At 59.7% G+C, this 56212-nt stretch carries 58 protein-coding genes (2 of these 58 only partly in view); 28 read left to right on the top strand and 30 right to left on the bottom strand.

What is annotated here, in order from left to right; translation table 11 throughout:
• From B9Z49_RS08530 to ompA, 3 genes are all read right to left on the bottom strand, one after another.
• Positions 1–291, bottom strand: partial view of an HAD family hydrolase gene (locus tag B9Z49_RS08530; protein ID WP_108353010.1) — the beginning only. Its footprint begins 375 nt before the window's first position; 291 of the gene's 666 nt are visible here — the first part of the coding sequence; its start codon is at positions 289–291; its stop codon lies off the left edge, out of view.
• 2 nt (positions 292–293) lie between these two features.
• Positions 294–1004: a bifunctional 2-polyprenyl-6-hydroxyphenol methylase/3-demethylubiquinol 3-O-methyltransferase UbiG gene (gene ubiG, locus B9Z49_RS08525; protein ID WP_108353009.1), complete on the bottom strand. Its 711-nt coding sequence runs from the start codon at positions 1002–1004 to the stop codon at positions 294–296.
• A 94-nt stretch (positions 1005–1098) separates the two neighbouring features.
• On the bottom strand, positions 1099–1815 hold the full coding sequence (ompA, locus tag B9Z49_RS08520) for an outer membrane protein OmpA (RefSeq protein ID WP_108353008.1): 717 nt from the start codon (positions 1813–1815) through the stop codon (positions 1099–1101).
• A 233-nt stretch (positions 1816–2048) separates the two neighbouring features.
• Between ompA and gyrA the strand changes: the two genes are divergently transcribed.
• The 20 genes from gyrA to B9Z49_RS08420 all read left to right on the top strand — a co-directional run bounded on the left by gyrA (position 2049) and on the right by B9Z49_RS08420 (position 25198).
• Positions 2049–4694 carry a DNA gyrase subunit A gene (gene gyrA / locus B9Z49_RS08515; RefSeq protein ID WP_108353007.1) on the top strand — a complete coding sequence of 882 codons (2646 nt, stop codon included), beginning with the start codon at positions 2049–2051 and terminating at the stop codon, positions 4692–4694.
• Between the two features lie 3 nt (positions 4695–4697).
• Complete coding sequence (serC, locus tag B9Z49_RS08510) at positions 4698–5789, top strand: 3-phosphoserine/phosphohydroxythreonine transaminase (protein ID WP_108353006.1); 1092 nt, start codon at positions 4698–4700, stop codon at positions 5787–5789.
• Between the two features lie 38 nt (positions 5790–5827).
• The gene (gene pheA / locus B9Z49_RS08505) at positions 5828–6928 is read left to right on the top strand and encodes a prephenate dehydratase (RefSeq protein WP_108353005.1); all 1101 of its coding nucleotides are present in this window, start codon (positions 5828–5830) and stop codon (positions 6926–6928) included.
• A gap of 7 nt (positions 6929–6935) precedes the next feature.
• Positions 6936–7832 carry a prephenate dehydrogenase/arogenate dehydrogenase family protein gene (locus B9Z49_RS08500; protein ID WP_233254561.1) on the top strand — a complete coding sequence of 299 codons (897 nt, stop codon included), beginning with the start codon at positions 6936–6938 and terminating at the stop codon, positions 7830–7832.
• 5 nt (positions 7833–7837) lie between these two features.
• Entirely contained in the window at positions 7838–9829 is a 1992-nt protein-coding gene (locus tag B9Z49_RS08495; protein WP_108353003.1) for a bifunctional 3-phosphoshikimate 1-carboxyvinyltransferase/cytidylate kinase, read from the top strand.
• 217 nt (positions 9830–10046) lie between these two features.
• On the top strand, positions 10047–11726 hold the full coding sequence (gene rpsA, locus B9Z49_RS08490) for a 30S ribosomal protein S1 (protein ID WP_108353002.1): 1680 nt from the start codon (positions 10047–10049) through the stop codon (positions 11724–11726).
• A 72-nt stretch (positions 11727–11798) separates the two neighbouring features.
• Positions 11799–12161, top strand: coding sequence for an integration host factor subunit beta (locus B9Z49_RS08485; RefSeq protein WP_369913500.1), 363 nt, complete (start codon positions 11799–11801; stop codon positions 12159–12161).
• A gap of 94 nt (positions 12162–12255) precedes the next feature.
• Positions 12256–12540, top strand: a complete 285-nt coding sequence (locus B9Z49_RS08480; protein ID WP_108353001.1) for a lipopolysaccharide assembly protein LapA domain-containing protein — start codon at positions 12256–12258, stop codon at positions 12538–12540.
• On the top strand, positions 12530–13699 hold the full coding sequence (gene lapB, locus B9Z49_RS08475; RefSeq protein ID WP_108353000.1) for a lipopolysaccharide assembly protein LapB: 1170 nt from the start codon (positions 12530–12532) through the stop codon (positions 13697–13699). Before B9Z49_RS08480 ends, lapB begins: the two co-directional genes overlap by 11 nt.
• Positions 13700–13834: 135 nt before the next feature.
• On the top strand, positions 13835–15256 hold the full coding sequence (gene leuC, locus B9Z49_RS08470; RefSeq protein ID WP_108352999.1) for a 3-isopropylmalate dehydratase large subunit: 1422 nt from the start codon (positions 13835–13837) through the stop codon (positions 15254–15256).
• A 20-nt stretch (positions 15257–15276) separates the two neighbouring features.
• Positions 15277–15930, top strand: coding sequence for a 3-isopropylmalate dehydratase small subunit (gene leuD / locus B9Z49_RS08465; RefSeq protein ID WP_108352998.1), 654 nt, complete (start codon positions 15277–15279; stop codon positions 15928–15930).
• A 17-nt stretch (positions 15931–15947) separates the two neighbouring features.
• Complete coding sequence (gene leuB / locus B9Z49_RS08460; RefSeq protein ID WP_108352997.1) at positions 15948–17033, top strand: 3-isopropylmalate dehydrogenase; 1086 nt, start codon at positions 15948–15950, stop codon at positions 17031–17033.
• A 248-nt stretch (positions 17034–17281) separates the two neighbouring features.
• On the top strand, positions 17282–18439 hold the full coding sequence (gene asd / locus B9Z49_RS08455; RefSeq protein ID WP_108352996.1) for an aspartate-semialdehyde dehydrogenase: 1158 nt from the start codon (positions 17282–17284) through the stop codon (positions 18437–18439).
• Positions 18440–18511: 72 nt separating this feature from the next.
• Positions 18512–20323 carry a FimV/HubP family polar landmark protein gene (locus B9Z49_RS08450; RefSeq protein WP_158273456.1) on the top strand — a complete coding sequence of 604 codons (1812 nt, stop codon included), beginning with the start codon at positions 18512–18514 and terminating at the stop codon, positions 20321–20323.
• Positions 20320–21105, top strand: a complete 786-nt coding sequence (truA, locus tag B9Z49_RS08445) for a tRNA pseudouridine(38-40) synthase TruA (RefSeq protein WP_108352994.1) — start codon at positions 20320–20322, stop codon at positions 21103–21105. The genes B9Z49_RS08450 and truA overlap by 4 nt, the downstream gene beginning before the upstream one ends.
• Positions 21102–21779, top strand: coding sequence for a phosphoribosylanthranilate isomerase (locus B9Z49_RS08440; RefSeq protein ID WP_108352993.1), 678 nt, complete (start codon positions 21102–21104; stop codon positions 21777–21779). The genes truA and B9Z49_RS08440 overlap by 4 nt, the downstream gene beginning before the upstream one ends.
• Before the next feature lie 34 nt (positions 21780–21813).
• Entirely contained in the window at positions 21814–23097 is a 1284-nt protein-coding gene (gene trpB, locus B9Z49_RS08435; protein WP_108352992.1) for a tryptophan synthase subunit beta, read from the top strand.
• Between the two features lie 10 nt (positions 23098–23107).
• Positions 23108–23917 (top strand): tryptophan synthase subunit alpha, encoded by an 810-nt coding sequence (gene trpA / locus B9Z49_RS08430; RefSeq protein ID WP_108352991.1) that lies wholly within the window; start codon positions 23108–23110, stop codon positions 23915–23917.
• Positions 23918–24012: 95 nt separating this feature from the next.
• Positions 24013–24885: an acetyl-CoA carboxylase, carboxyltransferase subunit beta gene (gene accD / locus B9Z49_RS08425; RefSeq protein WP_108352990.1), complete on the top strand. Its 873-nt coding sequence runs from the start codon at positions 24013–24015 to the stop codon at positions 24883–24885.
• Between the two features lie 85 nt (positions 24886–24970).
• The gene (locus B9Z49_RS08420) at positions 24971–25198 is read left to right on the top strand and encodes a hypothetical protein (RefSeq protein WP_108352989.1); all 228 of its coding nucleotides are present in this window, start codon (positions 24971–24973) and stop codon (positions 25196–25198) included.
• A gap of 58 nt (positions 25199–25256) precedes the next feature.
• On the opposite strand, the gene B9Z49_RS08415 is transcribed toward B9Z49_RS08420, so the two are convergent.
• Positions 25257–25805 carry a YggT family protein gene (locus B9Z49_RS08415; protein ID WP_108352988.1) on the bottom strand — a complete coding sequence of 183 codons (549 nt, stop codon included), beginning with the start codon at positions 25803–25805 and terminating at the stop codon, positions 25257–25259.
• A 32-nt stretch (positions 25806–25837) separates the two neighbouring features.
• Here B9Z49_RS08415 and B9Z49_RS08410 point away from each other — a divergent pair, with 32 nt between their 5' ends.
• From B9Z49_RS08410 to B9Z49_RS08395, 5 genes are all read left to right on the top strand, one after another.
• On the top strand, positions 25838–26515 hold the full coding sequence (locus tag B9Z49_RS08410; RefSeq protein ID WP_108352987.1) for an LON peptidase substrate-binding domain-containing protein: 678 nt from the start codon (positions 25838–25840) through the stop codon (positions 26513–26515).
• A gap of 83 nt (positions 26516–26598) precedes the next feature.
• Positions 26599–28152 (top strand): lysine--tRNA ligase, encoded by a 1554-nt coding sequence (gene lysS / locus B9Z49_RS08405; protein WP_108352986.1) that lies wholly within the window; start codon positions 26599–26601, stop codon positions 28150–28152.
• 156 nt (positions 28153–28308) lie between these two features.
• Positions 28309–28440, top strand: coding sequence for a hypothetical protein (locus tag B9Z49_RS22370; RefSeq protein ID WP_255418877.1), 132 nt, complete (start codon positions 28309–28311; stop codon positions 28438–28440).
• Positions 28441–28671: 231 nt separating this feature from the next.
• On the top strand, positions 28672–28917 hold the full coding sequence (locus B9Z49_RS08400) for a type II toxin-antitoxin system Phd/YefM family antitoxin (RefSeq protein ID WP_108352985.1): 246 nt from the start codon (positions 28672–28674) through the stop codon (positions 28915–28917).
• Complete coding sequence (locus tag B9Z49_RS08395; RefSeq protein WP_199225017.1) at positions 28904–29359, top strand: type II toxin-antitoxin system VapC family toxin; 456 nt, start codon at positions 28904–28906, stop codon at positions 29357–29359. The genes B9Z49_RS08400 and B9Z49_RS08395 overlap by 14 nt, the downstream gene beginning before the upstream one ends.
• Before the next feature lie 47 nt (positions 29360–29406).
• Here the strand turns inward: B9Z49_RS08395 and B9Z49_RS08390 are convergent, their stop codons facing one another.
• From B9Z49_RS08390 to B9Z49_RS08295, 20 genes are all read right to left on the bottom strand, one after another.
• Positions 29407–30189 carry an NAD-dependent protein deacylase gene (locus B9Z49_RS08390; RefSeq protein ID WP_108352983.1) on the bottom strand — a complete coding sequence of 261 codons (783 nt, stop codon included), beginning with the start codon at positions 30187–30189 and terminating at the stop codon, positions 29407–29409.
• 579 nt (positions 30190–30768) lie between these two features.
• A complete protein-coding gene (locus tag B9Z49_RS08385) occupies positions 30769–31077 on the bottom strand; it encodes a hypothetical protein (protein WP_108352982.1) in 309 nt (102 codons plus the stop codon).
• Positions 31078–31095: 18 nt separating this feature from the next.
• Positions 31096–32181, bottom strand: coding sequence for a beta-N-acetylhexosaminidase (gene nagZ / locus B9Z49_RS08380; protein ID WP_108352981.1), 1086 nt, complete (start codon positions 32179–32181; stop codon positions 31096–31098).
• 37 nt (positions 32182–32218) lie between these two features.
• Positions 32219–32626 carry a holo-ACP synthase gene (gene acpS / locus B9Z49_RS08375; protein ID WP_108352980.1) on the bottom strand — a complete coding sequence of 136 codons (408 nt, stop codon included), beginning with the start codon at positions 32624–32626 and terminating at the stop codon, positions 32219–32221.
• Positions 32623–33384, bottom strand: a complete 762-nt coding sequence (locus B9Z49_RS08370) for a pyridoxine 5'-phosphate synthase (RefSeq protein WP_108352979.1) — start codon at positions 33382–33384, stop codon at positions 32623–32625. The genes acpS and B9Z49_RS08370 overlap by 4 nt, the downstream gene beginning before the upstream one ends.
• On the bottom strand, positions 33381–34127 hold the full coding sequence (gene recO, locus B9Z49_RS08365) for a DNA repair protein RecO (RefSeq protein WP_108352978.1): 747 nt from the start codon (positions 34125–34127) through the stop codon (positions 33381–33383). The genes B9Z49_RS08370 and recO overlap by 4 nt, the downstream gene beginning before the upstream one ends.
• A gap of 11 nt (positions 34128–34138) precedes the next feature.
• Complete coding sequence (gene era, locus B9Z49_RS08360) at positions 34139–35140, bottom strand: GTPase Era (protein WP_369913503.1); 1002 nt, start codon at positions 35138–35140, stop codon at positions 34139–34141.
• A 50-nt stretch (positions 35141–35190) separates the two neighbouring features.
• On the bottom strand, positions 35191–35883 hold the full coding sequence (gene rnc / locus B9Z49_RS08355) for a ribonuclease III (RefSeq protein ID WP_369913499.1): 693 nt from the start codon (positions 35881–35883) through the stop codon (positions 35191–35193).
• 7 nt (positions 35884–35890) lie between these two features.
• On the bottom strand, positions 35891–36856 hold the full coding sequence (gene lepB, locus B9Z49_RS08350; protein ID WP_108352977.1) for a signal peptidase I: 966 nt from the start codon (positions 36854–36856) through the stop codon (positions 35891–35893).
• Positions 36856–38664, bottom strand: a complete 1809-nt coding sequence (lepA, locus tag B9Z49_RS08345; RefSeq protein ID WP_108352976.1) for a translation elongation factor 4 — start codon at positions 38662–38664, stop codon at positions 36856–36858. The genes lepB and lepA overlap by 1 nt, the downstream gene beginning before the upstream one ends.
• A gap of 492 nt (positions 38665–39156) precedes the next feature.
• Positions 39157–40581 (bottom strand): DegQ family serine endoprotease, encoded by a 1425-nt coding sequence (locus tag B9Z49_RS08340; protein ID WP_108353046.1) that lies wholly within the window; start codon positions 40579–40581, stop codon positions 39157–39159.
• Between the two features lie 121 nt (positions 40582–40702).
• Positions 40703–41197: a hypothetical protein gene (locus B9Z49_RS08335; RefSeq protein ID WP_108352975.1), complete on the bottom strand. Its 495-nt coding sequence runs from the start codon at positions 41195–41197 to the stop codon at positions 40703–40705.
• Positions 41198–41222: 25 nt separating this feature from the next.
• A complete protein-coding gene (gene fabF, locus B9Z49_RS08330; protein ID WP_108352974.1) occupies positions 41223–42467 on the bottom strand; it encodes a beta-ketoacyl-ACP synthase II in 1245 nt (414 codons plus the stop codon).
• Between the two features lie 6 nt (positions 42468–42473).
• Positions 42474–42710 (bottom strand): acyl carrier protein, encoded by a 237-nt coding sequence (gene acpP / locus B9Z49_RS08325; protein WP_019427049.1) that lies wholly within the window; start codon positions 42708–42710, stop codon positions 42474–42476.
• A 62-nt stretch (positions 42711–42772) separates the two neighbouring features.
• Positions 42773–43516, bottom strand: a complete 744-nt coding sequence (fabG, locus tag B9Z49_RS08320; RefSeq protein WP_108352973.1) for a 3-oxoacyl-ACP reductase FabG — start codon at positions 43514–43516, stop codon at positions 42773–42775.
• Positions 43513–44463 carry an ACP S-malonyltransferase gene (gene fabD / locus B9Z49_RS08315; RefSeq protein WP_108352972.1) on the bottom strand — a complete coding sequence of 317 codons (951 nt, stop codon included), beginning with the start codon at positions 44461–44463 and terminating at the stop codon, positions 43513–43515. Before fabD ends, fabG begins: the two co-directional genes overlap by 4 nt.
• Positions 44464–44554: 91 nt before the next feature.
• Entirely contained in the window at positions 44555–45532 is a 978-nt protein-coding gene (locus B9Z49_RS08310; protein ID WP_108352971.1) for a beta-ketoacyl-ACP synthase III, read from the bottom strand.
• A complete protein-coding gene (gene plsX / locus B9Z49_RS08305) occupies positions 45529–46593 on the bottom strand; it encodes a phosphate acyltransferase PlsX (RefSeq protein WP_108352970.1) in 1065 nt (354 codons plus the stop codon). The genes B9Z49_RS08310 and plsX overlap by 4 nt, the downstream gene beginning before the upstream one ends.
• Before the next feature lie 114 nt (positions 46594–46707).
• Positions 46708–46890 carry a 50S ribosomal protein L32 gene (rpmF, locus tag B9Z49_RS08300; RefSeq protein WP_005794249.1) on the bottom strand — a complete coding sequence of 61 codons (183 nt, stop codon included), beginning with the start codon at positions 46888–46890 and terminating at the stop codon, positions 46708–46710.
• Positions 46891–47030: 140 nt separating this feature from the next.
• On the bottom strand, positions 47031–47579 hold the full coding sequence (locus tag B9Z49_RS08295; RefSeq protein ID WP_108352969.1) for a DUF177 domain-containing protein: 549 nt from the start codon (positions 47577–47579) through the stop codon (positions 47031–47033).
• A 50-nt stretch (positions 47580–47629) separates the two neighbouring features.
• Here B9Z49_RS08295 and B9Z49_RS08290 point away from each other — a divergent pair, with 50 nt between their 5' ends.
• Both B9Z49_RS08290 and B9Z49_RS08285 read left to right on the top strand, forming a co-directional pair.
• Positions 47630–48241: a Maf family nucleotide pyrophosphatase gene (locus tag B9Z49_RS08290; protein WP_369913498.1), complete on the top strand. Its 612-nt coding sequence runs from the start codon at positions 47630–47632 to the stop codon at positions 48239–48241.
• Positions 48238–49011, top strand: a complete 774-nt coding sequence (locus B9Z49_RS08285; protein ID WP_108352968.1) for an SAM-dependent methyltransferase — start codon at positions 48238–48240, stop codon at positions 49009–49011. The genes B9Z49_RS08290 and B9Z49_RS08285 overlap by 4 nt, the downstream gene beginning before the upstream one ends.
• Positions 49012–49032: 21 nt before the next feature.
• Here the strand turns inward: B9Z49_RS08285 and B9Z49_RS08280 are convergent, their stop codons facing one another.
• From B9Z49_RS08280 to B9Z49_RS21565, 5 genes are read right to left on the bottom strand one after another with little or no spacing between them, the layout of a single operon-like run.
• Positions 49033–50028, bottom strand: a complete 996-nt coding sequence (locus B9Z49_RS08280) for a S49 family peptidase (RefSeq protein ID WP_108352967.1) — start codon at positions 50026–50028, stop codon at positions 49033–49035.
• Positions 50029–50030: 2 nt separating this feature from the next.
• A complete protein-coding gene (locus B9Z49_RS08275) occupies positions 50031–50396 on the bottom strand; it encodes a Rieske 2Fe-2S domain-containing protein (protein ID WP_108352966.1) in 366 nt (121 codons plus the stop codon).
• 14 nt (positions 50397–50410) lie between these two features.
• Complete coding sequence (locus tag B9Z49_RS08270) at positions 50411–51079, bottom strand: HAD family hydrolase (protein ID WP_108352965.1); 669 nt, start codon at positions 51077–51079, stop codon at positions 50411–50413.
• Positions 51051–52052 (bottom strand): RluA family pseudouridine synthase, encoded by a 1002-nt coding sequence (locus tag B9Z49_RS08265; protein ID WP_108352964.1) that lies wholly within the window; start codon positions 52050–52052, stop codon positions 51051–51053. Before B9Z49_RS08265 ends, B9Z49_RS08270 begins: the two co-directional genes overlap by 29 nt.
• Positions 52053–52110: 58 nt before the next feature.
• Positions 52111–52590: a hypothetical protein gene (locus tag B9Z49_RS21565; RefSeq protein WP_146188505.1), complete on the bottom strand. Its 480-nt coding sequence runs from the start codon at positions 52588–52590 to the stop codon at positions 52111–52113.
• 53 nt (positions 52591–52643) lie between these two features.
• Here B9Z49_RS21565 and B9Z49_RS08260 point away from each other — a divergent pair, with 53 nt between their 5' ends.
• A complete protein-coding gene (locus B9Z49_RS08260; protein ID WP_108352963.1) occupies positions 52644–55691 on the top strand; it encodes an Rne/Rng family ribonuclease in 3048 nt (1015 codons plus the stop codon).
• A 67-nt stretch (positions 55692–55758) separates the two neighbouring features.
• On the opposite strand, the gene B9Z49_RS08255 is transcribed toward B9Z49_RS08260, so the two are convergent.
• A protein-coding gene (locus tag B9Z49_RS08255) for a heme biosynthesis HemY N-terminal domain-containing protein (RefSeq protein WP_108352962.1) crosses the window boundary here: on the bottom strand, positions 55759–56212 show its final stretch. 842 nt of this gene lie beyond the right edge of the window; the window shows 454 of its 1296 coding nt (coding positions 843–1296); its start codon lies beyond the right edge, outside the window; the stop codon is at positions 55759–55761.

Genomic DNA, 56212 nt, shown 5'->3' with positions numbered 1-56212 from the left:
CATGTCCACCACGCCATCAAAGATGCGGGTGCGCTCGGTCATGCAGTTTTCGTAGTTGACGAAAAACTCTTCCTTCATGGCTTCAAAGTCAGGGTGCTCGGGGGTCATGCCAAAGGCGATGCCCAGCATGCCCCGCGCTCCGGCACCGGCCATATGGCGGTAATGCTCCAGAGGCAAAGAGGACATGCCACGGTCAACCCGCATTTTGTCCGCCGCTGCACCCAAATCCGGGGCGCTGTCGATCAAGGTGCCGTCCAGGTCAAACAAGACGGCTTGTGCGTGGTGGAACATGGTCAGGCTTTCCGGCAGGCGAGCAAATAGTTCACGCTGGTGTCCTGGCTGAGCCAATAGCGTTTGGTGAAGGGGTTGTATTCCATGCCCTTGAAGCCTTGAGCGTCCAGCCCCGCTTCACGCGCCCAAGAGGTGAGTTCGCTGGGCTTGATGAGGCGGGCAAACTCGTGCGTGCCTTTGGGCAAGAGTTTGAGAATGTATTCGGCCCCGACGATGGCAAAAAGGAAGGATTTAGGGTTTCGGTTAAGCGTGGAGAAGAAGACCCAGCCACCGGGCTTGACCAGTTGTGCGCAGGCTTTGACGACAGCCGAGGGGTCTGGAACATGTTCCAGCATTTCCATGCAAGTGACCACATCGAACTGAGCGGGCTGTTCTGCGGCCAGCGCCTCGGCGCTGACTTCGCGGTATTGAACGCCTTGGGTCCCAGCCTCCAGTGCGTGCAGTTGGGCCACTTTGAGAGATTTGGTGGCCAAGTCGATGCCCAGCACCTGGGCACCTTTGTGCGCCATGGCGTCGGCCAAGATGCCGCCGCCGCAACCGACATCGACCACGCTCAAGCCCGTCAGGGGAACCAAACCATGAATCCACTCCAGCCGCAAAGGGTTGATCTGGTGGAGAGGACGGAATTCGCTTTCAGGGTCCCACCAGCGGTGGGCCAGATCTGAAAATTTGGCCAGTTCGGCCGGGTCGACGTTTGAAGTGCTTGTAGTCATGGGAGCTGATTGTCGGTCAACAGCCTGAAAGGCAAGAACGACAGACGAAAAAAAGCCCCATTGCTGGGGCTTTTTGACATGATCCGGTAAGGGATTACTTGTTGGGACGTGTGCCCACCACTTCGATTTCCACGCGGCGGTTCTTGGAACGGCCGGCAGAAGTCTTGTTATCAGCCACGGGCTGCTTCTCGCCTTTGCCTTCGGTGTAAACGCGGTTCTTTTCGATGCCCTTGGTGACCAGATAAGCCTTGACAGCGTCAGCGCGCTTGACGGACAGCTTCTGGTTGTAAGCATCAGAACCCACGGAGTCGGTGTGACCCACGGCAATGATGACTTCCAGGTTGATGCCCTTGACTTTGCCAACCAGGTCGTCCAGCTTGGCTTTGCCTTCGGCCTTCAGGACCGACTTGTCGAAATCAAAGAACGCGTCAGCGGCGTAAGTGACTTTGGTGGCAGCAGCTGGTGGAGGCGCTGCTGGACGGGGTGCAGCAGCGGCAGGTGCGGGGGCTGCTGCTGGAGCGGCAGGGCGAGCTGCTGGAGCTGCTGGAGCTGCTGGAGCGGCAGGACGAGCTGCTGGGGCTGGGGCTGCAGCTGGAGCAGCAGCGGCTGGCTTGGCCACAATGGCACCGTCGCAACCGGCAGCGGCCGTAGCAGGTGTCCAGTTGGCATCGCGCCAGCACAGTTCGTTGGTGCCGTTTTTCCAGACCAGGTCGCCTGTGCCGTTGCGCCAGTTGTCGATGGTTTGAGCACCAGCAGCCGATGCGAGCGCTGCTGAGGCCAACAGAATCGCCAATTTGTTCAATTTTTTCATGGTCTTCCTCTTGAGGGATAAAGCCGCAGACAGGCTGCGAAAAAAAGACGCTGCAGATGACCGTCACCTGCTGCGTTGCGTTTTATTGTGCCATAGACAGCGGCAGGCTCAGTTAAATGCCTCACCAACAGCCAAAGGTGAACACATTTGCATGCCAAATGTTGCATGGACGCGACAGCCGCTTGCAACTAAAATGAGTGGTTTTCACCGCGCCACTTTTGCCTCTCTCACATATGACCCAGTTCGCCAAAGAAACACTGCCCATCAGTCTGGAAGAGGAAATGCGGCGCAGCTACCTCGATTACGCCATGAGCGTGATCGTCGGGCGTGCCCTGCCCGATGCCCGGGACGGCCTGAAACCCGTTCACCGTCGCGTGTTGTTTGCGATGCACGAGCTGAACAACGACTGGAACCGCCCTTATAAAAAATCGGCCCGTATCGTGGGTGACGTGATCGGTAAATACCACCCCCACGGCGACCAGTCGGTATACGACACCATCGTGCGGATGGCGCAAGACTTTTCCATGCGCCATATGCTGGTCGATGGCCAAGGTAACTTCGGCTCGGTCGATGGCGACAACGCCGCAGCGATGCGGTACACCGAAATCCGTCTGGCCAAAATCGCCCACGAGATGCTGGGCGACATAGACAAGGACACCGTCGACTTTGGCCCCAATTACGACGGCTCCGAAAAAGAACCCCTGGTTCTGCCCTCGCGCCTGCCCAATTTGCTGATCAACGGCTCGGGCGGTATTGCCGTGGGCATGGCCACCAACATCCCGCCTCACAACCTGAACGAAGTGGTGGATGCGTGCCTGCACCTGCTGCGCAACCCGGAAGCGTCGATTGACGAATTGATGGAAATCGTGCCTGCGCCAGACTTCCCGACAGGCGCCATCATTTATGGCATGACGGGTGTCAAGGACGGTTACCGCACCGGCCGTGGCCGCGTGGTCATGCGCGCCAAGTGCCACTTTGAAGACATCGACAAGGGCCAGCGTCAATGCATTGTGGTCGACGAGCTGCCTTACCAAGTCAACAAAAAGACTTTGCAAGAGCGCATGGCCGAGTTGGTGCACGAGAAGAAAATCGAAGACATCAGCCACATTCAGGACGAATCCGACAAATCGGGCATGCGTTTGGTGATCGAGCTCAAGCGCGGCGCGGTTCCCGAAGTGGTGCTGAACAACCTGTACAAGCAAACGCAGCTGCAAGACACCTTTGGCATGAACATGGTGGCCCTGATCGACGGGCAACCCAAGCTGTGCAACCTGAAAGACCTGATCCAGGTCTTCTTGCAGCACCGCCGCGAAGTGGTCACACGCCGAACGGTGTTTGAGCTGCGCAAAGCACGTGACCGTGGTCATGTTCTGGAAGGCCTGGCCGTGGCTTTGGCCAACATCGACGATTTCATTGCCATCATCCGTGGCGCACCCACGCCTCCTGTGGCCAAGGTTGAACTGATGAACCGCGGCTGGGACAGCCAGATGGTACGCACCATGCTGACCCGCGCCAGAGACGATGGCTCGGTGGTGAACGCCGACGACTACCGCCCCGAAGGACTGGAGCGCGAATACGGTTTGGGCCAGGACGGCCTGTACCGCCTGTCGGACACGCAAGCGCAAGAAATTTTGCAGATGCGCCTGCAACGCCTGACGGGCTTGGAACAAGACAAGATCGTGGCCGAGTACAAAGAGGTCATGACTGAGATCGAAGACCTGCTGGACATCCTGGCCAAGCCCGAGCGCGTGTCCACCATCATTGGCGACGAGCTGGGCACGGTGCGCCAAGAGTTTGGCCAGACCAAGATCGGAGCTCGCCGCAGCGAAATCGAGCACAGCGCGCAAGACCTGTCTACCGAAGACCTGATCACGCCCACTGACATGGTGGTCACGCTCTCGCACAGTGGCTACATCAAGAGCCAGCCCCTTTCTGAATACCGCGCACAAAAGCGCGGTGGCCGTGGCAAGCAAGCCGCTGCCACCAAAGAAGACGACTGGATCGACCAGCTCTTCATTGCCAACACGCACGACTACTTGCTGTGCTTCTCGAACCGGGGCCGTCTGTATTGGTTAAAAGTTTGGGAAGTGCCTGCGGGTTCGCGTGGCTCTCGCGGCCGCCCCATCGTCAACATGTTCCCCTTGCAAGAGGGAGAAAAGATCAACGTGGTGCTGGCCCTGACCGGCGAAGCCCGCACCTTCCCGGACGACCAGTATGTGTTCATGGCCACATCCATGGGCACCGTCAAGAAAACTTCACTCGACGAATTCAGCAACCCCCGCAAGGGCGGCATCATCGCCGTGAACTTGGACGAAGGCGACTTCTTGATCGGTGCCGCTTTAACCGACGGCAAACACGATGTGATGCTGTTCAGCGACGGTGGCAAAGCTGTGCGCTTTGACGAAAACGATGTGCGCCCCTTAGGCCGCAGCGCTCGCGGCGTACGCGGCATGATGATCGAAGACCACCAAAGCGTGATCGCCATGTTGGTGGCGGGCGACGAAACACAGAGCGTCCTCACGGCCACTGAAAACGGTTATGGCAAACGCACCTCGATCACCGAATACACCCGCCACGGCCGTGGCACCAAAGGCATGATCGCCATCCAGCAATCTGAACGCAACGGGAAAGTGGTGGCCGCCACCTTGGTCCATGCCGACGACGAGATCATGCTGATCACCGACACTGGTGTGTTGGTGCGCACCCGTGTGGCTGAAATCCGCGAGCTCGGCCGCGCCACACAGGGCGTGACCTTGATTGGCCTGGACGAAGGCGCCAAGCTCTCAGGTCTGCAACGCATTGTCGAAAATGATGCCAATGTGAGCGAAGGTGAAGCCGGTGACGCGGAAGCGGATGACGGTACGCCAGCAACGGAATAAGTGATGGGGCGCGCTTTCAACTTTTCGGCAGGCCCTGCCGTCATGCCCGAGGCCGTGCTGCAACAAGCCGCAGCTGAGATGCTCGACTGGCACGGCTCGGGCATGAGCGTGATGGAGATGAGCCATCGCGGCAAGGAGTTCATCAGCATTTACGAGCAAGCCGAAACCGACTTGCGCGAATTGTTGGCGGTGCCTACCCACTTCAAGGTTTTGTTCATGCAAGGCGGTGGCTTGGCCGAAAATGCCATCGTGCCGCTGAACCTGTCGCATGGCGGGGCGATGGACTTTGTGCTCACGGGCAGTTGGAGCCAAAAGTCGCTCAAGGAAGCGGGCAAATACGGCACCGCACGCGTGGCCGCATCGGGTCAGGTGGAAGGCTTTACCACCCTGCCCGCCCCTGCCACTTGGCAGGTGGGCGCAAACAGCCGCTACGTGCACATTTGCAGCAATGAAACCATTCACGGTGTCGAGTTCCACGAACTGCCCGACCTCAAAGCCTTGGGCTGCGATGCCCCACTGGTGGTGGATTTTTCTTCGCATGTTGCGTCTCGTCCTGTAGATTGGTCTCGGGTGGGCCTGGCCTTTGGCGGTGCGCAAAAAAACCTGGGGCCCGCCGGGCTGACCTTGGTCATCGTGCGCGAAGACTTGATCGGCCATGCCCTGCCGCATTGCCCCAGCGCTTTTGATTACAAGCTGGTGGCCGATAACCAGTCGATGTACAACACCCCGCCCACCTACAGCATTTATATCGCGGGGCTGGTGTTCCAGTGGCTCAAAAAACATGGCGGTATTACAGCCATGCAGCAGCGCAACATCGCCAAAGCGCAACTGCTGTACGACTTTCTGGACGGCTCCAGCTTGTTTGAAAACCGTGTGGCCAAGGACTGCCGCTCGCGCATGAACGTGCCCTTTTTCTTGCGTGACGAATCGCGCAACGAGGCCTTTTTGGCCGGGGCCAAAGCCGCCAACTTGCTGCAACTCAAAGGGCACAAGTCAGTAGGCGGCATGCGTGCCAGCATTTACAACGCCATGCCCCTCGAAGGCGTGCAGGCGCTGGTGGCCTACATGCGTCAATTTGAAAAAACACAGGCCTGAAGCACTTCGAAAACAAGCCGCCAGAAAGACCACGAGACATGAGCCAACCCCCCATTCAATCGGACGCCCTGGGCGCTTTGCGTGTTCAGATTGACGCACTGGACAAACAGCTGCTGAGCTTGCTGAACCAACGCGCTCATGTGGCCGAAAAAGTCGGTGAGATCAAACGTGCCGAAGGCTCGCCCTTCTTTCGCCCCGACCGCGTGGCGCAAGTCATCGACAAGATCACCCAAGCCAACCCCGGCCCGCTGAAAAACGAACACATCGCTTCCATTTGGCGCGAGATCATGTCGGCCTGCTTGGCCCTGGAGGCGCCACAGCGCGTGGCAGTGCTTGGGCCTCAGGGCACGTTTTGCGAACAAGCAGCGATTGAATTTTTTGGCAGTGCGGCCAACCTGATTTACTGCGCCAACTTCGACGAAGTCTTTCACGCCACCGCTGCAGGCTCCGCCCAATATGGCGTGGTGGGCATGGAAAACTCCACCGAAGGCGTGGTGGCCCGCTCGCTCGATTTGTTCTTGCGTTCGCCCGTGCATGTGGTGGGCGAAGTCAGCCTGCAGGTGCGCTTCAATTTGCTGCGCCAGCTTAACTCTGACGCGGGCATCGAGGTCGTGATGGCCCACCCCCAGGCGCTGGCCCAGTGCCAGGGCTGGCTGTCCAAACACCTGCCACATGTGGAGCGCCGCGCCGTGTCGAGCAACGCCGAAGGCGCGCGCTTGGCCGCCACCAACCCAGCCTGGGCCGCGCTGGCCAGCGAGCGCGCCGCCAGCCAGTTTGGCCTGCACATCGTGCACCACGCCATCCAGGACGAAGCGTTCAACCGCACCCGCTTTGCCGTGATCGCTTTGCCGCAAACCTTGGCCACACCGCCTGCCTCGGGCAAAGACTGCACCAGCCTGGTGGTGTCGGTGCCTAACCGTCCAGGGGCCGTGCACGATTTGCTGGTGCCGCTCAAGAACAACGGCGTGTCCATGACCCGCTTTGAGTCGCGCCCCGCCAAATCAGGTCAATGGGAGTATTACTTCTACATCGACCTGCAAGGCCACATCAGCGAGCCGCATGTGGCCGCCGCTTTGCAAGAGTTGCAGGGCCTGTGCGCGTTCTACAAGGTTCTGGGTTCCTACCCTGTGCCCGAGTGAGCCCACAGTGAAGTTCCAACGCTTGGCCCTGATTGGCTGCGGCCTAATGGGCGGTTCGTTTGCACTCGCTTTGCGCGAAGCAGGTCTTGTTCAAACCATTGTCGGCTTCAGCGCCTCTGAAAAAACCCGTCAACGTGCGGTGGAACTTCTAGTCATCGACCACGCCTGCACCAGTGTGGCCGATGCGGTGCAAGGCGCAGATCTTGTTTTACTGGCCGTTCCTGTGGGCGCGATGCAAAACAGCTTTACCGCCATGCGCGAAGCACTGCACGCCAACGCCTTGCTGATGGACGTGGGCTCGACCAAGTGCGATGTGATTGCCGCTGCACTTGCCACACTGGGCGATCGCCTGAGTTGCTTTGTGCCCGCCCATCCGATTGCGGGCAAAGAAGTCGCGGGCATTGAGCATGCCGAGGCTTCGCTTTACCAAGCACGCCGCACCATCCTCACGCCTTTGCCGCAAAACAGCATCGGCCAGATAAAAACAGCCAGCGAAATCTGGACTGCCATCGGTAGCCATGTGAGCCAGATGACAGCGGAGACCCATGACGCTACTTTTGCCGCCGTCAGCCACTTGCCACATTTGCTGGCCTTTGCCGCCGTGAATGCACTGACGGCCCAGCCGCAAGGCCCTGCGTTTTTGGAGATGGCTGGTCCGGGATTTCGGGATTTTTCACGCATCGCCGCTTCAGATGCATCGGTGTGGCGCGACATCTTGAGCGCCAACCAAGAGGAAGTCTTCACGCAATTGGCGCACTTTCGCACTGCACTCGACGCATTTGAAAATACCCTGAAACAAGGCGACACCCAAACGCTGCAACAACTGATTCAACAAGCCAGCGATGTGCGCTCGGCCTGGACACTGCAAGCCGGTCACGCTTGCAACACAGCCTCAGAAGACTGACCCCTATGTTCTCCACCGCTTTCCTTGACATCCCTGCGCTGCAAGGCGCGTCCGGCACCGTCACCCTGCCCGGGTCCAAAAGCATTTCCAACCGCGTGCTGCTGCTCTCGGCCTTGTGCCAAGGCACGACCGTGGTGCACGACTTGCTCGAGTCGGACGACACCCGCGTGATGCTGGCGGCGCTGCACCAATTGGGCTGCGGGGTCGATGTGGCAGGCACCACCGTCACCATCACCGGACTGGGCGGGCGCACCTGGCCGACTGAGGCGATTGAATTTTTCATGGGCAACGCAGGCACGGCCATGCGCCCACTGACGGCGGCGTTGGCTGTGCAGGGCGGTGACTTCACGCTCAAAGGCGTGCCCCGCATGCACGAACGCCCGATTGGCGACTTGGTAGATGCCCTGCGCGAACTCGGCTGCGCCATCGACTACCTGGGCAACGAAGGCTTTCCGCCTTTGCGCATCGGCCGGCCCCAACTTCAACTTGAAAAACCCATCCCCGTGCGTGGTGATGTGTCCAGCCAATTTTTGACCGCCTTGTTGATGGCCCTGCCATTGGCAGCGCAGGACCGCGCCATCACCATCGAGGTGGTGGGCGAACTCATCAGCAAGCCCTACATCGAAATCACGCTCAACCTGCTGGCCCGCTACGGCATCGCTGTGGAACGGCAGGGCTGGGAGTGCTTTGTGATCCCGGCGGGCAGCCGTTACCAGTCGCCCGGCAGCATCCACGTCGAGGCCGATGCATCTTCGGCCAGCTACTTCATCGCTTTAGGCGCCATCGCTGAAGGAAAAGGCATCCGCATTCAAGGCGTGGGCGCCGACTCCATCCAGGGCGACATCCGCTTCATGGAAGCCGCAGCGCAAATGGGCGCCAAGATAACCAGCGGCCCCAACTGGCTCGAAATTCAGCGCGGTGCCTGGCCGCTGAAGGGCATCACGCTGGATTGCAACCACATCCCCGACGCGGCCATGACCTTGGCCGTGATGGCGCTGTATGCGGACGGCCCGACCACGCTGCTCAACATCGCCAGCTGGCGCGTCAAGGAAACCGACCGCATCGCGGCCATGGCCAACGAAAGCCGCAAGCTCGGTGCCACCGTCGAAGAAGGCCCGGACTGGATCACCATCCACCCCCTGCCTGCGGACAAGTGGCAGCGCGCCAGCATCCACACCTACGACGACCACCGGGTGGCCATGTGCTTCTCGCTGGCGGCCTTCAACGCCGATCAGGTGCCCGTGCGCATCGAAGACCCCCAATGCGTGGCCAAGACCTTCCCCGACTATTTCGAGGCCCTGTTTTCGGTGGCGCACACCAGTCCCCATAATATCCCCGTGATCTGCATCGACGGCCCCACGGCCTCGGGCAAAGGCACACTGGCCAGCCGCGTCGCCGCCGCTTTGGGCTACCACTACCTGGACTCGGGCGCGCTCTACCGCGTCACGGCCCATGCAGCTTTGCAAGCTGGCCTCACACTCGAAACCGCAGACGAAGCCGCCATTGCCGAGCTGGCCCGCTGCCTGCCCGTGCGCTTTGAAGGCGAGCAGGTGCTGCTGAACAACGTGGACGTGACCGACGCGATCCGCAGCGAGCAAGGCGGCATGAACGCCTCCAAAGTCTCTGTCTTGCCAGCAGTGCGCCAAGCGCTGGTCGATCTGCAACACAGTTTTCAGCGCCTGCCCGGCCTGCTGGCCGACGGCCGCGACATGGGCACGGTGATCTTTCCGCAAGCCCCTTTGAAGGTGTTTTTGACCGCCAGCGCTGCCCAAAGGGCCGAAAGACGGCATAAGCAATTGATTTTTAAGGGTTTTTCGGCTAATATCGACGCTCTTCGCGCTGACTTGGAAGCGCGCGACGCCCGGGACATTTCCCGCAGCGCAGCGCCCCTCAAGCCCGCACAAGATGCCTTGCGACTGGACAACTCGTCCTTGTCCATCGAAGCTTCGGTGGAACAAGTGATGGTCTGGTGGCAAAGTCGGCAGGTTTTCGGTTGATCAACGGAAGTTAACAAACCGAAAACAGCCACCCCAGCCCGCCCTGTGCAGGCTGACCCAAAGTTCCACTTGGCTCTTATCGTGCAGCTTGCACACTGGTCAGGTGGTTTTTTTAAAACCAACCGCGGCTCACACCGCAAACCAATCGCCACAGTCAGCTCCTGGAAACGACGCATGTCGCGCTCGTCAGTCCTGCACTTGTGGATGAGGAAACAACATGTCTGAATCATTTGCCGCCCTATTCGAAGAATCACTGACGCGCACCGAAATGCGCCCAGGTGAAGTCATCACCGCTGAAGTCGTGCGCATCGAGCACAACTTCGTTGTGGTCAACGCCGGTCTCAAGTCCGAGTCTTATGTGCCCCTCGAAGAGTTCAAGAACGACCAAGGTGAAATCGAAGTCCAGGTCGGCGACTTTGTCTCCGTGGCCATCGGCTCCATCGAAAACGGTTACGGCGACACCATCTTGTCGCGTGACACGGCCAAGCGTCTGTCTTCGTGGATGTCTCTGGAAAAAGCCCTCGAATCGGGCGAGTTCGTCACTGGCGTGACCAGCGGCAAAGTCAAAGGCGGCCTGACTGTTTTGGTCAACGGCATCCGCGCTTTCTTGCCCGGCTCTTTGGTCGACACACGTCCCACCAAAGACCTGTCTCCCTACGAGAACAAAACCCTGGAATTCAAGGTCATCAAGCTCGACCGCAAGCGCAACAACGTCGTGTTGTCACGCCGCGCTGTGGTGGAAGCCTCGATGGGCGAAGAGCGCGCCAAGCTGATGGAAACATTGCGCGAAGGCTCCATCGTTCACGGTGTGGTCAAGAACATCACCGAATACGGTGCGTTCGTGGACCTGGGCGGCATCGACGGCCTGTTGCACATCACGGACATGGCATGGCGCCGTGTCCGTCACCCCTCCGAAGTGGTCACGGCTGGTCAGGAAATCACCGCCAAGATCCTCAAGTTCGACACCGAGAAAAACCGTGTGTCCTTGGGCCTCAAGCAAATGGGCGACGACCCATGGATGGGCGTGAACCGCCGCTACCCGCAAAGCACCCGCATGTTCGGCAAGATCACCAACATCGCCGACTACGGCGCGTTTGTCGAACTCGAGCCAGGCATCGAAGGCTTGGTCCACGTGTCCGAGATGGACTGGACCAACAAGAACGTTGCGCCTTCCAAGATCGTTGCATTGGGTGACGAAGTTGAAGTCATGGTCCTCGAGATCGACGAAGACAAGCGCCGCATCAGCTTGGGCATGAAGCAGTGCCGCGCCAACCCATGGCAAGAGTTTGCTCAGAACACCAAGCGCGGCGACCGCGTGAAGGGCCCGATCAAGTCGATCACCGACTTCGGCGTGTTCGTGGGCTTGGCTGCCGGCATCGACGGCTTGGTGCACTTGTCTGACTTGTCCTGGAATGAAACCGGCGAAAACGCTGTGCGCGAATTCAAGAAGGGTCAAGAAGTTGAGGCTTTGGTCTTGGCTGTGGACGTGGACCGCGAGCGCATCAGCTTGGGCATCAAACAGCTCGACTCAGATCCTTTCACCACTTTTGTGTCGATCAACGACAAGGGCCAGATCGTCACCGGCAAGGTGAAGACCGTGGATGCCAAGGGCGCTGAAATCGACTTGGGCGAAGACATCATCGGTTACCTGCGCGTATCCGAAATCTCGCGTGACCGCGTGGAAGACGCCAGCCATGTGCTCAAAGTTGGCGACGAAGTCACTGCAGTCGTGGTCAACGTGGACCGCAAGACCCGCAACATCCAGTTGTCCATCAAAGCCAAGGACCAAGCTGACCAGCAAGAAGCCATGGCTTCGCTGTCGCAGCAATCCAAGACCGAGAACGCTGGCACGACCAGCCTGGGCGCATTGTTGCGTGCCAAGCTCGACAACAACTGATCTTTGTGATTTGATGACAACCGTTGTCTGAAAAGCCTGCCCCTGTGATGGGGGCAGGCTTTTTTCAGGTCCGTGTCCAAGGCAACAAAAGTCACCCCTCAACAAATTGACACCATGACCCGCTCCGATCTGGTTGAAGAACTTGCTGCACGCTTTGCGCAGCTGACCCACCGTGACGCCGAATTGGCCGTCAAATCGGTGCTCGACGCCATGAGCGATGCGCTGGTCAAAGGTCACCGCATTGAGATTCGTGGCTTTGGCAGTTTCTCCATCAACCGCCGTCCACCGCGTGTGGGCCGCAATCCGCGCTCCGGCGAGAGCGTTCAAATCCCCGAAAAACGGGTCCCCCATTTCAAACCCGGCAAAGCTTTGAGAGAAGCTGTGGACGCTGGCACCTTGGCCCAAGCCAACGACACTGAAAACGGACGCAAATGACCTGCAAGGCTGATGCCTGCGGCTTTGTCCACGACCGTATCACCGGTTCTTTCGTTTGCGCCTTTAGAATGGTTTGTGCTGACGAGGTCCATTCATGAAACGCCTGCTCTGGCTGCTTCAGTGGTTGCTGAAGGCCACCATTTTCTTCACCCTGTTTGCTTTCGCGCTGAACAATCAGCAAGAGACCCGTGTGAACTTTTTTTTCAGCACCTACTGGTCAGCCCCCACGGTGTTGGTGGTGCTGTCTGCCTTCACGCTGGGCGTGGTGGTCGGCGTGCTGGGCATGGTGCCGCGCTGGTGGCGTGAACGTCAAGCCGTCAAGAAAAACACCCCGCCTGCTTCCCCTGCACCCACGTCCGAGGTGACCGATGGAGCTTGACCTGACCTGGATTTTGCTGGGACTGCCCACGGCCTTTGCCTTAGGCTGGATTGCGTCGCGTCTTGACTTGCGCCAAATGCGCATCGCCAACCGGCAAGCACCCCGCGCCTATTTCAAAGGTCTGAATCATTTGCTCAACGAGCAGCAAGACCAAGCCATTGATTCTTTCATTGAGGCGGTGCAAAACGACCCTGACACCTCCGAATTGCACTTCGCCCTGGGCAATTTGTTCCGCCGCCGGGGCGAATATGACCGGGCGGTGCGGGTGCATGAACACCTGCTCTCACGTGCCGACATCAGCCACGCCGACCGTCAAAGGGCACAACACGGGCTGGCGCTCGATTATTTGAAAGCGGGTTTGCTGGACCGTGCCGAAGAAGCACTGCGCAAGCTCGAGGGCACTTCTTACGAAGGCCAAGCCCGACTGGCCCGCATGGCCATTTACGAACGCTCCCGCGAGTGGCCCGAAGCCGCCGAAGTTGCCCTCTTACTCGAAAAGTCTGGGGAAGCTGACTTTGGCATTCGCTTGGCGCATTACCAATGCGAGCAAGCCCGCGAAGCGGTGCAAAAGGGCGACAGCGCCAAAGCGCTGGAATTGTTGGCGCATGCTCTGCAAGCCCACCCCCATGCCCCAAGACCCCGCCTGTTGATGGGGCAATTGCAGCTGAGCCACGGCCAGGCGCCCGCCGCTTACGACACCTTGTCGGTCTTGTTTGAGCACAACGACATGGCAGCCCCCTTGGCCGCTGCCAGCTTTGCACAAGCAGCCCTGGCCTGCGACAAGGCGGCCAGCGCCAGCGCTTTGCTGCAAGCCCATTACCTGCGCCACCCCTGCATCGATGTGCTGGACGCGATCACGGCCCTAGAAGCACAAAACTCCCAGTCTGCGGCCAAGCCAGATGCCCCCGCCTTGCAACGCTACCTGAACCATCTGCAAAACCACCCCTCCATGATGGCCGCGAGCCGCTGGCTCAATGGGGATCATCACAAATGGGGCGCCTTGCCTGAGCCGGTGCAAAAAACGCTGGAAAACGCCACCAAACCTTTGGCCCGCTACCGCTGCGCCGCTTGCGGCTTTGAAGCCAAAGAACACTTTTGGCATTGCCCGGGCTGCCAGTCTTGGGACAGCTACCCCCCTCGGCGCGTAGAAGAACTGTAAACACCCCCCAGGCCGGCATTCGACTGCCCTTGAGTTGACCCCGCGCCCAGCAACGAGCACCCAACGCTGTCACTTGTGTGAGCTCACGCTGGGTGTATCCGCATAAAATGTGCGGTTGCACAGCAAGGAAGATCCATGGCACGCACCCTCTACGACAAAATCTGGGACGAACACGTCGTCCACACCGAAGAAGACGGCACCTCCGTTTTGTACATCGACCGCCATCTGGTGCACGAAGTCACCAGTCCGCAAGCCTTTGAAGGCCTGCGCCAAGCCGGTCGCAAAGTCTGGCGCGTCAGCTCCATCGTGGCGACTGCCGACCACAACACCCCCACCACCGGCTGGGAACTGGGCTACGACGGCATCACCGACCCGATCAGCAAAGAGCAAATCACCACGCTCGACGCCAACATGAAGGAATACGGCTCGGCCGCTTTCTTTCCCTTCCTGTCCAAGCGCCAAGGCATCGTGCACGTCATTGGCCCTGAAAACGGCGCCACCCTGCCGGGCATGACCGTGGTCTGCGGCGACTCGCACACTTCCACGCACGGCGCATTTGGCGCACTGGCCCACGGCATCGGCACTTCCGAGGTCGAGCACGTCATGGCCACGCAGACCCTGTTGGCCAAAAAAGCCAAGAACATGCTCATCAAGGTCGAGGGCAACTTGGCCAAAGGCCTCACCGGTAAAGACATCGTGCTGGCCATCATCGGCAAGATCGGCACCGCAGGCGGCACCGGCTACACCATCGAATTCGCCGGCTCCGCCATCAGAAGCCTCTCCATGGAAGGCCGCATGACGGTCTGCAACATGGCCATCGAAGGCGGCGCGCGCGCGGGCTTGGTGGCGGTGGACGAAAAAACCATCGAGTACGTCAGAGGCCGTTTGCTCTCGCCCACGGGTGTCGAATGGGATCACGCTGTCGCTTACTGGAAAACTTTGCAGTCCGACCCTGGGGCTAACTTTGACGCCGTGGTGGAGCTGGACGCCAGCGCCATCGTGCCGCAAGTCACCTGGGGCACCTCGCCCGAAATGGTGCTGGGTATCGACGGCCACACGCCCGACCCGGACAAAGAAAAAGATGACGTCAAGCGCGACGCCATCGAGCGTGCGCTGACCTACATGGGATTGCAGCCCGGCAAAGCCTTGTCCGACATCACCATTGACAAGGTCTTCATTGGCTCTTGCACCAACAGCCGCATCGAAGACATGCGCGAAGCCGCGGCCATCGTCAAAAAGCTTGGCCAAAAAGTGGCCAAGAACGTCAAGCTGGCCATGGTCGTGCCCGGTTCGGGCTTGGTCAAAGCCCAAGCTGAAAAAGAAGGCTTGCACGAAATTTTCAAGGCCGCAGGCTTTGAGTGGCGCGAGCCCGGCTGCTCGATGTGCCTGGCCATGAACGCCGACCGGCTGGAGCCTGGTGAGCGTTGCGCGTCCACCAGCAACCGCAATTTCGAAGGCCGTCAGGGCGCGGGTGGCCGCACCCACTTGGTCAGCCCTGCCATGGCCGCAGCCGCTGCCGTGCACGGCCACTTTGTCGACATCCGCAAATTCGCCTGAAGCGGCCAGGAAATCACACCATGCAGAAATTCACCCTCCTCAAAGGCATCGTGGCCCCAATGGACCGCGCCAACGTGGACACCGACGCCATCATCCCCAAGCAGTTCCTCAAGTCGATCCGTAAAACCGGCTTTGGCCCCAACCTGTTTGACGCATGGCGCTACTTGGACCCGGGCGAGCCTGGCCAAGACCCAAACAGCCGCAAGCCCAATCCGGAGTTTGTGCTCAACCAACCGCGCTACCAAGGCGCGAGTGTTTTGCTGGCCCGCAAAAACTTCGGCTGCGGCTCCAGCCGCGAACACGCGCCCTGGGCCATTGACCAATATGGCTTTCGCTGCGTGATCGCGCCCAGCTTTGCCGACATCTTTTTCAACAACTGCTTCAAAAACGGCCTGCTGCCCATCGTGCTGCCCGAAGCCGCGGTGGCCCAATTGTTCGACGAAGTCGCCGCCTTTCCTGGCTACCAGCTCACCGTGGATCTGGAACGGCAAGTGGTCGTGCGCCCCCAAGGGGAAGAAATTGCGTTTGAAGTGCAAGCTTTCCGCAAATACTGCTTGCTAAATGGTCTGGACGACATCGGCCTGACCTTGCGCCACGCCGAAAAGATCAAGGCCTTTGAAGCCGAGCGCCTGGCCACCAAGCCCTGGCTGGCCCACACCGCCGTCAACGCATAAAGAACCTTGGAAGCCCCATGAAAATCGCAATCCTCCCCGGTGATGGCATCGGCACCGAAATCGTCGCAGAAGCCGTCAAAGTCCTCAACACGCTCGACCTTAAGTTCGAGATGGAAACCGCCTTGGTCGGCGGCGCGGCGTATGACGCTTTTGGTCACCCCCTGCCCGATGCCACGCTCAAACTGGCCATGACGTCTGACGCCGTGCTGTTTGGCGCGGTGGGCGACTGGAAATACGACAAACTCGACCGCCCCCTGCGCCCCGAGCAAGCCATTTTGGGGTTGCGCAAGAACATGGGCCTGTTCGCCAACTTCCGTCCCGCGATTTGCTACGAGCAATTGGTGGGCGCGTCCAGCCTCAAGCCCGAATTGATCTCGGGTTTGGACATCTTGATCATCCGCGAACTGACCGGTGACATTTACTTCGGCCAGCCACGCGGCCGCCGTATCGCCACCGACGGCCACTTCCCCGGAGCGGAAGAAGCCTTTGACACCATGCGCTACTCCAAGCCCGAGATCGAGCGCATCGCGCACGTCGCCTTTCAGGCCGCTCGCAAGCGCAAAGCTGCAGGCAAAGAGGGCCGCGTGACCAGCGTGGACAAAGCCAACGTGCTCGAGACCTTCCAGTTCTGGAAAGACGTGGTCACCGAAGTCGGCAAGGAGTACACCGACATCGCGCTGGACCACATGTATGTGGACAACGCTGCCATGCAACTGGTCAAGGAGCCCAAGCGTTTTGACGTGGTCGTCACTGGCAACATGTTCGGCGACATCTTGTCAGACGAAGCCTCCATGCTGACGGGCTCCATCGGCATGCTGCCGTCGGCCAGCCTGAACACCAAGAGTCAGGGCCTTTACGAGCCCAGCCACGGCAGCGCCCCCGACATCGCGGGCAAAGGCGTGGCCAACCCGCTGGCCACCATCTTGTCAGCCGCCATGATGCTGCGCTTCAGCCTGAACCAGCCCGAAGCCGCCGAGCGCATCGAAGCGGCTGTGCAAAAAGTACTGTCCCAAGGTCTGCGCACCGGCGACATCTGGAGCGAAGGCACCACCAAGGTGGGCACCGCGCAAATGGGCGATGCGGTGGTCAAGGCCATGCGCTGAGCCCCTAAAGGATGCTGTCAGGAATTCCTCAGGCAGCATCCATTACAATTTCGGACATGTTCAACGCCCGCCTGTTCTCACTGAACTCGATCACTGCCTCTGCAGTACCCACCGGCGCGCGTGCAACTTCCACAAAAACCACGACCATTACGGGCTGATTCAGTCTGGTTCGTCGTGCGCCCCCCGGCCAGACGAGCCGGGCAAACAGTCTGGTCAACCACTGTTTTAAAAACTGAAAGGGCGTTGAAATGAGCAAGTTAGTAGGTTTGGTCGGCTGGCGCGGCATGGTCGGCTCGGTGTTGATGGACCGCATGATTCAGGAAAAAGACTTTGATCTGATCGAGCCCCTGTTCTTCTCCACATCGAACGCGGGTGGCAAAGCCCCCGCGATGGCCAAGAACGAAACCACGCTGCAAGACGCTTTCAACATCGAGCAACTCAAGCGTTGCGAGATCATCATCACCGCCCAAGGTGGTGACTACACCTCAGATGTCTTCCCCAAGCTGCGCGCTGCTGGCTGGAACGGCCACTGGATCGACGCCGCATCGACCCTGCGCATGGAAAAAGACGCGGTGATTATCCTGGATCCGGTCAACATGCCCGTGATCAAAAACGCGCTGGCCCACGGTGGCAACAACTGGGTGGGTGGCAACTGCACCGTGTCTTGCATGCTGATGGGCGTGGGGGCCCTTTACAAATCCGGCTTGGTCGAGTGGATGAGCACCCAGACTTACCAAGCGGCTTCGGGCGGCGGCGCGCAACACATGCGCGAGTTGCTGACCCAATACGGCACCCTGAACGCCGAAGTCAAAGCCTTGCTGGACGACCCCAAGAGTGCGATTCTGGAAATCGACCGCTTGGTGGTGGCCAAACAACGCGCCTTGACAGCCTCTGAGACCGCCAACTTTGGCGTGCCGCTGGGCGGCTCGCTGATTCCCTGGATCGACAAGGACCTGGGTATCGGCAAAAACCGGGATGAACCCGGTTGGGGCACATCCAAGGAAGAATGGAAAGGCATGGCCGAAACCAACAAAATTTTGGGGCTGGGCGAGAGTTTCAACTCTGCAGCCATCCCCGTGGACGGGTTTTGCGTGCGCGTGGGTGCCATGCGCTGCCACAGCCAGGCTTTAACTTTCAAGCTGAAAAAAGACGTGCCCGTGGCCGACATCGAAGCCATGATCGCTGCTGACAACATGTGGGTCAAAGTGATTCCTAACACCCGGGAAGCGACTATCAAAGACTTGACACCTGTGGCGGTCACCGGCACCATGACCATCCCCGTGGGGCGTGTTCGTAAGTTGGCCATGGGGCCAGAGTATATTGGTGCCTTTACGATTGGTGATCAATTGCTTTGGGGGGCAGCAGAGCCGCTGCGTCGAATGCTGCGCATCTTGCTGGATGCCTGATCAACCTTCAAACAACAACAGTTTTCCAGGATATCCATGGGTCAATCCAACCGTCAAAAAACAAAAAATCTCATGATGAAGGCCTTGAGTGCTTTGTTTTTTTCAGCATGCGTTTTGCCCGCAACGGCCCTGGATTTGGGTCGGCTTCAAATTCTTTCGGCCATTGGTGAACCCCTACGGGCCGAAATCGAAGTGGCGCAGGCCTCCACAGACGAGTTGCGCACATTGCGTGCGCAGTTGGCCTCCCCTGGCGCTTTCGCTCAAGCGGGCATGGAATTCAACCCGGCTCTGAACGGGGTCACGGCCAGTTTGCAAACCCGCGCCAATGGCGCGCCATTCATTGTGCTGAATGGTCGAGCGCCGATTCAGGAAAACTTCATCGACTTGATCCTGGAGACACAATCTTCCACGGGCAAACTGATCAAAAACTACGCTTTACTGCTCAATTCGGTCTCCGACAGGGTGGCCAGTGCGCCTACCTCCTCCCCGCCTTCAACCCATAACCGTGTGCTTGACTTGCCTGTTATCAACCAGGAACCAGCGCCCATCAGCCCGTCGGTAACCCCTTTCAGAACCAACGAAACAGCCAATCCGTTAAACGCCACCAGTGTCGAGCTCAACTCCAAGCAAATTCCGGTCTACCGCTTTGCCCCAGTCGACAATGCGCAGACACCCACCACGAATGCCAGATCGAACGAATCCAACCGCACCACGCCCACATCAAATCTGAAAGCGCCAGCCGTTCAAGCCAGCCCCAAAGGCATGGGTCAAACTTCTCTCAAGGGGGACAAAACCGTCAAAGTGAGGACGGGTGACACTGCATCACGGCTGGCCCTGCAGTTTATGGGACCAAACGTCTCTCTGGACCAAATGATGTTGGCCATGCTCGAGGCCAACCCCGATGCTTTCATCCAAGGCAACGTGAATTTGATCAAGGCGGGTGCTGTGTTGCGCATACCCGAAGTCGAAGAAGCCACTCAAATTCCTCGAGCACAAGCGCGAAAAATCGTGATTGCTCAATCGATTGAATTTGCTGAATATGCCAAGCGCTTGGCTGAATCACCTCTCTTGGTGGACAGCAAAAACAGCCGCGTCATGTCTGGCAAGGTCACGACAGAGTCTGGAAAAACTGAAACTCCTAGCCCTCAGCAAGACAAACTGACTTTATCCAAATCGAGCGTGGGTTCAACTGCTGCAGAAGCCAAAATAGCCCGCGACCGCGAGGCCAAAGACACATCAGACCAACTGGCCGCCTTGAACAAAAACCTGAAGGATCTGGAGGCCTTGGCCAAAAATCCTTCTTCATCCAACAGCCCAACAACGTCCTTGACGCCATCCACAGCGACTGCAACGCCAACGCCTGGTGCGGGCACGTCTGAAACGATGTCTCAACTGACGACACTCTCGGGCTCGTACCTCAAAGACCTGACTGAAAACAAGCAACTTTGGGCTTGGGCTGCCGCTTTTCTGGCCGCTTTATTCTTTGTGGCCTTTTGGATGAGAAAAAACTCGTCAAAACCCGAGTCCATTTACGCCCCGTCCTACGATGATGCTCCCAGCCCCAGCATGGGCCCGGCCATGGGAACAGGATCAAGCCAAGTCAACATCCCCGCTCAAATGCGTTCGATCGACCTGAACCTTCAGTCCCAAGCAAATGACATTCCGTTGACGTCTCACCTCAGAAATCCAGCACCACTGCAAGCGGTCTCGCCAACAACTCAGCCCGCCGCCGAAGACACCGAACAAAGCAAGCTCAACCTTGCTGCGCAACTGTCGGCCAAGGGTGACAACGACCTGGCCCGGGCTTTGCTTTTGTCCGTCATTTCTTCAACCCATGGCGACATCAAGGGCCGAGCCATCCAAATGCTTGGCCAAATTCGGTGAGACTGGCGCTGGGTGTCTGCTATTCGGGCACGGCTTACCAGGGCTGGCAAAGTCAAAGTACGGGCTTGACCATACAAGACAAGCTTGAGAAAGCCTTGGCTAAATTTGCCGACGTACCACGGGTCAGCACCTTATGTGCCGGCCGCACCGATGCAGGCGTGCATGGACTGATGCAGGTGGTCCACTTTGACACCGAGATCGAACGCGACGCCCATTCCTGGGTTCGCGGCACCAACCGTTACTTGCCCTGCGACATCTCGGTGCAATGGGCGCAAGTGGTGCCCGACAGCTTTCATTGCCGCGCCAGCGCCACCGGCAGGCGCTATGTCTACGTGGTGCTCGACTCGATCGTGCGCCCCAGCCTGGAGGCGGGTCGCGTGGGCTGGGTGTACCGCCCACTGGCCGAAGCGCCGATGCAACAAGCCAGCCAGCACCTGCTGGGCGAACACGATTTTTCATCCTTTCGGGCCAGCAGCTGCCAAGCGCTGTCGCCCATCAAAACGCTGAGACATATTCGCATCACCCGGCATGGCGCTTATTGGCGCTTTGAGTTCGAAGGCAACGCCTTCTTGCACCACATGATCCGCAACATCATGGGCTGCCTTGTCACCATTGGCCAAGGCAACCATTCGCCTGACTGGATGCGCGAAGTGCTAGAGGCCAGAAGCCGCGATGCTGCAGCCCCCACGTTTTCGCCCGACGGCCTGTACTTTGCCGGGCCGATTTACAGCGCAGAATGGGGCCTGCCCGACACCACCCCTGCTTTTGATTGGTTGCCATGAACCCGCAACAGCGCACCCGCATCAAGATGTGCGGCTTCACACGCGAAGCCGACGTGCTGGCGGCATGTGCCGCAGGGGCCGATGCCATTGGCTTTGTGTTGTACCCCCCCAGCCCGCGCGGCGTGAGCATCGAACGGGCTGCCGAGCTGGCCCGGCTGCTGCCCGCCTTTGCGCTGCCCGTTTTGCTGTTCGTCAACGAGACGGCCGAGCGCATCCAGGCGGCATGCAAGTCAGTGCCGGGCGCTTGGTTACAGTTTCACGGCGATGAAACACCAGAATTTTGCGAAACCATGAGTCGCCTCACAGGCCGCCCGCACCTCAAAGCGGCCCGAATCCCCCTGTCCGAGGTAGCCGACTTCGACTTGCTAGAATTTGCCTTTATCCACCAGCAAGCCCACGCCCTCTTGCTCGACGCCCATGTCGACGGATACGGCGGCGGCGGAAAAACATTCAATTGGTCACTCCTGCCAACAAGCGTCAATGCTCACCTCGTTTTGTCTGGTGGACTCACACCTGCAAACGTGGGCGACGGCATTCGGGCGCTGCGCTCACACGGCCTGTCTCTGGCCGTTGACGTGAGCTCCGGCATCGAGGCCGCCAAGGGCCTGAAAGATGCCGAAAAAATCCAGCAATTCGTGGCTGCTGTGCGAGCTGCCGATGCTGACCTCCTTTGAATTTTTTCCGGGTTGATCCCCAGCCCAAATTGCCATGTACGACTACCAACAACCCGACAACAAGGGCCATTTCGGCATTTATGGCGGCAGCTTTGTCAGCGAAACCCTGACGCACGCCATCAATGAGCTGAAGGCCGCCTACACCAAATACCAGCATGACCCCGAATTCATCGCCGAGTTCAAGTCCGAGCTGGCGCACTTTGTAGGTCGTCCCTCGCCCGTGTACCACGCAGCCCGCATGAGCCGCGAGATGGGCGGGGCGCAGATCTTCCTAAAGCGCGAAGACCTGAACCACACCGGTGCGCACAAGATCAACAACACCATCGGACAGGCCATGCTCGCCAAGCGCATGGGCAAACCGCGCATCATTGCCGAAACAGGCGCAGGCCAGCACGGCGTGGCCACCGCCACCATCTGCGCCCGCTACGGGCTGGAGTGCGTGGTCTACATGGGCAGCGAAGACGTTAAGCGCCAAAGCCCCAATGTCTACCGCATGAAGTTGCTGGGCGCGACCGTGGTGCCGGTTGAGTCGGGCAGCAAAACCCTGAAAGACGCCTTGAACGAAGCCATGCGCGACTGGGTGGCCAACGTGGACAACACCTTCTACATCATCGGCACCGTGGCAGGCCCGCACCCCTACCCCATGATGGTGCGCGACTTCCAGAGCGTGATCGGCGAAGAGTGCCTCACGCAAATGCCCGAGATGTTCAAGAGCCTGCAAATGGCCGAACAGCAGCCGGACGCGGTGATTGCCTGCGTGGGCGGTGGCAGCAACGCCATGGGCATCTTCTACCCCTACATTTCCCACGAGAACACCCGCCTGATCGGCGTGGAAGCCGCAGGCGAAGGCATGGATTCGGGCAGGCATTCGTGCTCGCTGCAGATGGGAAGCCCCGGCGTGCTGCACGGCAACCGCACCTACATCCTGCAAGACGACAACGGCCAGATCACCGAGACGCACAGCGTGAGCGCGGGCCTGGACTACCCCGGCGTCGGCCCCGAGCATGCCTTCCTCAAAGACATCGGCCGAGCCGAATACGTGGGCATCACTGACAAAGAAGCGCTCGAAGCCTTCCACTATTTGTGCCGTACCGAAGGCATCATCCCCGCGCTGGAGTCGAGCCACGCGGTGGCTTACGCCATGCAGTTGGCCAAAACCATGCGCCCTGACCAGTCGATCCTTGTCAACATGTCGGGTCGTGGCGACAAGGACATCGGCACCGTGGCCGATTTGTCGAACGGCGACTTTTTCTGCCGCCCCAGCTGCCAAGGCCAATCGGTCAAAGGTGCCGAGCAGCCTGTGAACTTTGTGAAATGAGGGCTGAAACATGAGCCGCATCGACGCCACCCTCTCCGCCCTGAAAACCCAAGGCCGCAAAGCCCTGATTCCTTATGTCACGGCCGGTTTTCCGCAAGCGGGCACCACCGTGCCGCTGATGCACGCCATGGCCCAAGCCGGGGCCGACATCATTGAGCTGGGGGTGCCTTTCTCGGACCCATCAGCCGATGGCCCCGTGATCCAAAAGGCGGGCGACAAAGCACTGGCCCTGGGCATCGGCACCGTGCAGGTGCTGGCCATGGTGCGCGAGTTCCGCCAGAACAACAGCACCACCCCGGTGGTGCTGATGGGCTACGCCAACCCGGTGGAGCGCTACGACCAAAAACACGGCGCTGACAGCTTCATCCGCGACGCATCGGCTGCCGGTGTGGACGGCGTGTTGATCGTGGACTACCCGCCCGAAGAGTGCGTGGAATTTGCCGCCAAGCTTCGCGCCCACAACATGGACCTGATCTTCTTGCTGGCCCCCACCAGCACCGACGATCGCATGCAGCAAGTGGCGAAAGTGGCCAGCGGCTATGTTTACTACGTTTCGCTCAAGGGCGTGACCGGTTCTGGCACGCTCGACACCGATGCGGTCGAAGCCATGCTGCCGCGCATCCGCCAGCACGTCAGCGTGCCGGTGGGTGTGGGTTTCGGCATCCGCGACGCAGAAACCGCCAAGGCGATCAGCAAGGTGGCCGATGCGGTGGTGATCGGCTCACGCTTGATACAACTGATCGATGCCGCCCCAGCAGACCGCATCAACGTCGTGGCCAGTGAATTTTTACAAGGCATCCGACAGGCGCTCGATGCCTGAGCGACGGAGCCCGGTCTGCGAACCCGATGCCCCTCACGGGTCAGGGGCCAACCGGGCCGTTTCAACGATAATCTGCAGCACAAGGAGACTCCCTGATGTCCTGGCTAGAAAAATTACTCCCTCCGAAAATCCAGCACACTGACCCGGCTGAGCGACGCACAATTCCTGAAGGTCTATGGGTCAAGTGCCCCAGCTGCGAAACGGTGCTGTACAAAACCGACCTGGAAGAAAACCAGAACGTTTGCCCCGGCTGCTCCCACCACCTGCGCATCGGTGCACGGGCCCGCCTGAATGCCTTTCTGGACGGTGAAGGCCGGTACGAAATCGGTCAGGAAGTCCTGCCCGTTGACCCGCTGAAGTTCAAAGACAGCCGCAAGTACCCCGAGCGCCTGAAAGAAGCCATGGACAACACCGGCGAGACTGACGCCCTGGTGGTCGTGGGCGGTTCGGTGCACAGCATCAATCTGGTGGTGGCCTGCTTCGAATTCGACTTCATGGGGGGATCCATGGGTTCGGTGGTGGGCGAGCGTTTTGTGCGCGGCGTGGAAACCGCCATCGCGCAAAAAGTCCCCTTCGTCTGCTTTACGGCCACGGGCGGTGCCCGCATGCAAGAGGGTCTGCTCTCTCTCATGCAAATGGCCAAGACCAATGCCGCTTTGACCCGCCTGGCCAAAAAAGGCCTGCCTTATATCAGCGTCCTGACCGACCCGACCATGGGTGGTGTGTCCGCCGGTTTTGCCTTTTTGGGCGACGTGGTGATTGCCGAGCCCAAAGCCCTGATCGGCTTTGCGGGTCCCCGTGTGATCGAAAGCACCGTGCGCGTGACCTTGCCCGAGGGCTTTCAGCGCGCTGAGTTCCTGCAAACCAAGGGCGCGGTGGATTTCATCTGCGACCGCCGAGAACTGCGCAAAACCATCGCCAGCACCCTGGCCATGCTGCAGCGCCAGCCGGCAGACGCGGTCAGCTGAGTCGACCACCCCCCCCAAAACAAAGGCCCTCAAAAGAAATATGCACTTCAAATGTAATGATTCAAATCATTACTAGGACAGCAAAATGGCACAGCAAAACACCCCACTCGATCAGGCAGCGCAAGAGCGTCTCAACGAGATCGCCAAACAGGACCCAGAGTACGCGGCCGAGCTGCAGGCCATGCTCGCGCAGTCGGAGGACGAGGAGGTCATCCCTCATCAGTTCAGCAGCGAGCCACTCACAGCTCAAGAATATCAGAGCATGCTGGCCCAGATCAGGCAGGCGGCCCAAAAAGCGGGCGTCCAAATCTAAGGTCGCGCAGCAAAGAAAAACCATCGCACGCTATATGAATTAAAAGGCTTTCAACAGCTCAGTGCATCCAGCCCATTTGCAGCGAGGCCAACACCATGCCGATCAACTGCAAGACCACCAGCAGGGCGACGGGCGACAAATCCACCCCACCGATCAGGGGGACCACCCGCTGAAAAGGCTTCAAAAAGGGCTGACTCAAGCGAGCCGCCAGGCTGTACATGGGTGAGCCGGGGTTGACCCAGGACATCACCGCCAACACCAACACCAGCGCACTCAGGGCCGACACCACCAGCTGGGCCATGCCCACCAGACCGACCAGCGGCAACAAAGCCAAGGCCCCCTGCCCGCCCGCGACCAGCCACAACAAGGTGTACTGCAGCAGCTTGATGAGGAAGGCCCCCACCAGACTCGACAAATCCCAGGCCGACCATGGCGGGATCACCCGGCGCAGCGGCAAAACCAACCAGTCGGTGACCGCAAACACAAACTGGCCCAAAGGCTGATGGAAAGAAATGCGCTGCCATTGCATCAAAAAACGCAACAAACAAGTGCCTGCGACCAAGCCCGCCACCACATCCAACACCAAGCTCACCATCTGGAACAACATCGTTTTTCTCCTGCTCGTGCGATGATACCCAGATGCCCGATCGCGACACCCCTTCCCCGCAAGCCCTGACCGAATTGCCACTGTTCCCGCTGGGCACCGTGCTGTTCCCGGGCGCTTTGTTGCCTTTGCAATTGTTTGAGCTGCGCTACCTGCAGATGATTGGCGAATGCGAGCGCCAAGGCTCAGGTTTTGGCGTGGTCACACTCACCCAAGGCCGCGAGGTGCACCGACCCGGCCAAGCGGCCGAACAGTTTGAAGCCATGGGCACGCGAGTGCAGATCGAACGCATCGAGCGGCCCCAGCCCGGATTGGTGATGGTCTGGTGCCGTGGGGTGGAAAAGTTTCGCATTGAGGCCACACAGCAGCGCAGCGACGGCCTGTGGCTGGGGCGCGTACAGCCCCTGCCGCCCGAGCCTGCGGTGCAAGTGCCCGAAGACCTGCAGCACCTGTCGGCGCAAATGCACCAGGCCCTGACCCAGCTGAGCGAACAAGCCAGCGTGGTGCCCCACTGGGCCGAGGCCTGGCGGCTGCAGGACTGCAGCTGGCTTTCGAACCGCTGGGGCGAGTTGCTGCCCTTGCCGCTGCAGATGAAATACCGACTGTTTGCCCTGCAAGAACCCCTGATGCGGCTGGAGCTGGTGGGCGACATGGTGGCCCCTTCCGACACGACGCCACCACCGCCCGGCCAGAAGCCCCCCACAAACTCATAAAATAGAGGGCTTTGCGCCTTCGCGCACCCAACAACCCCGGATCGGGCGGCGTCCACGCGCCACGGTCCCCACTGCACCTCGCCATGTCTGACACGACTGCCCCATCCGCTCCCGCCGCTCCTGCGCAAGATGAAAACCAACTGATCGCCGAGCGCCGCGAGAAGCTCAAAGCCATGCGCCAGGCGCAGGCCGAAGGCAAAGGCGTGGCTTTTCCCAACGACTTCAAGCCCGAGCACCATGCCGCCAACCTGCACCAGGCCCATGGCGAAAAAACCGCAGAAGAGTTGAATGGCGAAGGCGTGGCCAAAACCACCGCGAAGGTGGCGGGCCGCATGATGCTCAAGCGCGTGATGGGCAAGGCCAGCTTTGCCACGCTACAAGATGCCACGGGCCGCATCCAGGTCTATGTGACCCGCGACGATGTGGGTGAAGACCTGTACGCCTTGTTCAAACACTGGGACTTGGGCGACATCGTGGGCGTCGAAGGCCATTTGTTCAAGACCCGCACGGGCGAGTTGTCGATCCACGCCACCGGCATCCGCATGCTCACCAAGAGCCTGCGCCCCATGCCCGACAAGTTCCACGGTGTGGCAGACCAAGAAGTGAAGTACCGCCAGCGCTACGTGGACCTGATGACCGACGAAGCCGCCCGCAAGCGCTTTGCGGCCCGCAGCAAGGCCGTGAGCGGCATCCGCGAGTTCATGGTGCAACACGGCTTTTTGGAAGTCGAAACGCCCATGCTGCACCCCATTCCCGGTGGCGCCAACGCCAAGCCCTTTGTGACGCACCACAACGCGCTGGACCAAGAGATGTTCTTGCGCATCGCGCCCGAGCTCTACCTCAAGCGCTTGTTGGTGGGAGGTTTTGAGCGCGTGTTCGAGATCAACCGCAACTTCCGCAACGAAGGCATCTCGGTGCGCCACAACCCCGAGTTCACCATGATGGAGTTCTACGCGGCCTACTGGAACTACCAAGACCTGATGGGCTTCACAGAAAGCCTGATCCGAGACGCGGCCATGACCGCTGCGGGGACCTTGGACCTCACCTACAACGGCAAGCCCGTCGACCTGAACAAGCCATTCGCCCGCATGACGATCCGCGAAGCGATCGTGAAGCACACTGAGGCTGGCGAAAACGTGGACAACGCCGAGTGGCTGATCAACGCTCTGAAAAAGCTGGGCATGAGCGAAGCCAAGGACAAGCTGTCCACCCGCAGCCTCGCCAGCCTGCAGGTGTTCTACTTTGAAGAAACCGTGGAAGATAAGCTCTGGGAGCCAACCTTCATCATGGAGCACCCGACCGAGATCAGCCCGCTGGCCCGCGCCAACGACAACCGCCCCGAAGTGACCGAGCGCTTTGAGCTCTACATCACTGGCCGCGAGTTCGGCAACGGTTTCAGTGAGTTGAACGATGCCGAAGACCAAGCCGCACGCTTCCAAGCCCAAGTGGCCGCCAAAGACGACGGCGACGACGAAGCCATGTACTACGACCACGACTTTGTGCGTGCCCTCGAATACGGCATGCCGCCCGCAGGCGGCTGCGGCATCGGCATTGACCGCTTGATGATGCTGCTGACCGACAGCGCCAGCATCCGCGACGTGATCTTGTTCCCTGCTCTGCGGCACGTTCAGGAATAAGCGAGCGCAACGCAGCCCAGTCATGCTCTGCGAAAAACCCTCCTGAGCATGGTCAACGCAGACAGGGCGTTGACCGCATGATCAGGAAACATGTTGCTTGCGACACATCCTGTCGCACTCGATCCGACACTGAATGCTCATCAACAAGGAGCATTCATGACGACCAAGACACGCCTTCGCACCGTTTTCGACCTGACTCCGCAGGAACTTCATGAACTGCGCCAGATCAATCTGGCGGTGATGGCCACGGTGCCTCCAGCTCGGCCAAGACGTGGCTCTGGTTGTTGATTAGCCAGACAAACTGAGCCTCCAGGTAGTCCAAGTTTTTAGCCGCATCCCCAGTGGCTCAGTTTTCAAAGCCAATCAACACGTTCACCTTCGCAACTTTTCGCCACCGCGGATGCAAGTGCATTCGGCCAACACTTCGGCTCGCATACGCATGCAGGCGGCTATTGCGTGCATTGACTTGGCAAGAACCCACATCTAAAATGACCACATGTAGTTACAAAGAGCAATCTCATGGAAACTGTGCAAATTCGCGATGCCAAGGCCAGCTTTTCTGCCTTGGTGGCGGCGGCTGAAAAAGGCCGCCCCACCTTGGTCAGTCGGCATGGGCAACCCTGCGCCATGATTGTGCCCGTGGCTGACGGGGCTCGTCTTTACCCGCTGGAGATGCCCAACTTGGCCAACTACCTGCTCGCACTGCCAGAACCCTTAGAGACCGAGCGCGACAACACGCCATTGAGGGGTATTGACTTTGACTAAGGGTTATCTGCTCGACACCAGCGTGGTGTCGGTCTTGGCCCCGGGGCGAGAGGCTTTTGTGCCCAGCCCCTTTGGGCAATGGCTTCAGGCACACCACCAGCAATTGTTTTTGCCCGCCATTGCTGTTGCTGAAATGGCGCAAGGCATTGGTAAGTTGCGACGCAACGGTAGTGCGGACAGGGCCGACCGCCTGGACCGCTGGTTAGATGGTCTGCTGGCGGCCTATGCTGACCGCATCTTGCCACTGGACGCCGCAGCAGCCCGATTGGCTGGACAAATATCAGATGCCGCCATGGCCCAAGGACGTCATCCCGGCTTTGCCGATGTGGCCATTGCCGCATTGGCACAGCATGCTGGCTTGGTGCTGCTCACTTGCAACCTCAAGCACTTTGCGCCGCTGGGCGTGACATGCCTTGACCCATTGGTTGATCTGCCAGGCTGAGCACTGGATCCACTTCAAATTGGGCGCAGGTGCCTGCGCCTGTCTCATCAACGGTTCTTCAGCATGTCCAGCAATTGGGGCAAGCCCTGCGCGGCTTTGGCTCGGCATTCCACCGTGGTGTAGCCCGACACTTCTGATCTATCAGGGTTGATCTCGGCCACGAACTTGCCCAATTGGTGGGCATTGATCGGCAGCTCAGCCGCAGGGAACACCACACCCGATGTGCCAATGACCAGCATGGCATTGCAGGTGTCCACCAGGTCTTCGGCCATGCGAAATTCTTTTTCCGGCATGGACTCGCCGAACCAGACCACGCCGGGGCGGATGTAGCCACCGCAGTGCTGGCATTCCGGTGGGTCCAAATGCGTCAAGGTCTGATCTGGCAGCCCTGGCGCAAATTCACCCGGGCGGGCGCAGGCAGCACAGCGCGGCGCAAACAAACTGCCATGCAAGTGAATGACGCTCGAGCTTCCTGCGCGTTCGTGCAAGTTGTCCACGTTTTGCGTGACCACATCCACCTGAACGGCATGACCATGGACGCTGCGCAATGTGTCGGCCAATTGAGCCACCGCTATGTGCCCTGCGTGTGGCTGGGTTTCAAGCACAGCGCCGCGACGGCCTTCGTACCAGGCCCAAACGCGGTACTTGTCTTCTCGCCAACCTGCGGGTGAAGCCATTTCGCGGGTGTTGAACTTGGCCCACAGGCTGTCGGGCTTGTCGCGGAAGGTGGCAATGCCGCTTTCTGCCGACATGCCTGCGCCGGTGAAGACGACGATGCGACGTGCCTGGATCAATTGGTCTGCGATTTTTTGAAGTGCCGTGGTGTCCATGATGATTCCTTGTTGAGCGACATTGAAGTTTAAAAACCGGTGCGACACAATGCGTCGCCTGCGGTTTGAATCAGCTCTATGCAACTCTTTGAGAACCTCTAAATTGCGGCGGCTTGGATGGGCAGCTTTGCCTCAAACGTCGCATCCAACAGCGTAAGGTCAACACTGCAGACCACACATCTTCAAGTGGTCTTGTTGAAAATCCCGTTTTTTGTATTCACCTCGCAGGGTGTTCGATTCGGGCAGCTAATTGCCAGAGGTGGCAAACCGGAAAAGTGATCCGCTAGAACGGCCCTTGGCCTGCAAGCAGACCGTATCCAGAAACTGATGAACTGACCAAGATCGTGACCATGGACTGCCACGTCGCTGCGCTCCTCGCAGTGACGGCATGGCAGTCATCTGGCCACGTTGTTGTGCTCATCGCAGTTTCGGTATGGCGACCTTCTAACTTCTCGCGACGTCGCTGCGCTCCTCGCAGTGACGGTATGGCAGCCTTCAGGCAACGTTGTTGTGCTCATCGGAGTGACGCTATGGCGATCCCTAATCTGTAACGGAAGCGAAGCCATTCATGGCCACACCTCAGCGCGGCAAGCGCGGCGCGTCTTCCACCACCTCGCGCACTTCAACGTCTACCACCTGGTCATCGTGGGCGCTTTGGCGCCCATTGTGGCCTTCAAAGCCCTGCGAAGGCCCGGCACGAAAGCCGCCTTGCTTGAAGTTCTGGCGCATGGCGCTGAACTGTTGCCAGACCAGCACCACCTGGGGCTTGCGACCCGTCAACAGCCAACGCAGCGTGGCATAAACGGTGTAGCAGGCCACGCCAAAGAGCAAGGCCACCAGAAAGGCCAGCCCGAGCAGGGCCATGAAAATTTTGGCGATCCAGTTCATCCAAAGGTCCTGTTCAGGTCAAGGCAGACGGTCAAGCGCCTGCATGTAATCGGCCGAGCGCACCAGTTCGTCCCAGTGTCGGGCGGGAGATCGGGGCAAGAGGTTCAGGCGCCGCTCTTCGCTGATCTCACTGGGGGTCCAGTGGCCCTTGAGTTGGGCTTCGGCCAGTTGGTCGAGCACCTCGTCCAGCTCGGCGCCACCGTTCACGGCCGAGCGGTTGCACAGCAAGGCCAGGTCGCAGCCCGCGTGCAGCGCGGTGATGACGGCCTGGGTGTAGCTGAGGGTTTGCCCCTCCAGCTGACGTGCAGCGGCCATCGACAGGTCGTCGGTGCAGACCACACCTTGGAAACCCAGCTGAGCCCGCAAAATGTCTTGCAGCCAGCGCGGTGAAAAGCCCGCTGGACGGCTGTCCACCTTGCTGTAGATCACATGGGCAGGCATCACGGCCGTGAGCACACTGGTGAGCCATTGGTAAGGCTGTGCATCGTCAGCCAAAATGGTTTTGAGGCCGCGTTTGTCCACCGGCAGTGCCACATGCGAGTCGGCCTTGACGGCGCCGTGCCCCGGGAAATGTTTGCCGCAGTTGCCCATGCCCGCTTGCAGCAGGCCTTGCATCAGGCTGCGGGCCAGCAAGCTCACCACACGCGGGTCCCGCGCAAAAGCGCGGTCGCCGATCACGCCACTCTCGCCATGGTCCAGATCCAGCACAGGCGTGAAGCTGAAGTCCACACCACAAGCACGCAGCTCGCTGGCCAGCACAAAGCCCGCCGAGGTGACCGCTTCGCAGGCCTTGAGCACGCCGGAGCCGGGCTGGCCCTTGTCGTCTTGCGACCACAGTTCGCCCAGGGCACGCATGGGTGGCAAATGGGTGAAGCCGTCGTTGCGAAAGCGCTGCACCCGGCCACCTTCATGATCGACCGCGATCAAGAGGTCGGCTCGGATGTTTTTGATCTCGGCACACAGCTCGGTGAGTTGTGCACGGCTTTGCCAGTTGCGGCCAAACAAAATCATGCCGCCCACCAAGGGGTGGGCCAAGCGGCGGCGGTCCACCTCGGTCAAGGTGGTGCCAGCAATGTCAATGATCAGGGGGGCGTGCAGTGTCATGAGGTGTGGATTCCATGTGGGGCGCCAGCGCGGCAAATCAAGGGCGCGGAGGGCTTTGGGTTTCGACCACGCAAAAGCTGGCGGCGTATTCGGATTCGTCGGTCACGGTGATGTGGGCGCTGAGGTTTTTGGCTTCAAACCAATCTTTAAGAACCCCATGCAGCACGATGACCGGCTGACCACTGGGCAGCTTGGCCACCTCGCACAATCGCCAAGTCATGGGCATGCGCATGCCCAGACCAATCGCCTTGCTGAACGCTTCTTTGGCCGAGAAACGGGTGGCCAGATAGCGCACACCGCGCTCGGGCCAGCGGGCGCTGCGGGCCTTCCAAGTGGCCATTTCGGCGTCGGACAGCACCTTGGCGGCAAAACGCTCGCCGTGCTTGTCCAGGCTGGCCCGGATGCGGCGGATGTCGCAGATGTCGGTGCCGATGCCGTAGATCATGGGTTCAGGCAAGCCAAATACGCCTGCACTGTGGCGGTGTAACCCATCTCCAGCGCGTCGGCCATGAAGGCGTGGCCAATCGAGACTTCTTGCAGCCCTTTGACGGCGGCCACAAAGGCGGGCAGGTTGTCGCGGTTGAGGTCGTGGCCTGCATTCAGGCCCAAACCTGCTTGTGCGGCGGCCACGGCCGCATCTGCATAACGTTGCAGCTGCGCGGCATTCTCTGGCGTACCCCAAGTCGCGGCATAGGGCTCGGTGTAGAGCTCCACCCGGTCGGCGCCCACGGCGCGGGCAGCGGCCATTTGTTCTGGGATCGGGTCCATGAACAGGCTCACACGCACGCCCAGGGCCTTGCATTCGTCGATCAAGGGTTTGAGGCGCTCGGCGTCCTGCGGGAAGGCCCAGCCATGGTCGCTGGTGAACTGGCCTTCGCTGTCGGGCACAAAGGTCACTTGGTGCGGGCGCACGGCACGCACATGGTCCATCAGGTTGTGAAAGGGGTTGCCTTCGATGTTGAACTCGCGCTCGGGCCAGGCCTTCATGAGGGCGTGGAGCTCGGGCACGTCACTGGCGCGTATGTGGCGCTCATCGGGCCGGGGGTGGATGGTGATGCCTTGCGCACCCGCTTGCAGACAGAGCTCGGCCGCGCGCGTTACGCTGGGGATGCCCAGGTGGCGCGAGTTTCGCAGCAACGCGACTTTGTTGACGTTGACCGAAAGGGCCACGCCTTGGGAAGAAGGGGTCGCGGAGGTGTTCATAAAGTTTGCAAGTCCAGCATCATTTGGCGTGTGCGCAAAGCGCCCACACCACAATGGTAGTTGAGCAAGAGGCGCAAGGGGCGCTGCAGCAGCACCAGCAGGTCGGCGCACTCGCGCAGCAAGGCGGCAAAAGGACTGGGCGACGCCAGCGCCGCGTGCAGTGCCAGCCATTGCTCGCCGCGCAGGGCTTGGCGGTCATCGCTGACCCACTGCAGCCCCGCCTCGGGCACAAGCGCATAACTGTCCTTAGGCGACAAAGGCTTGAGGGTCAGGGTTTGTTGGTTCAGGGGGGGCAGCAAACCCATTTCGCGCAGCAGCAGCAATTCAAAGCCACGCAAGGCCCATTGCAGGGCGTCCGGGTCACCACTGGCCAGCAGGCGCACGGCAGCGGCATAGACCTCGAACAAAGCGGGGTGCGGGTCGTCGCGGGCCGTCAGGCGCATCAGCAACTCATTGAGGTAATAACCCGACAGCAGCGCCTCGCCCGTGGGCATGACGTGGCCGCCCACCCATTCGGCCGACTTGAGGGTGCGGATGTCACCATCGCCCCCAAAGGCCAGCGACAAAGGCTGCAGCGGCAAGAGTACCGGGCGGAAGCTGGAGGTGGGCCGCTTGGCCCCTTTGGCCACCAAGGCCACCCGGCCATGGTGGCGGGTGAAGACTTCCAAGATCAAACTGGTTTCGCTCCAGTCGTAGCGGTGCAGCACATAGGCTGGCTCGTCTGCGATCCGCTTGGTGGCCATTGAAGCAGGCGTTACTCGTAACCGAAACTGCGCACACGGGCTTCGTCGTCGGCCCAGCCCGAGCGTACTTTGACCCACAGCTCTATGAACACCTTGGCGTCCAGCAGCTTTTCCAGCTCCACACGGGTTTCGGTGCCGATGCGCTTGAGCTTTTCGCCCTTATCACCGATCACCATGGCCTTGTGGCCTTCGCGCTCGACCACGATGGTGGCCGCGATGCGCAGCATGCGCTTGGCAGTGCGACCGGCTTCTTCTTCGAACTTGTCGATCACCACGGTGGAGGTGTAAGGCAGCTCGTCGCCCGTCAGGCGGAAGAGCTTTTCGCGCACCATTTCGCTGGCGAGGAATTTCTCGCTGCGATCGGTGAGTTCATCTTCGGCATGCCACCAGGGCTGCTCAGGCAGGTATTTTTCGCAAATGCCGAGCAGGCGTTCGATGTCTTTGGGTTGCTTGGCCGACATGGGCACAAACTCGGTGAAGGCGTGGCGCTCTTGCATGCTTTGCAGCCAGGGCGCGATGTCGCCACGTCGGTGCACGTTGTCGAGTTTGTTGGCCACCAGCAAAACCGGAATGCCGGGCTTGAGCAGCGCCAGCACTTTGGCGTCTGCCGTGGTGAAGCTGCCCGCCTCGACCACAAACAAAACCAAGTCCACATCACTCACCGCGCCGACCACGGTCTTGTTGAGCGACTTGTTGAGTGCGGTGCCGTGAATGGTCTGGAAACCCGGGGTGTCCACAAACACATACTGGGCAGCGCCCTGGGTGCGGATGCCGGTGATGCGGTGGCGCGTGGTTTGTGCTTTGCGCGAAGTGATGCTGATTTTTTGACCCACCAAGGCGTTGAGCAAAGTCGACTTGCCCACGTTGGGTTTGCCCACAATGGCCACCAAGCCGCAGCGCTGGCCTTCCACCGGTACAGGCGCGGGGACAGCAGCGACGGGCGGCAAGGCGGCGTCTTCTGAGGCATCGCGTGGCTGGATCGTCACACCCGCGATTTGAACGGGGCGGCGCATGGTTTGCTCTTGCGGCGTGCGTTCAGTTTCAGGCGTTTTTTTGTCGGTGCTCATGCGGCGCTTTCAGATTTCAGGGTCTGCAGCATGGCGGCTGCCGCTGCTTGTTCAGCAGCCCGACGCGAAGCGCCCGAGCCTTGCTGGGTTTGGCGCAATTCGGTGACCTCACAGGAGACCTCAAATTGCTGTCGATGCGCCGCCCCGGAGGTACCGACAACGGTGTACTTGGGCAACGCGAGCTTGCGCCCTTGCAGCCACTCTTGCAGTTCGGTCTTGGGGTCTTTGCCCACCGCCTGCATATCGGGCTTGATGTCCACTTGGGCAAACAATCGCTCGACCAAGTCTTGAGCATCCTTGTAGCCGCCGTCCAGGTACACCGCACCGATGATGGCTTCCAAGGCATCGGCCAGGATGGACGGGCGGTTTTGACCACCTGAGCGCATCTCGCCCTCGCCCAAGCGCATCACGACAGGCAAATCCAGGGTTTTGGCCAGTTGGTGCAAGGTGTCTTGCTTGACCAAGTTGGCCCGCACGCGCGACAAATCGCCTTCAGGCAAGCTGGCCAGTTGTACATACAGCAGGTTCGCCACCGACAGGTTCAGCACCGAGTCACCCAAAAACTCCAGGCGCTCGTTATGATCTGCGCTGAAGCTGCGGTGCGTCACCGCTTGCTGCAACAAGCCCTGCTGGCGAAAGGCATAACCCAGCCGAACTTGCAATTCGGACAAAACGGGGGAAGTTGCCACGCCCACCTCAGTCAAAAGCGCCAATGCGCTTGAGGTTGCCGAAGTTCATCCACACGAAGAAAGCTTTGCCCACGATGTTGGCGTCGGGCACAAAACCAAAGTAGCGCGAATCCAGTGAATTGTCACGGTTGTCCCCCATCATGAAGTAGTGGCCTGCGGGCACCTTGCAGGTCACGCCTTCGACGGTGTAGTTGCAGTTTTCGCGTCCGGTAAACTGGTCGGCGCCGGGCACAAAGGCCGGACGGTCATCGTCTTGCAGCGTTTGGTGCGGTTTGGCCCCGAGTGTTTCACGGCGCTGCTTGGAATAGCGCATGGTGGATTCATCAAAAAAGTCGGGCAGCACTTCGGTGGGCACTGGTTTGCCGTTGATCGTCAGGCTTTTGTTCAAGTAAGCGACCTCGTCACCTGGCAAACCGACCACACGTTTGATGTAGTCCACGCTGGGTTTGGGCGGGTAACGAAACACCATCACATCACCGCGCTGCACGGGCGCGCCTTCGGTGAGCTTGGTGTTGGCCACGGGCAGGCGGATGCCGTAATGGAATTTGTTCACCAAAATCAGGTCGCCGATGTGCAGCGTCGGGATCATGGAGCCCGAGGGAATTTTGAAAGGCTCGAACAGAAATGAACGGAGCACAAACACCACCACGATGACGGGGAAGAGCCCCGCCGTCCAGTCCAGCCACCAGGGCTGCATGAGCAGCTTCTCGCGGGACTCGTGGATGTCGGTGTCCACCTTGTCGATGCCCATTTTGGACAACTCGGCGCGGCGCTGGGCAGTTTCGGTTTCGAGCTGCGCCGCAGCTTTTTGCCGTTGCGGCAAAAACACGAAGCGCTCGGCCAGCCAGTAGATGCCTGTGACCACGGTGGCCATCAGCAAAAGCAAAGCGAAGTTGCCCTCAAGGTAACCCAGATACCAAGCACCGGCATAGCCTACAAAAGTGGCCAGCACCAAAGACGTTAAAAATTGCATCAATCTTCCACCTGCAAAATGGCCAAGAATGCCTCTTGGGGCACCTCGACCGAGCCAATTTGTTTCATACGCTTTTTACCCGCTTTTTGCTTTTCAAGCAGTTTGCGTTTGCGCGAGATGTCGCCACCGTAGCACTTGGCCAGCACGTTTTTGCGCAAGGCTTTGATGCTTTCTCGGGCAATGATGTTGGCCCCAATGGCGGCCTGAATCGCCACATCGAACATCTGGCGGCTGATGATCTCGCGCATCTTGGCCACCACGGCGCGCCCCCGGTACTGAGACTGTGAACGGTGGACGATGATTGAGAGTGCATCGACCTTCTCACCGTTGAGCAAAATGTCAACCTTCACCACATCAGAGGCCCGAAATTCCTTGAACTCGTAGTCCATCGAGGCATAGCCCCTACTGACCGATTTGAGTTTGTCAAAGAAATCCAACACGATCTCGCCCAGAGGCATTTCGTAGGTCAACATGACCTGACGACCGTGGTAAGCCATGTTGAGCTGAACACCACGTTTCAAGTTGGCCAGCGTCATCACCGGGCCCACATAGTCTTGCGGCATGTAAAGGTGCACCGTGACGATGGGCTCGCGGATTTCTTGAAGCTTGCCTTGGTCGGGCATTTTGGAAGGGTTTTCGACCATGACGACTTCGCCACCCGGCTGGACCACTTGGTAAACCACGCTGGGCGCGGTGGTGATCAGGTCTTGGTCAAACTCGCGCTCGAGGCGCTCTTGCACGATTTCCATGTGCAACAAGCCCAGAAAGCCGCAACGAAAGCCAAAGCCCAGCGCCTGCGAGACTTCGGGCTCGTAATGCAAGGACGCATCGTTGAGCTTGAGCTTTTCCAGCGCGTCGCGCAGGCCATCGTATTGGTTGGCCTCAGTCGGGTACAAGCCCGCAAACACCTGGGGCTGGATTTCTTTGAAACCCGGCAAAGCTTCAGTGGCGGGGCCCGCGTTGTTGGGGAGCTTTTTTTCCAGAGTGACCGTGTCGCCCACTTTGGCCGCCTGCAGTTCCTTGATGCCCGCGATGATGTAACCCACTTCGCCCGCCTTGAGCGATTCGCGGGGCTGGTTGGCAGGAGTGAAAACGCCCAAGCTGCCCGCTTCATAAACTGCGTTGCTGGCCATCATGCGGATGCGCTCGTTTTTGAGCAACTGGCCATCGACCACACGCACCAGCATGACCACACCCACATAGGTGTCGAACCAGCTGTCGATGATCATGGCGCGCAGCGGCGCATCCGGGTTGCCTTTGGGCGCCGGAATGCGGGCCACCACAGCCTCGAGGATTTCTTCAATGCCCATGCCGGTCTTGGCCGAGCAGGGAATCGCATCGGTCGCGTCGATGCCAATCACATCTTCGACTTCGGTGCGTGCGTTTTCGGGATCTGCATTGGGCAGGTCCATCTTGTTGAGCACCGGCACCACCTCCACACCCAAGTCGAGCGCGGTGTAGCAGTTGGCCACGGTCTGCGCTTCCACGCCCTGGCTGGCATCGACCACCAGCAAAGCGCCTTCGCAGGCCGACAACGAGCGGCTCACTTCATAAGAGAAGTCCACATGACCCGGCGTGTCGATCAGGTTGAGGTTGTACACCTGACCATCCAGGGCTTTGTATTGCAGCGCAGCCGTTTGCGCCTTGATGGTGATACCACGCTCTTTTTCGATGTCCATCGAGTCCAACACCTGCGCTTGCATGTCGCGCGCATCCAAGCCACCACAGTGTTGAATCAAGCGATCGGCCAGCGTGGATTTGCCATGGTCGATGTGGGCAATGATCGAAAAATTTCTGATGTGATTCATCAAGGAAGTTCTGCAAGTGTTTGTGGATCAACGATCCGGAAAAGAAAAAAGGGCGCGTCTGGTGGTGACGCGCCCTGAACCAACAATCAATGGCAACTGCGATAGTTGGGACTTCATTGTAGGCAAATTGGCCCAATCGCACAGCCCCGCTACCGGGTTAGGCAGGTCGTTGCTGCTATGCAACATGAAACTTATCAACAACTTATCCACAATTGACACTGCAAGCGGGTGAACAACTTGTGGGCTGTCTGTGGATCGTCGGTGGACACATACGGCAAATCCCGCATGGTGAATCAAGACCTGCTCTATATGCCATGAATGGCGGTTCAAGACGGTTGATTTTATCCAAATTCGGCATGAGACCCCAAATATGTTAGCGAATACAAACTTCACAAATATTTTTAAGCGCTGCCCCACCCTCTTAAAAAATGACGTTTGGACCCAACAACCCCAAAACCACAGGGGTTTCAAGGTTGCCAGGCTTGCAATCCATCAAGGGGCAGGTCGAATCAGCACGTACTGCGCCCCATCACCCCGACGGATCAGTACGCTGACTGGCCTGGTCTTGTCGATGCGCGCCATCAGCGATTCAAACACCTGAACCGAGCTGACGTCGGTGTTGGCCACGGCCAGGATCAAGTCGCCCTCGCGAATGCCGGCCCGTGCTGCGGCTTCCACTGCGGCGTCGACCCGTACACCTGAACGAACACGCGCTTCTTTCTTTTGGGCCTCGCTCAAGTCACTCAAGCTCAGACCCAAGTGGGCGATCTTGACGGGCGGGGCTTTTTTCTCGGGTGCAGCCGTAGCCACTTTTTCTGGCTCGATTTCGGCCACAGTAACCTTCAGGTCCTGGGTTGCGCCTCGGCGGAACACCGTCAGCGCCACTTGGCTGCCGGGTTTCGTGTTGCCCACCGCGCGGGGCAAATCAGCGGGTTTTTCAATCGGCTTGCCATCAAAACGGGTGATGATGTCACCCGCCTCGATGCCGGCTTTTTCGGCAGGAGAACCTTCTTCCACGCCGCGCACCAGCACGCCTTGCGCTTTGCCCAAACCAATGGACTCGGCCACCTCTTTGGTCACTGGCGCAATTTGAACCCCAATGCGGCCGCGGCTGACCCGGCCCGAGGACCTCAGCTGCTCACTGACCCGCATGGCCTCGTCCATGGGAATGGCAAAAGAAATGCCCATGAAGCCCCCCGAGCGGGAGTAGATCTGGCTGTTGATGCCCACCACTTCACCACGCATATTGATCAACGGGCCGCCAGAGTTGCCGGGGTTGATCGCCACATCGGTCTGAATGAAGGGCAAGTAGTCACCGGTATCGCGCTGCTTGGCGCTGACAATACCTGCCGTCACGGTGTTCTCTAGACCAAAGGGCGAACCGATGGCCATAACCCACTCGCCCACACGCAGGCGGCTGACATCGCCCACCTTGACTGCGGGCAGACCCGTGGCCTGGATTTTCACAACCGCCACATCGGTGCGCTTGTCGGCACCCACAATGCGCGCCTTGAATTCGCGTTTGTCGGTCAAGGTCACCATCACCTCATCAGCCCCTTCGACCACGTGCGCGTTGGTCATGATGTAACCATCAGCGCTCAGGATGAAACCTGAACCCACGCCCCGGGGTTGGGCTTCTTGCTCGGGCCGGTTTTGCCGAGGACTCTGGCGTGGTGCGTTGGGCATGGGAACCCCAAAAAAGCGGCGAAACAGCTCCTGCATCTCTTCGTCCTGCCCGCCAGCGCCGGGCGTGCTGGGGCGCACTTTTTCAAGGGTTCGGATGTTCACCACCGAGGGCCCAACCTGCTCCACCAAATCAGTGAAGTCGGGCAAGCCACGCACCACAGCAGCCGGGGCTTGCGCCAAGGCTGCAGATGTGGACACCATGGCCCATCCTGTCAGCAGTGCAGTGACCATGTAGGCCGATGCGGCCGTCCTCGTCCATTTGTTGTTCAGCACAAAAAGCCTCCTTGTGTCGGTCTAAACCGGATTTAAGCGCTATGACACATGCGGGTGAAAGCGGCCATTTCAAGCCACCTCAAACACCCTCTTGCGATCTCCCATCTGACAACGCCACCGTCTTCGGGCGCGAATATACAGCGCATCTAAATCCGTGCCACTTTGAGGGCATCGCGCCCGCCTGTAACCAGGCGCTGGCCCGTCGACCCTGAGCACGGCCCCGCTCGTCCAGTGGCTGGACCCACAACAACAGGCCTTGGCCGGTGTCCAGGCCCACCGAGACGGCTACGGGCTGGGTTGAGTCAACCGTGTCTGCATCGGCTTGCCAAAACCAGATATCGCCGCTCCAGCCCAAACGCCCATGGGTCAGTGCTTGCCTGGGAGCCCAAAGCGTAGCGGACACAGCGCATGTGGCCCACATCAACCAACCGGCCCACAACTTGGGGCCTGAGACCAGCGTTTGCATTTGCCAGCTGACCATGCCCACAGCCGAAAGCCCGCAGACGGCCACCAGCAAAATGCGGCCTAAAGCAAAACGCCCCACCGGGTAAACCACAGGCGGGGCGTTGTACATGGCTTGAACCTTGCCTGATGGGCTGTCAGAGGCGTTTGAAAACCAAAGAGCCGTTGGTGCCGCCAAAACCGAAATTGTTCTTCAAAGCCACATCAATTTTGAGGTCGCGTGCGGTGTTGGCACAGTAGTCCAGATCGCACTCCGGGTCGGGGTTGACCAGGTTGATGGTCGGCGGCACTTTTTGATGGTGCAGCGCCAGCACGGTGAACACGCTCTCAATGCCGCCCGCACCACCCAACAGGTGACCGGTCATGGACTTGGTGGAGCTGACCACGGTTTTGTACGCATGGTCGCCCAAAGCCGCCTTAATGGCATTGGTTTCGTTGATGTCACCTAGCGGCGTGGAGGTGCCGTGTGCGTTCAGGTAATCGATCTGGTCGGCATTGATGCCTGCATTGCGCATGGCGTTGATCATGGCGCGGCGGGGGCCGTCCATGCTGGGCGCGGTCATGTGACCGGCGTCAGCACTCATGCCATAGCCCGACAGCTCGGCATAGATTTTGGCGCCACGGGCCTTGGCGTGTTCGTACTCTTCAAGCACCATGACACCTGCGCCTTCACCCAGCACAAAACCATCGCGGTCTTTGTCCCAAGGACGGGAGGCTGCTGTGGGATCGTCGTTGCGGGTCGACAAGGCGCGCATGGCGGCAAAGCCACCCACACCCAACGGCGAAACGGTGCCTTCAGAACCCCCTGCGATCATCACGTCGGCATCGCCGTATTCGATCAAGCGGCCGGCTTCGCCAATGCTGTGCAAGCCTGTGGTGCACGCGGTCACTACAGCCAGGTTGGGGCCCTTAAAGCCATGGCGCATCGACACATGGCCCGAAATCATGTTGATGATCGAGGCAGGTACAAAAAATGGGGAGATGCGGCGCGCACCGCGTGCCGTGTACTCGATGTGGGTGTCTTCGATCAGCGGCAAGCCGCCAATGCCTGAACCAATCACAACACCGGTGCGACAAGCCTCTTCTTCACCCAGCGCGTCGCCTGATGGCAAACCGGCGTCTTGAATTGCCTGAGCCGCTGCAGCAATGCCGTAATGTATGAATCGGTCCATCGTCCGCGCCTCCTTGGCGCTGATGTAGGACTCGAGGTCAAAATTCTTGACTTCTCCCACAATCCGACAAGACATCGCCGAAGCGTCAAATCGGGTGATGGGACCAATGCCGGACTGGCCGGCAAGCAGGTTGGACCACGCCTCAGACACCGTGTTGCCCACGGGGCTGACGCATCCCAAACCCGTGACTACAACGCGGCGCCGGGACATCGTCGATCAGGCCTTCTTGCTTTGGGCGTAGTCGATCGCAGCTTGCACCGTGGTGATTTTTTCTGCGTCTTCGTCAGGAATTTCGATGCCGAACTCGTCTTCGAGTGCCATCACCAGTTCCACCGTGTCCAGGGAGTCGGCACCCAGATCGGCCACAAAGGCTTTTTCGTTGGTGACTTGTGACTCTTCAACGCCGAGTTGCTCAGCAATGATTTTCTTGACACGTGCTTCGATATCGCTCATGGGGTCCCTCTGAGGGTTGTGAAAAAAGAAGATTTTACCTGTCCGGAAGGGGGGTCCGGAAATCAGGCCATGAACATGCCGCCATTGACATGCAATTCCTGTCCGGTGACATAGCCAGCACCTGGTCCAGCCAAGTAGGCCACCGCATGCGCGATGTCATCGGGTTGCCCCAAATGGCCCAGAGGAATCTGGCCCAACAAGGCTTTGTGCTGTTCTTCGGGCAGACTGGCCGTCATGTCAGTGGCAATGAAACCGGGGGCCACACAGTTGACGGTGATGTTGCGGCTGCCCAACTCGCGGGCCAGCGCGCGGGTCATGCCCGCGACACCCGCCTTGGCGGCGGCGTAATTGGCCTGCCCCGGGTTGCCCGATGCACCCACTACGCTGGTGATGCTGATGATGCGGCCATAGCGCTGCTTCATCATGGGACGGATCACGGCTCGGCTCATGCGGAACACCGCCTTGAGGTTGGTGTCGAGCACCGCATCCCAATCGTCGTCTTTCATGCGCATGGCCAGGTTGTCGCGGGTGATGCCGGCGTTGTTGACCAGCACCTGCAAGCCGCCGTGCTCTTTCACAATGGCGTCGATCAGAGCAGCGCCCGCGTCGGCGTCATTGACATTCAGGTTGGCCCCCCGACTGCCGGAAAAGGCCGACAGGGCCTGACTGATCTTGGCAGCCCCTTCGTCGCTGGTGGCGGTGCCAATCACCACATAGCCTTGTTGGGCCAAATGCAGGGCAATCGATGCACCGATGCCGCGAGATGCGCCGGTGACGAGTGCAATTTGTTGTTGCGCTTCGCTCATGCCAGGATTCCTTTCACTTCAGCCAGAGTGGTGGGGTCGTACAGAGCCGCGCCATTCAGTTCGGCGTCAATTCGCTTGGTCATGCCCGCAAGCACTTTGCCAGGACCGCACTCGACCACGGTATTCACGCCACGGGCCTTAATGGCCTGCACGCACTCGACCCAGCGCACCGGACCAAAGGCCTGGCGGTACAGCGCATCGCGGATGCGGTCAGCTTCAGTTTCGATGGCCACATCGATGTTGTTGAGCACCGGGATCTGAGGCACACCCAAGGCCAGCATGGCCAGTTTTTCGCGTAGCTTTTCAGCGGCGGGCTTCATCAAAGTCGAGTGAAATGGGGCTGACACGGGCAAGATCAGCGCGCGCTTGGCGCCCATGCCTTTGAGTACTTCGCAGGCTTTGTCCACTGCGGCTTTGCTGCCGGCGATCACGGTTTGCGCTGCGTCGTTGAAGTTCGCAGCTTGCACCACTTCGGCGCTGCCTGCCGGGAAAGTGGCTTGCGCCTCCTGGCAGCCGGCGATGACTTTGTCCGAAGCCAAACCCAAAATGGCGGCCATGGCCCCAACGCCCACGGGCACAGCTTCTTGCATGGCAGCGGCGCGCAGGCGGACCAAGGGCGCAGCTTGGGCCAGTGTCAACACACCCGAAGCCACCAGGGCGCTGTACTCGCCCAATGAGTGGCCAGCCACCACCGATGGCTTGGCACCGCCTTCTGCCAACCAAGCGCGGTAAGCCACCACCGCTGACACCAGCATCACCGGTTGGGTGTTGGTGGTCATGGCCAATGCTTCTTTGGGGCCTTCGCGGATCAACTGGGCAATGTCTTCGCCCAAGGCATCAGAGGCTTCTTTGAGGGTTTCGAGCACCACAGGGTGGTCACCCCAGGCGTCCAACATGCCCACCGATTGGGAGCCCTGACCGGGAAAAACAAACGCAAATGAGGTCATGTGCAAATTTTGGGTATCTGTAAAGAATCCGAGAAAGTGAAATGGGGCGTGCCGTGCATCACTGACTCGGGTCTGTCAAATCAACAGCGAATCAGTAACGCAAGAGGACTGAGCCCCAAGTGAAGCCACCGCCCACGCCTTCGAGCATGAGGGTCTGGCCTCGCTGGATGCGCCCGTCGCGAACAGCAGTGTCCAGCGCCAGCGGAATCGAGGCGGCCGAGGTGTTGCCATGCTGATCCACCGTCACCACCACCTTGTCAGCGCCCAGCTTGAGCTTGCGCGCAGTGCTTTGCATGATGCGGATGTTGGCCTGGTGCGGGATCAGCCAGTCGATGTCGGCTTCTGTCAAGTTGGCCTTGGCCAAGCTGGCGCGAGCGGTTTCATCCAGCACGCCAACCGCGAGTTTGAACACGGCCTGACCGTCCATCTTGAGCACGGGATCGCCCAGAATGCCGCCCCGGTTGACGTGCCCCGGTACGCACAAAATGTCTTTGTACTTGCCATCAGCATGCAAATCGGTGGCCAAAATACCGGGCTGTTCAGACGCTTCAAGCACGACCGCGCCTGCACCGTCGCCGAACAACACACAAGTGGTTCTGTCTTTAAAGTCGAGGATGCGGCTAAAAATTTCTGCGCCAATGACCAAAGCCCGCTTGGCGGAACCGGATTGGATCATCGAATCGGCAACGGTCAATGCATAAACAAAGCCGCTGCACACGGCTTGGACGTCAAATGCGGGGCAACCTGCTGCGCCCAGTTTGTGCTGAACCATGGTCGCCACCGACGGGAACACCATTTCGGGGGTCGATGTGGCCACAATGATCAGGTCAATGTCTTGCGCAGCCACGCCTGCCGCGCTGAGTGCCTGGCGGGCGGCTTCAGTGGCCAGATCGCTGCAGCCTTGTTCGTCGGCCGCAAAGTGCCGTGCACGGATGCCTGTGCGCTCGACTATCCAGTCGTCAGAAGTCTCAACGCCCTGCTGTGCCAGTTCGGCCGCCAGGTCTGCGTTGGTCAGGCGTTTTTCCGGCAGGTAGCTGCCGGTGCCCAAAATGCGGGAATAAATTCTCATGGTGTGGTGACCGCTGGTTCTGCCCGCTCGGCGTGCGCTCCCATCAACAAAGGGGCCGCATGCGCGATGCGTTCACGAACGCGGTCCAGCAATTGGTTTCGGCCTGCATCATAAGCCCGGTTCAAGGCCGTCTCGAAAGCGATCTCGTCTGCCGATCCGTGGCTCTTAAAAACCAGCCCGCGCAAACCCAGCAATGCTGCGCCGTTGTATCGGCGGTGGTCGACGCGATTTTTAAATGCAGATAGAACTGGATAAGCCAAAATTGCAACTATTTTGGTGAAGATGTTGCGAGAAAACTCATTTTTCAAAAAGCCGCCAATCATGGTGGCCAAGCCTTCACTCGCCTTCAGTGCCACGTTGCCGACAAAGCCATCGCAAACCACAATGTCCACAGTGCCCTTGAAAATGTCATTGCCTTCCACATTGCCATGAAAATTCAAATCTCCAGAGTTGCCTGCAGAACGCAGCAATTCGCCTGTTTTTTTGATGATTTCATTGCCTTTGATGGCTTCTTCGCCAATGTTGAGCAAACCAACCGAAGGTTGGTCCTTGTTTTGCAGCACAGAGACCAAGGCTGAACCCATGACGGCAAATTGGAGCAAATGCTCGGGCGTGCAGTCCACATTAGCGCCCAAATCGAGCATGGTGGTTCCGCCGCCCTTGAAGTTGGGCATCTGGCCCGCAATGGCAGGACGGTCAATCCCGTCCATGGTCTTGAGTACATAACGGGCAATGGCCATCAAGGCACCCGTGTTGCCCGCAGAGACAGCGGCGGCGGCCTTGCCATCGCGCACCTGCTCAATGGCCACACGCATGGAGGAATCTTTTTTCTTACGCAAAGCCACTTCGAGCGAGTCGTCCGACTCCACCACTTCGGTGGCCCCTATTACCTCGGCTCGGGGATCGGCAAAACCAGCGAGTTCCTCTGCTCGACCCACCAACAAGAGGCGCGCATCCGAGTGCGTAGACAGAAAACGTCGGCAGGCCGCCAGCGTGACGCGTGGGCCGTGGTCGCCGCCCATACAATCGACAGCCAGAGTGATCGGGGTGGGCGAGGTCATTGAATCCTTGGGCTGAAAACCGGGCAATACAAAGCAAAAGCCACAAAAACAAAAGCCCGAGGCTACTCAAAAAAAGTAGCGCCGGGCCTCTTGAGGCTTGAGGGCTGAAGCCGATCAGGCTTCGGACTTGTTCTTCAACACTTGGCGGCCACGGTAAAAACCGTTGGGGCTGATGTGGTGACGCAGATGTGTTTCGCCTGTTGTGGGTTCAACCGCAATACCTGGCACATTCAGGGCATTGTGCGAGCGGTGCATTCCGCGCTTGGAGGGCGATTTTTTGTTTTGCTGAACGGCCATGATGGCTCCTTGGAAGCTTGTGGAGGCCGCGCCAATGAAAACGCAGCTTCTGGTTGATGAGAGTGTCGCCCGGAATAACTGGGCTTAGCCATCGATTATATCCTAAGCAGAACCCGTTTGGATACAGACTTTTGGCCTCTTTAAGTCAACTTATCTGTTTTAAGACCCACAAGAATCCCAAAGGGGTTGGGTCGCCGCGCTGCATCTTCAAATTCAGGGTCTGCAACAGACATTGGCATCTCTTCGGGGCACTCCTCGTGCAAAGGCACCAAGGGCAAGGACAAAATTAACTCATCTTCGATCAATGCCAGAGCGTCAAAATCGCGGCTGATCACCAAAATGTCTTCTTCAGCCTCATCATCCAGCGCCATCGCTGTGGCTTCATCGGCGACAAAACGGAAACTCCGTTCGGCCTGCACCGTCTCCAGCACCGGCGTCAGGCAGCGTTGGCATTGCAGGGGCAAACTCACCAGCGCGTTCAAATCCAGCCAAATCTGGTCAGCGCCGCCCGATTGCGGGACCGATCGACCTTGCAATTGCCAAGCCACCGGCCCCGAAGGCATGTCACTGCCGAACAATTCCTGCGCCAATCGCGGCCAATCGGCCAGCACGCCCTGCCCATTCAGGCTGAGTGTGTCGCGGGCAAAAGTCACCACGTCAAGGTGTTGAGGGTCCAATTTTTTTTCCATGGCTGCAGTGTAAGAGAATCACCCATCTGAATTTCATCAGGGCCAGCGCTTTGACCTCGATCTTGACCAACTCTGCCCCCCCCGTCCGCCCAGTGGTGCTGGGCTCGACCTCGCGTTACCGGCGCGAGCTGCTAGAGCGTCTGCGCATCCCATTCACCGTGAGCGCGCCCGATGTGGACGAAACACCCCAGCCGGGAGAAGCGCCTCAGGCCTTGGCCCTGCGGCTGGCCCTGGCCAAAGCCCGGGCCGTGGCGGCCTTGCACCCCGAGGCGGTGGTGATTGGCTCGGACCAGGTGGCCGATTTGGCGGGCAAACCCCTGGGCAAGCCAGGCGAACACGCGCGAGCCGTGGCGCAGTTGCGCCAGATGCGCGGCCAGACGGTGATCTTTCAAACCGCGCTGGCCGTGGTCTGCTTGGCCGCAGGCTTTGAAGAAGTGGCCTTGGCTGAGGTCCGCGTGGTGTTTCGCGATCTGAGCGACGAAGAGATCGAGGCGTATTTGCAAGCTGAACAACCCTACGACTGTGCAGGCAGCGCCAAGAGCGAGGGTTTGGGGATTGCGTTGCTGGAATCCATCGACAACGACGACCCGACCGCACTGATTGGGTTGCCGCTGATCCGCACCGCGCGTTTGCTGCGCCAAGCCGGAGTGAAACTGCTGTGAACGCGCCAAAATCACTCAAAGGTCGTCTGTTTTTAGTGCCCACGCCACTGGACTTCGGCTGCACCGAGCAAGCCCCCATCACCGATGTGCTGCCCACCAGCACACTGGCCACCGCCGCAGGCATCCAGCATTGGGTCTGCGAGAACGCCAAGAGCACCCGCGCCTTCCTCAAGCGCGTGGGTCAAACACATCCGCTGATCGCCCCCCTGCCCGAACAAAGCATCACCGAATTGCCGCGTCACGTCCACAAAAAAGGCGACCACCAATCGGGCTTTGACGGCAAACCGCTGCTGGCCGCTGCCTTGCAGGGGCACGATGTGGGACTGGTGAGCGAAGCGGGCATGCCCGCCGTGGCGGACCCGGGCAGTTCGGTGGTGCGGGCTGCACACGATCTGGGCATAGGCGTGGTGCCTATGGTGGGTCCGATGTCTTTGTTGCTGGCCTTGGCTGCCAGCGGCCTCAATGGCCAGAGCTTCGCCTTTGTGGGTTACTTGCCTCAAGACGCGGCCGAGCGCGCTTCCCGCTTGAAGCAACTGGAGTCACTGGCCCTCAAAACCGGGCAAACCCAGTTGTGGATCGAAACCCCCTACCGCAACGCGGCCATGCTCGACGGCCTGATACAGAGCCTGAACGCCAACACTCGACTGGCCATATCGAGCGGCTTGACGCTGCCCTCCGCCCATATTCAGAGCCACACCGTCGCGCAATGGAAAAAGGGCCTCAAAGGCCCTGATGGACACACGCCCGCGGTTTACGCCATCGGGCCGTAAAGCCCCGGTGGGCCTAGCGGCTCAGCGCAAACCGGTGCTGTTGCGCAGGGCACGGACCGAGCCCTCGCCTACCGCCGCGCCAAAGCGCTTGACCAAGCGCTCAGCCACGTTTTCACGCTGCGTGTAATCAATCACATCTGGCGCTTTGACCACTTCACGGGCAACGCCGTCCAGACTGCCCAAGCTGTCGGCCAAACCCAGATCCACCGCCTGTTGGCCACTCCAGAACAGACCACTGAACATTTCCGGGGTTTCTTTCAAGCGATCGCCACGGCCTTTCTTCACCACTTCAATGAACTGCGAGTGGATTTGGTCCAGCATTGCCTGGGCATGCTTGCGCTGCTGCTCGGTTTGTGGGCTGAACGGGTCCAGAAAACCTTTGTTGGCACCCGCCGTCATCAAACGACGCTCCACGCCCAACTTGTTCATGAGCTCAGTGAACCCAAAGCCGTCCATCAGCACACCAATGCTGCCCACAATGCTGGCTTTGTCCACATAGATTTGGTCTGCCGCAGCCGCAATGTAATAAGCAGCTGACGCGCAGGACTCTTCCACCACAGCATAGATGGGCTTGTTGTGCAAAGCCCGCAAACGAACAATCTCATCGTTGATCAGGCCCGCCTGAACCGGACTTCCGCCGGGAGAATTGATGAGCAAAACCAGTGCCTTGGAGCCCGAATCTTCCAAAGCCAAGCGCATGGAGGACATGATGTTTTCGGCACTCGCTTCGGCTCCAGAACCAATTTCACCCACGATGGACACCATGGCCGTGTGCGGCGAGCTAGGGCTGATGGTGGTCGACCTGTAAGTGAACAGCTGCCAAAAAACCACCGCCACAAGTACCAACCAAGCCAAGCGAATGCCCACCTTCCAGCGGCGGGCGGTTTTCTGTTCATCCAAATTGGCAAAGGCCAAACGCTCCAACGTCTGGCGCTCCCACCCCACATCGGTGCTCGATGTGACTTTGGCTGTTTCTTGGGAGGCTGAGGCGGACGCGTGGTCTTGGGGGTCTTGCATGTTCAAAATTCAGGGGTTTTCAAGTTGTAGGCAGTATGCCAGTGAACCACGCCGTCAAGCTCTGAAAGGTCTATTTTGACCAGTCCACCCCGGCAGGGGCCGCCAGAGCAAGCGCCGGTATCGGGTTGGTACGTGGCGCCGTGCGTGGCACACATGAGCCACCGTCCCGTGTCGTCATAAAACCGGTCGGGCTGGTAGTCCATCTCCATCGCCACATGGGTGCAGCGGTTCAGGTAGGCATGCACCTGGTCTTGGTAACGGATGGCAAAAGCTCGGCAAGTCTGCCCGGCATACACGATGTCAAAAGGCACAGCTCGCCCACCGTTGACCAGGTCGGCGCTGTTGCACAAAGGGACCATGGGCTCCATCTGCGATCCTTGTTTCAAGCGTGTTGCAACAACCAGTCATGCAAATCGCGCACGCTGTGCGCCACATGGCGCGGTTGAAGCACATGAAAGGCCTCGGGCTCGTGGGCCCCATAACTCACGCCCACGCTGGCGCACCCGGCATTCAGCGCCATCTGAAGGTCGTGCGTGGTGTCGCCAATCATCAAGGTGCGCTCGGGCTCTGCGCCGAATTCGCGCATCAACTCGTGCAGCATCAGGGGGTTGGGTTTGCCCGCTGTCTCATCGGCCGTACGCGAGCCATCGAACACGCCGCGCAACTCAACCGCCTGCAAGGACTCGTTCAGGCCATGGCGACTTTTGCCGGTGGCCACCGTCAGCCAGTGGTGACGCGCCTTGAGGGCGTCCAACAAATCCAGCACACCTTCGAACAGGCTGATGTCGTTCTGGTGCTGAAGGTAATGGTGACGGTAACGCTCACCCAAAGCCGGGTATTTGTCTTGGGGCACATCGGGCGCGGCATGGGCCAGCGCGGGCAAGAGCGACAAGCCGATCACATAGGATGCGGCTTCGCGGGTGGGCTCTTGCCCGCCCACGTCCACGACGGCGCGCTGGATGCAGCGGGTGATCAGGGCGGTAGAGTCGAACAGCGTGCCATCCCAATCGAAAGCGATCAGGTCAAACTGGCGGGGTCTGGTGTGGGGCATGGTCAATGTAGGCTTTCAATTCAGGGGGTAATTCGGCTTGCAAGGCCACACGCTCGTCCGTCACCGGGTGGCTGAACTGCAAGCGCCAGGCGTGCAAAAACATGCGTTTGAGACCCACACGGGCCCCGGGTTTGAGCAACTGGCGATTCCACTCGAAATCACCGTATTTGTCATCGCCCGCAATCGGGTGTCCTTGCGAAGCCAGGTGCACCCGGATCTGGTGGGTGCGCCCGGTCTTGATGGTCACCTCCAGCAGGGTGGCGCCCTGCAGGCGCTGCGCCACCTTGACCAGGGTGATCGACCGCATGCCGTCAGGGTCTTCAGGTGTGGTCACCCGCACGCGGCGCTCACCGTCGGGCAAAAGAAATTTATGCAAAGGCTGGTCAATCACCTTCAATTTGTCTGGCCAGTCGCCCTTGACCAGCGCCAGATAGGTCTTACCGGTCTCGCGCTCACGAAACTGTTCTTGCAGGTGCTTCAAGGCGCTGCGCTTTTTGGCCACCAGCAAAATGCCGCTGGTGTCGCGGTCCAATCGGTGCACCAGCTCCAGCAACTTGGCTTCTGGGCGCGCCTGGCGCAATTGCTCGATCACCCCAAAGCTCACGCCAGATCCTCCGTGAACCGCCACCCCGGCTGGTTTATCGATGGCCATCAGGCTGTCGTCTTCCAGCAGCAACGGAAATTCTCGCCCTGGCGCCGGGCGCTCAGCCTTTTCAGCCACCTTGTCGGACACGCGCACAGGCGGCAGACGCACCTCGTCCCCGTTTTGAACCCTTGTATCGGCGGCAGCACGGCCCTTGTTGATGCGCACCTCGCCACTGCGGATGATGCGGTAGACGTGGGTTTTAGGCACGCCCTTCAAATGACGCATCAAAAAGTTGTCCAATCGCTGGCCAGCCGACTCTTCGTCCACCAACAACCATTTGACGGCGGGCGTCGCAGCAGCGGACTTGACCCCTATAATGTGATTCACTGGCAATTGGCTGTAAGTGGTTGATTCAAATGGAAATGAATTCCTGCAGAGCTGGAGTTTAGTCCACCACCACCGCACCAAACCAGATGGTCGATGCCACCCCCGGCACGATTTGCAGACTGAAGGCCAACGCCGACAGTGGCAAAACGCCCCGGAGGTTGGGCCGACGCCCAGAAACCCAGATACGGAATACCCCAAGTTCAGCAGCCCCATGGGCTGTTGGGCGGATCAAAGCGAGATGGTTGTGTTGTTCGGAACTTTGCTGATGTACTTGGAACGGCTCACGAAGCCATGCCCCATCGTCATGCTTGGTGCCCGGAAGTTTGTCTTGGACACCGGGGGAATCCCCCGGCAGTGGACGAATCTGTGCACGCCTTTTGCCTCGCCCCATCCACGCGCCACGATCCCCATTCCTGTGTTCACGCACAGCTGAATGGCGATCAACCTCGGCAATTCCCTTCGTTTCAGGCGTCAGCTCCGGCAACGTGGGCTTTGAGATTTCCAAAAATCCAAAGCCGGTTGTGTAAACAGGTTCCATACAGCGGACATTTTTCTGCAATGGGGCCAAGCTGACAAGAGAAGGAACGCATCATGAAACGGATGCTGATCAACGCCACGCAAGCTGAAGAGCGCCGCCTGGCCATCGTCGATGGACAAAAACTCCTCGACTACGAAATCGAAATCGAAGGCCGCGAACAGCGCAAGGGCAACATCTACCAAGCGGTGGTGACCCGGGTCGAGCCTTCACTGGAAGCCTGCTTTGTGGACTATGGCGAAGACCGTCACGGCTTTTTGCCGTTCAAGGAAATCTCACGCCAATACTTTGCTGAAGGCGTGTCCGTCAGCCAAGCGCGCATCCAGGACGTCATCAAAGAAGGTCAATCCCTCTTGGTGCAGGTCGAAAAAGAAGAGCGTGGCAACAAAGGCGCAGCGCTCACCACTTTCGTCAGCTTGGCTGGTCGTTACGTGGTGCTCATGCCCAACAACCCCCGTGGCGGTGGCGTCAGCCGCCGCATAGAGGGCGACGACCGCGCCGAACTCAAAGAGGCGATGGACCAGCTGGAGTACCCCAAGGGCATGTCCATCATTGCCCGCACCGCAGGCATCGGTCGCTCCGCGCCCGAACTTCAGTGGGACCTGAATTACCTGCTCAAACTTTGGACGGCCATTGACGGCGCCACCCAAGGCAAAGGCGCTTTCCTCATTTACCAGGAATCCTCGCTGGTCATTCGCGCGATTCGTGACTATTTCAACAACGACATCGGCGACATCCTGATCGATACCGACGACATCTACGACCAGGCTCAGCAGTTCATGAGCCACGTGATGCCCGAGTTCGCCCCGCGTGTGAAGCGCTACCGCGACGACGCACCCCTCTTCAGCCGCTTTCAGATCGAGCATCAGATCGAATCGGCCTACGCCCGCACCGTGCAGCTGCCTTCGGGTGGTGCCATCGTGATCGACCACACCGAAGCTTTGGTGTCGGTGGACGTGAACTCGGCCCGCGCCATCAAGGGCGGCGACATCGAAGAAACCGCGACCCGCACCAACCTGGAAGCCGCTGACGAAGTGGCCCGACAAATGCGCCTGCGTGATTTGGGCGGTCTGATCGTGATCGACTTCATCGACATGGACGAGTCGAAGAACCGTCGCGAGGTGGAAAACCGCTTGCGCGACGCGCTTCGCCAGGACCGTGCCCGCGTGCAGTTCGGCTCGATCAGCAAATTCGGCCTGCTGGAGATGAGCCGCCAGCGCTTGAAGCCTGCTTTGAGCGAAGGTGCCTCGATCCCTTGCCCACGTTGCGGCGGCGCTGGCCACATCCGCGACACCGAAAGCTCGGCGCTGCAGATCCTGCGCATCATCCAGGAAGAGTCCATGAAGGACAACAGCGCGGCTGTGCACGCGCAAGTGCCTGTCGAAGTGGCGTCTTTCCTGCTCAACGAAAAGCGCTCCGAAATCGCCAAGATCGAGTTGCAGCAACGCATCAACGTGCTGCTGGTGCCCAACAAGTCGCTGGAAACACCGCACTACAAGCTCGAGCGCCTGAAGCACGATGACCCGCGCTTGGACCGCATCGAAGCCAGCTACAAAATGGCCGAAGAGATCGAAGACGCAACCACCGTGACGCGCCGTTCGCAAGAGCCCACCAACAAGCAAACACCCGTCATCAAGGGTGTGCTGCCTGACGCCCCCGCGCCGATCGCCCCCGCCAAGCCTGAGGCTCCCTTGGCTGCAGCCAAGCCAACGACCAAAGCCGCAGCAGCCCCGGTGGCTGCACCTGCAACTGCCGCTTCGAGTGGCTTTTTTGGCTGGCTGAAAAACCTGTTCGGCGGCGCATCCGCCAAGCCCGAGGCCGCACCTGTGGTCAAGCAAGAAGAGAAAGCCCGAGAAGGCCGCCGTGACGGCGAGCGACGTGATGGCCGCCGTGGTGGTCGCGATGGCCGCCGAGGCGAGCGCAACGAAAGCGCGGCTGGCGAAGTCCGCGCTCCACGCGAGGGTGGACGCCGTGGTGAAGCCCGAATCGAAGGCCGTGAAGGCGAAGCCCGCCCTCCACGCGCCGAACGCGGTGAACGCACGGAGCGTGGTGAACGAGGTGAGCGCAGCGAGCGCCCAAACGGTGACCGCCCTGCCCGTGATGGCCGCCGTGATGCCCGTTCGAGCCCACGCGGTGACAACCTGGTTGAAGGTCAGCGCACCGAGAGCCTGGGCGAAGGCCGCAGCGATGCCCAGCCCGAGTTGAATGCCGAAGGCAGCGAAGTGCGCCAAGAACGCGCCCCACGCGAGGCCCGTGATGGCCGCCGTGAACGTGGCGAACGCGGAAGTGAAGGCCGCCGTGAACGTGGCGAACGCACTGAGCGCCGCCCAAGCGATGCCTCCAATGGCCAAGCGTCCGAAACGGCATTGGGTACAGATCAAAACACTGACGCCAATGTGGCAAACGATGGTGCCAGCCCATCCGAAAACAGTGAGCGCCGTGAACGCCGCTCGCGCGACCGCTATGGCCGTGACCGCCGCGAACGCGCTGGTGAAACACGTCAGGACTCTGCAGATGATCAAGCCCCTGGCGATGACACCGCCGAGCCCAACCGCCAGAGTGCAGAAGTCCCGACCGATGACCGCCCAGCCCCACGTTCTTATTTCGAGCGGGCCCAGCAAGCTGCAGCCACTTCGGCACCAGTCCAGACGGCACAAGCACCTCAAGCCAGTGAACAAGCTGCACCTGCTGCATTGCCGCAAGTGGTCTCCGTGACTGAAACAATGGCAACCGCCGTGCCTGCCCAGGCTTCCATGGCCGCCGTGCAAGCCCCTGCTGCACCCACAGCCAGTGAGACCGAAGTCAACACGGCGAAGACTTCCACGATCAGCGCACCCCAGACCGAAGCAGCCAGGACCGCCTTGCCTGCCGTGGCCAGCTACACGCTGCCCCTCGACAGTCTGCAGCAAGTCGCACAAGGCTCGGGGCTGGTCTGGGTGAATTCGGACAGCGACAAAGTCGCTGCCGTGCAAGCAGCCATCGCGGCTGAGCCCACACCAATTCGCGTTCCACGCGAGCGTCCACCTGCCGTGGTGGTGAATGAAGGCCCGCTGGTCCTGGTCGAAACACGCAAAGACCTGAACGCACTCCAAGTGCCGTTCTGATCTCCAACCAGGCGCCAAAGCGAAAAAAAACCGGGCTCATGCCCGGTTGTTTCTGCCTGTTCGCGCTTCAGTCTATTGATACCCTTGCGGCTTCCTTCCAGGCAGTGGCAGCCTCCACCGGATCCTGGCGCTGCTCGGCCAATTCGGCCAAGGCGATCCAGGCTTTGCGCTGGAGCATGGGGGTTTGCAGGTTTTTAACGGCCTGACCCAGCAGGCTTTGGGCCTTGCCCCACAGCCGCTGGCGCAGGCACAGCATGCCAGCCAAGTATTGCAGATGTCCGACCCGCGGCCGCGACTGTTGAGCGCTCTCCATCCGGGACAACCAGACGAAGGCGTCCTCGGCCTCCGGGTCGGGCAAACAAGCCTCCAAGGCCAGGACCACGCGAAGCAGCTGAGCATCTGACCAAATCGGGGGGGTGGCTTGCATGGGAATCCACAGGTCGTGCAGCCAATTTCGGGCCGTAGCGGCAGTGCCACCGAGCTGCAGCCAACGCAAAGCAGCCTCGGCCACCACCAGAGGC

Source organism: Limnohabitans sp. 2KL-51 (assembly GCF_003063645.1).
Lineage (GTDB): Bacteria > Pseudomonadota > Gammaproteobacteria > Burkholderiales > Burkholderiaceae_C > Limnohabitans_A.
This window is presented reverse-complemented; position numbering and strand designations above follow the sequence as displayed.

Bases quoted from the DNA above. Each gene is read 5' to 3' on its own strand.
- ubiG (WP_108353009.1), bottom strand. From the start codon at position 1,004: ATGACTACAAGCACTTCAAACGTCGACCCGGCCGAACTGGCCAAATTT.
- ompA (WP_108353008.1), bottom strand. From the start codon at position 1,815: ATGAAAAAATTGAACAAATTGGCGATTCTGTTGGCCTCAGCAGCGCTC.
- gyrA (WP_108353007.1), top strand. From the start codon at position 2,049: ATGACCCAGTTCGCCAAAGAAACACTGCCCATCAGTCTGGAAGAGGAA.
- serC (WP_108353006.1), top strand. From the start codon at position 4,698: ATGGGGCGCGCTTTCAACTTTTCGGCAGGCCCTGCCGTCATGCCCGAG.
- pheA (WP_108353005.1), top strand. From the start codon at position 5,828: ATGAGCCAACCCCCCATTCAATCGGACGCCCTGGGCGCTTTGCGTGTT.
- B9Z49_RS08495 (WP_108353003.1), top strand. From the start codon at position 7,838: ATGTTCTCCACCGCTTTCCTTGACATCCCTGCGCTGCAAGGCGCGTCC.
- rpsA (WP_108353002.1), top strand. From the start codon at position 10,047: ATGTCTGAATCATTTGCCGCCCTATTCGAAGAATCACTGACGCGCACC.
- B9Z49_RS08480 (WP_108353001.1), top strand. From the start codon at position 12,256: ATGAAACGCCTGCTCTGGCTGCTTCAGTGGTTGCTGAAGGCCACCATT.
- lapB (WP_108353000.1), top strand. From the start codon at position 12,530: ATGGAGCTTGACCTGACCTGGATTTTGCTGGGACTGCCCACGGCCTTT.
- leuC (WP_108352999.1), top strand. From the start codon at position 13,835: ATGGCACGCACCCTCTACGACAAAATCTGGGACGAACACGTCGTCCAC.
- leuD (WP_108352998.1), top strand. From the start codon at position 15,277: ATGCAGAAATTCACCCTCCTCAAAGGCATCGTGGCCCCAATGGACCGC.
- leuB (WP_108352997.1), top strand. From the start codon at position 15,948: ATGAAAATCGCAATCCTCCCCGGTGATGGCATCGGCACCGAAATCGTC.
- asd (WP_108352996.1), top strand. From the start codon at position 17,282: ATGAGCAAGTTAGTAGGTTTGGTCGGCTGGCGCGGCATGGTCGGCTCG.
- B9Z49_RS08450 (WP_158273456.1), top strand. From the start codon at position 18,512: ATGATGAAGGCCTTGAGTGCTTTGTTTTTTTCAGCATGCGTTTTGCCC.
- B9Z49_RS08440 (WP_108352993.1), top strand. From the start codon at position 21,102: ATGAACCCGCAACAGCGCACCCGCATCAAGATGTGCGGCTTCACACGC.
- trpB (WP_108352992.1), top strand. From the start codon at position 21,814: ATGTACGACTACCAACAACCCGACAACAAGGGCCATTTCGGCATTTAT.
- trpA (WP_108352991.1), top strand. From the start codon at position 23,108: ATGAGCCGCATCGACGCCACCCTCTCCGCCCTGAAAACCCAAGGCCGC.
- accD (WP_108352990.1), top strand. From the start codon at position 24,013: ATGTCCTGGCTAGAAAAATTACTCCCTCCGAAAATCCAGCACACTGAC.
- B9Z49_RS08420 (WP_108352989.1), top strand. From the start codon at position 24,971: ATGGCACAGCAAAACACCCCACTCGATCAGGCAGCGCAAGAGCGTCTC.
- B9Z49_RS08415 (WP_108352988.1), bottom strand. From the start codon at position 25,805: ATGTTGTTCCAGATGGTGAGCTTGGTGTTGGATGTGGTGGCGGGCTTG.
- B9Z49_RS08410 (WP_108352987.1), top strand. From the start codon at position 25,838: ATGCCCGATCGCGACACCCCTTCCCCGCAAGCCCTGACCGAATTGCCA.
- lysS (WP_108352986.1), top strand. From the start codon at position 26,599: ATGTCTGACACGACTGCCCCATCCGCTCCCGCCGCTCCTGCGCAAGAT.
- B9Z49_RS22370 (WP_255418877.1), top strand. From the start codon at position 28,309: ATGACGACCAAGACACGCCTTCGCACCGTTTTCGACCTGACTCCGCAG.
- B9Z49_RS08400 (WP_108352985.1), top strand. From the start codon at position 28,672: ATGGAAACTGTGCAAATTCGCGATGCCAAGGCCAGCTTTTCTGCCTTG.
- B9Z49_RS08390 (WP_108352983.1), bottom strand. From the start codon at position 30,189: ATGGACACCACGGCACTTCAAAAAATCGCAGACCAATTGATCCAGGCA.
- B9Z49_RS08385 (WP_108352982.1), bottom strand. From the start codon at position 31,077: ATGAACTGGATCGCCAAAATTTTCATGGCCCTGCTCGGGCTGGCCTTT.
- nagZ (WP_108352981.1), bottom strand. From the start codon at position 32,181: ATGACACTGCACGCCCCCCTGATCATTGACATTGCTGGCACCACCTTG.
- acpS (WP_108352980.1), bottom strand. From the start codon at position 32,626: ATGATCTACGGCATCGGCACCGACATCTGCGACATCCGCCGCATCCGG.
- B9Z49_RS08370 (WP_108352979.1), bottom strand. From the start codon at position 33,384: ATGAACACCTCCGCGACCCCTTCTTCCCAAGGCGTGGCCCTTTCGGTC.
- recO (WP_108352978.1), bottom strand. From the start codon at position 34,127: ATGGCCACCAAGCGGATCGCAGACGAGCCAGCCTATGTGCTGCACCGC.
- era (WP_369913503.1), bottom strand. From the start codon at position 35,140: ATGCGCCGCCCCGTTCAAATCGCGGGTGTGACGATCCAGCCACGCGAT.
- lepB (WP_108352977.1), bottom strand. From the start codon at position 36,856: ATGCAATTTTTAACGTCTTTGGTGCTGGCCACTTTTGTAGGCTATGCC.
- lepA (WP_108352976.1), bottom strand. From the start codon at position 38,664: ATGAATCACATCAGAAATTTTTCGATCATTGCCCACATCGACCATGGC.
- B9Z49_RS08340 (WP_108353046.1), bottom strand. From the start codon at position 40,581: ATGGTCACTGCACTGCTGACAGGATGGGCCATGGTGTCCACATCTGCA.
- B9Z49_RS08335 (WP_108352975.1), bottom strand. From the start codon at position 41,197: ATGTACAACGCCCCGCCTGTGGTTTACCCGGTGGGGCGTTTTGCTTTA.
- fabF (WP_108352974.1), bottom strand. From the start codon at position 42,467: ATGTCCCGGCGCCGCGTTGTAGTCACGGGTTTGGGATGCGTCAGCCCC.
- acpP (WP_019427049.1), bottom strand. From the start codon at position 42,710: ATGAGCGATATCGAAGCACGTGTCAAGAAAATCATTGCTGAGCAACTC.
- fabG (WP_108352973.1), bottom strand. From the start codon at position 43,516: ATGAGCGAAGCGCAACAACAAATTGCACTCGTCACCGGCGCATCTCGC.
- fabD (WP_108352972.1), bottom strand. From the start codon at position 44,463: ATGACCTCATTTGCGTTTGTTTTTCCCGGTCAGGGCTCCCAATCGGTG.
- B9Z49_RS08310 (WP_108352971.1), bottom strand. From the start codon at position 45,532: ATGAGAATTTATTCCCGCATTTTGGGCACCGGCAGCTACCTGCCGGAA.
- plsX (WP_108352970.1), bottom strand. From the start codon at position 46,593: ATGACCTCGCCCACCCCGATCACTCTGGCTGTCGATTGTATGGGCGGC.
- rpmF (WP_005794249.1), bottom strand. From the start codon at position 46,890: ATGGCCGTTCAGCAAAACAAAAAATCGCCCTCCAAGCGCGGAATGCAC.
- B9Z49_RS08295 (WP_108352969.1), bottom strand. From the start codon at position 47,579: ATGGAAAAAAAATTGGACCCTCAACACCTTGACGTGGTGACTTTTGCC.
- B9Z49_RS08280 (WP_108352967.1), bottom strand. From the start codon at position 50,028: ATGCAAGACCCCCAAGACCACGCGTCCGCCTCAGCCTCCCAAGAAACA.
- B9Z49_RS08275 (WP_108352966.1), bottom strand. From the start codon at position 50,396: ATGGAGCCCATGGTCCCTTTGTGCAACAGCGCCGACCTGGTCAACGGT.
- B9Z49_RS08270 (WP_108352965.1), bottom strand. From the start codon at position 51,079: ATGCCCCACACCAGACCCCGCCAGTTTGACCTGATCGCTTTCGATTGG.
- B9Z49_RS21565 (WP_146188505.1), bottom strand. From the start codon at position 52,590: ATGGAACCTGTTTACACAACCGGCTTTGGATTTTTGGAAATCTCAAAG.
- B9Z49_RS08260 (WP_108352963.1), top strand. From the start codon at position 52,644: ATGAAACGGATGCTGATCAACGCCACGCAAGCTGAAGAGCGCCGCCTG.